This is a genomic window from Kineococcus gynurae, assembly GCF_042433995.1.
GTDB classification, from domain to species: domain Bacteria; phylum Actinomycetota; class Actinomycetes; order Actinomycetales; family Kineococcaceae; genus Kineococcus; species Kineococcus gynurae.
In genome coordinates this window covers 226,427-282,330 of record NZ_JBHLUI010000010.1, presented here as the reverse complement: position 1 = coordinate 282,330, position 55,904 = coordinate 226,427, and the positions used below count along the sequence as shown (strand labels likewise).

The 55,904-nt window shown below is 74.5% G+C and carries 57 protein-coding genes, 3 tRNA genes and 1 riboswitch (2 of these 61 running past the window's edge); of the genes, 21 read left to right on the top strand and 39 right to left on the bottom strand.

The features are described from left to right. The 5 genes from ACFFKU_RS15035 to ACFFKU_RS15015 all read left to right on the top strand — a co-directional run. Nucleotides 1-802: the 3' portion of a pyridoxal phosphate-dependent aminotransferase gene (locus tag ACFFKU_RS15035; protein ID WP_380139137.1), read on the top strand. 422 nt of this gene lie to the left of the window's left edge; 802 of the gene's 1,224 nt are visible here — the last part of the coding sequence; the start codon falls outside the window, past its left edge; the stop codon is at nt 800-802. A gap of 35 nt (nt 803-837) precedes the next feature. Next, nucleotides 838-2,394 carry an ATP-dependent DNA ligase gene (locus ACFFKU_RS15030; protein ID WP_380139373.1) on the top strand — a complete coding sequence of 519 codons (1,557 nt, stop codon included), beginning with the start codon at nt 838-840 and terminating at the stop codon, nt 2,392-2,394. A 157-nt stretch (nt 2,395-2,551) separates the two neighbouring features. Then, a complete protein-coding gene (locus ACFFKU_RS15025) occupies nt 2,552-3,604 on the top strand; it encodes an adenosine deaminase (protein WP_380139136.1) in 1,053 nt (350 codons plus the stop codon). Nucleotides 3,605-3,683: 79 nt separating this feature from the next. After that, on the top strand, nt 3,684-4,586 hold the full coding sequence (locus ACFFKU_RS15020; RefSeq protein WP_380139135.1) for a hypothetical protein: 903 nt from the start codon (nt 3,684-3,686) through the stop codon (nt 4,584-4,586). Further along, the gene (locus ACFFKU_RS15015) at nt 4,583-4,960 is read left to right on the top strand and encodes a GntR family transcriptional regulator (protein ID WP_380139134.1); all 378 of its coding nucleotides are present in this window, start codon (nt 4,583-4,585) and stop codon (nt 4,958-4,960) included. The genes ACFFKU_RS15020 and ACFFKU_RS15015 overlap by 4 nt, the downstream gene beginning before the upstream one ends. Before the next feature lie 22 nt (nt 4,961-4,982). Here ACFFKU_RS15015 and ACFFKU_RS15010 read toward each other — a convergent pair whose 3' ends face one another. The 7 genes from ACFFKU_RS15010 to ACFFKU_RS14980 form a co-directional block, all read right to left on the bottom strand. Next, a complete protein-coding gene (locus ACFFKU_RS15010) occupies nt 4,983-6,062 on the bottom strand; it encodes a UDP-N-acetylmuramate dehydrogenase (protein WP_380139133.1) in 1,080 nt (359 codons plus the stop codon). Beyond that, nucleotides 6,059-6,502, bottom strand: a complete 444-nt coding sequence (locus tag ACFFKU_RS15005) for a MaoC/PaaZ C-terminal domain-containing protein (RefSeq protein WP_380139131.1) — start codon at nt 6,500-6,502, stop codon at nt 6,059-6,061. The genes ACFFKU_RS15010 and ACFFKU_RS15005 overlap by 4 nt, the downstream gene beginning before the upstream one ends. Continuing rightward, nucleotides 6,499-6,951, bottom strand: a complete 453-nt coding sequence (locus tag ACFFKU_RS15000; protein WP_380139129.1) for an FAS1-like dehydratase domain-containing protein — start codon at nt 6,949-6,951, stop codon at nt 6,499-6,501. The genes ACFFKU_RS15005 and ACFFKU_RS15000 overlap by 4 nt, the downstream gene beginning before the upstream one ends. Nucleotides 6,952-6,964: 13 nt before the next feature. After that, nucleotides 6,965-7,132, bottom strand: coding sequence for a 50S ribosomal protein L33 (gene rpmG, locus ACFFKU_RS14995; RefSeq protein ID WP_012085006.1), 168 nt, complete (start codon nt 7,130-7,132; stop codon nt 6,965-6,967). Between the two features lie 141 nt (nt 7,133-7,273). Further along, a tRNA-Met gene (locus ACFFKU_RS14990) sits at nt 7,274-7,346 on the bottom strand. A gap of 41 nt (nt 7,347-7,387) precedes the next feature. Continuing rightward, nucleotides 7,388-7,459: transfer RNA gene (locus ACFFKU_RS14985), tRNA-Thr, on the bottom strand. Between the two features lie 111 nt (nt 7,460-7,570). Beyond that, nucleotides 7,571-7,652: transfer RNA gene (locus ACFFKU_RS14980), tRNA-Tyr, on the bottom strand. A 116-nt stretch (nt 7,653-7,768) separates the two neighbouring features. Between ACFFKU_RS14980 and ACFFKU_RS14975 the strand changes: the two genes are divergently transcribed. Together ACFFKU_RS14975 and ACFFKU_RS14970 are read left to right on the top strand one after the other, a co-directional pair. Beyond that, entirely contained in the window at nt 7,769-8,260 is a 492-nt protein-coding gene (locus tag ACFFKU_RS14975; protein ID WP_380139127.1) for a YajQ family cyclic di-GMP-binding protein, read from the top strand. Then, a complete protein-coding gene (locus ACFFKU_RS14970) occupies nt 8,260-9,216 on the top strand; it encodes an alpha/beta hydrolase family protein (protein WP_380139125.1) in 957 nt (318 codons plus the stop codon). Before ACFFKU_RS14975 ends, ACFFKU_RS14970 begins: the two co-directional genes overlap by 1 nt. Nucleotides 9,217-9,257: 41 nt before the next feature. Here ACFFKU_RS14970 and htpX read toward each other — a convergent pair whose 3' ends face one another. The 4 genes from htpX to ACFFKU_RS14950 form a co-directional block, all read right to left on the bottom strand. Then, nucleotides 9,258-10,139 carry a zinc metalloprotease HtpX gene (gene htpX, locus ACFFKU_RS14965; RefSeq protein ID WP_380139124.1) on the bottom strand — a complete coding sequence of 294 codons (882 nt, stop codon included), beginning with the start codon at nt 10,137-10,139 and terminating at the stop codon, nt 9,258-9,260. Between the two features lie 105 nt (nt 10,140-10,244). Next, complete coding sequence (locus tag ACFFKU_RS14960) at nt 10,245-11,246, bottom strand: electron transfer flavoprotein subunit alpha/FixB family protein (RefSeq protein ID WP_380139123.1); 1,002 nt, start codon at nt 11,244-11,246, stop codon at nt 10,245-10,247. Next, nucleotides 11,243-12,058 (bottom strand): electron transfer flavoprotein subunit beta/FixA family protein, encoded by an 816-nt coding sequence (locus tag ACFFKU_RS14955; protein ID WP_380139121.1) that lies wholly within the window; start codon nt 12,056-12,058, stop codon nt 11,243-11,245. The genes ACFFKU_RS14960 and ACFFKU_RS14955 overlap by 4 nt, the downstream gene beginning before the upstream one ends. Before the next feature lie 2 nt (nt 12,059-12,060). After that, nucleotides 12,061-13,461, bottom strand: a complete 1,401-nt coding sequence (locus ACFFKU_RS14950) for an FAD-dependent oxidoreductase (RefSeq protein WP_380139119.1) — start codon at nt 13,459-13,461, stop codon at nt 12,061-12,063. 261 nt (nt 13,462-13,722) lie between these two features. Between ACFFKU_RS14950 and rarD the strand changes: the two genes are divergently transcribed. From rarD to ACFFKU_RS14935, 3 genes are read left to right on the top strand one after another with little or no spacing between them, the layout of a single operon-like run. Beyond that, complete coding sequence (gene rarD / locus ACFFKU_RS14945; RefSeq protein WP_380139117.1) at nt 13,723-14,673, top strand: EamA family transporter RarD; 951 nt, start codon at nt 13,723-13,725, stop codon at nt 14,671-14,673. A 54-nt stretch (nt 14,674-14,727) separates the two neighbouring features. Next, nucleotides 14,728-16,446, top strand: a complete 1,719-nt coding sequence (locus ACFFKU_RS14940) for an MprF family protein (RefSeq protein ID WP_380139115.1) — start codon at nt 14,728-14,730, stop codon at nt 16,444-16,446. Beyond that, entirely contained in the window at nt 16,443-17,267 is an 825-nt protein-coding gene (locus ACFFKU_RS14935) for a hypothetical protein (RefSeq protein WP_380139114.1), read from the top strand. The genes ACFFKU_RS14940 and ACFFKU_RS14935 overlap by 4 nt, the downstream gene beginning before the upstream one ends. A gap of 120 nt (nt 17,268-17,387) precedes the next feature. Here ACFFKU_RS14935 and ACFFKU_RS14930 read toward each other — a convergent pair whose 3' ends face one another. Together ACFFKU_RS14930 and ACFFKU_RS14925 are read right to left on the bottom strand one after the other, a co-directional pair. Then, nucleotides 17,388-18,029, bottom strand: coding sequence for a CG0192-related protein (locus ACFFKU_RS14930; RefSeq protein WP_380139112.1), 642 nt, complete (start codon nt 18,027-18,029; stop codon nt 17,388-17,390). 109 nt (nt 18,030-18,138) lie between these two features. Then, complete coding sequence (locus ACFFKU_RS14925; RefSeq protein WP_380139111.1) at nt 18,139-18,792, bottom strand: DUF998 domain-containing protein; 654 nt, start codon at nt 18,790-18,792, stop codon at nt 18,139-18,141. 109 nt (nt 18,793-18,901) lie between these two features. On the opposite strand from ACFFKU_RS14925, the gene ACFFKU_RS14920 reads away from it, so the two are divergent. From ACFFKU_RS14920 to ACFFKU_RS14910, 3 genes are read left to right on the top strand one after another with little or no spacing between them, the layout of a single operon-like run. Beyond that, nucleotides 18,902-19,951 carry an ATP-dependent DNA ligase gene (locus ACFFKU_RS14920; RefSeq protein WP_380139109.1) on the top strand — a complete coding sequence of 350 codons (1,050 nt, stop codon included), beginning with the start codon at nt 18,902-18,904 and terminating at the stop codon, nt 19,949-19,951. Nucleotide 19,952: 1 nt separating this feature from the next. Further along, nucleotides 19,953-20,987, top strand: a complete 1,035-nt coding sequence (gene ligD / locus ACFFKU_RS14915; RefSeq protein WP_380139108.1) for a non-homologous end-joining DNA ligase — start codon at nt 19,953-19,955, stop codon at nt 20,985-20,987. Then, nucleotides 20,984-21,997, top strand: coding sequence for a polysaccharide deacetylase family protein (locus ACFFKU_RS14910; RefSeq protein ID WP_380139106.1), 1,014 nt, complete (start codon nt 20,984-20,986; stop codon nt 21,995-21,997). The genes ligD and ACFFKU_RS14910 overlap by 4 nt, the downstream gene beginning before the upstream one ends. 34 nt (nt 21,998-22,031) lie before the next feature. Here ACFFKU_RS14910 and ACFFKU_RS14905 read toward each other — a convergent pair whose 3' ends face one another. The 7 genes from ACFFKU_RS14905 to ACFFKU_RS14875 form a co-directional block, all read right to left on the bottom strand. Beyond that, a complete protein-coding gene (locus ACFFKU_RS14905; RefSeq protein ID WP_380139104.1) occupies nt 22,032-23,480 on the bottom strand; it encodes a YcaO-like family protein in 1,449 nt (482 codons plus the stop codon). After that, a complete protein-coding gene (locus tag ACFFKU_RS14900; protein ID WP_380139102.1) occupies nt 23,477-24,352 on the bottom strand; it encodes a carbohydrate ABC transporter permease in 876 nt (291 codons plus the stop codon). The genes ACFFKU_RS14905 and ACFFKU_RS14900 overlap by 4 nt, the downstream gene beginning before the upstream one ends. Next, complete coding sequence (locus ACFFKU_RS14895) at nt 24,349-25,281, bottom strand: carbohydrate ABC transporter permease (protein ID WP_380139101.1); 933 nt, start codon at nt 25,279-25,281, stop codon at nt 24,349-24,351. The genes ACFFKU_RS14900 and ACFFKU_RS14895 overlap by 4 nt, the downstream gene beginning before the upstream one ends. After that, on the bottom strand, nt 25,278-26,585 hold the full coding sequence (locus ACFFKU_RS14890) for an ABC transporter substrate-binding protein (RefSeq protein ID WP_380139099.1): 1,308 nt from the start codon (nt 26,583-26,585) through the stop codon (nt 25,278-25,280). The genes ACFFKU_RS14895 and ACFFKU_RS14890 overlap by 4 nt, the downstream gene beginning before the upstream one ends. A gap of 143 nt (nt 26,586-26,728) precedes the next feature. Next, on the bottom strand, nt 26,729-27,799 hold the full coding sequence (locus ACFFKU_RS14885) for a polyprenyl synthetase family protein (protein ID WP_380139097.1): 1,071 nt from the start codon (nt 27,797-27,799) through the stop codon (nt 26,729-26,731). Further along, on the bottom strand, nt 27,796-29,136 hold the full coding sequence (locus ACFFKU_RS14880) for a geranylgeranyl reductase family protein (RefSeq protein ID WP_380139371.1): 1,341 nt from the start codon (nt 29,134-29,136) through the stop codon (nt 27,796-27,798). The genes ACFFKU_RS14885 and ACFFKU_RS14880 overlap by 4 nt, the downstream gene beginning before the upstream one ends. A gap of 47 nt (nt 29,137-29,183) precedes the next feature. Next, on the bottom strand, nt 29,184-29,924 hold the full coding sequence (locus tag ACFFKU_RS14875; protein WP_380139369.1) for a demethylmenaquinone methyltransferase: 741 nt from the start codon (nt 29,922-29,924) through the stop codon (nt 29,184-29,186). A gap of 95 nt (nt 29,925-30,019) precedes the next feature. Here ACFFKU_RS14875 and ACFFKU_RS14870 point away from each other — a divergent pair, with 95 nt between their 5' ends. Next, nucleotides 30,020-30,346: a putative quinol monooxygenase gene (locus ACFFKU_RS14870; protein ID WP_380139095.1), complete on the top strand. Its 327-nt coding sequence runs from the start codon at nt 30,020-30,022 to the stop codon at nt 30,344-30,346. A gap of 71 nt (nt 30,347-30,417) precedes the next feature. Here the strand turns inward: ACFFKU_RS14870 and menD are convergent, their stop codons facing one another. Further along, the gene (menD, locus tag ACFFKU_RS14865) at nt 30,418-32,211 is read right to left on the bottom strand and encodes a 2-succinyl-5-enolpyruvyl-6-hydroxy-3-cyclohexene-1-carboxylic-acid synthase (protein ID WP_380139094.1); all 1,794 of its coding nucleotides are present in this window, start codon (nt 32,209-32,211) and stop codon (nt 30,418-30,420) included. Between the two features lie 189 nt (nt 32,212-32,400). Here menD and ACFFKU_RS14860 point away from each other — a divergent pair, with 189 nt between their 5' ends. Next, on the top strand, nt 32,401-32,760 hold the full coding sequence (locus ACFFKU_RS14860; RefSeq protein ID WP_380139367.1) for a PaaI family thioesterase: 360 nt from the start codon (nt 32,401-32,403) through the stop codon (nt 32,758-32,760). On the opposite strand, the gene ACFFKU_RS14855 is transcribed toward ACFFKU_RS14860, so the two are convergent. Next, on the bottom strand, nt 32,720-33,745 hold the full coding sequence (locus ACFFKU_RS14855; protein WP_380139092.1) for an o-succinylbenzoate synthase: 1,026 nt from the start codon (nt 33,743-33,745) through the stop codon (nt 32,720-32,722). The genes ACFFKU_RS14860 and ACFFKU_RS14855 overlap by 41 nt on opposite strands. Before the next feature lie 55 nt (nt 33,746-33,800). Further along, nucleotides 33,801-33,914, top strand: a riboswitch (SAM riboswitch). 15 nt (nt 33,915-33,929) lie between these two features. Between ACFFKU_RS14855 and ACFFKU_RS14850 the strand changes: the two genes are divergently transcribed. Further along, nucleotides 33,930-34,460 carry a GNAT family N-acetyltransferase gene (locus ACFFKU_RS14850; protein ID WP_380139091.1) on the top strand — a complete coding sequence of 177 codons (531 nt, stop codon included), beginning with the start codon at nt 33,930-33,932 and terminating at the stop codon, nt 34,458-34,460. Here the strand turns inward: ACFFKU_RS14850 and ACFFKU_RS14845 are convergent. Continuing rightward, nucleotides 34,444-34,833, bottom strand: coding sequence for a tautomerase family protein (locus ACFFKU_RS14845; RefSeq protein WP_380139090.1), 390 nt, complete (start codon nt 34,831-34,833; stop codon nt 34,444-34,446). The two genes, ACFFKU_RS14850 and ACFFKU_RS14845, sit on opposite strands and share 17 nt — an antisense overlap. Nucleotides 34,834-34,923: 90 nt before the next feature. Between ACFFKU_RS14845 and ACFFKU_RS14840 the strand changes: the two genes are divergently transcribed. Continuing rightward, complete coding sequence (locus ACFFKU_RS14840; protein WP_380139089.1) at nt 34,924-35,862, top strand: 1,4-dihydroxy-2-naphthoyl-CoA synthase; 939 nt, start codon at nt 34,924-34,926, stop codon at nt 35,860-35,862. A 38-nt stretch (nt 35,863-35,900) separates the two neighbouring features. Here ACFFKU_RS14840 and ACFFKU_RS14835 read toward each other — a convergent pair whose 3' ends face one another. Continuing rightward, nucleotides 35,901-38,261 (bottom strand): putative bifunctional diguanylate cyclase/phosphodiesterase, encoded by a 2,361-nt coding sequence (locus ACFFKU_RS14835; protein ID WP_380139087.1) that lies wholly within the window; start codon nt 38,259-38,261, stop codon nt 35,901-35,903. 194 nt (nt 38,262-38,455) lie between these two features. On the opposite strand from ACFFKU_RS14835, the gene ACFFKU_RS14830 reads away from it, so the two are divergent. The 4 genes from ACFFKU_RS14830 (at nt 38,456) to ACFFKU_RS14815 (ending at nt 41,510) form a co-directional block, all read left to right on the top strand. Beyond that, complete coding sequence (locus ACFFKU_RS14830; protein WP_380139085.1) at nt 38,456-39,778, top strand: AMP-binding protein; 1,323 nt, start codon at nt 38,456-38,458, stop codon at nt 39,776-39,778. A gap of 76 nt (nt 39,779-39,854) precedes the next feature. Beyond that, nucleotides 39,855-40,118: a PLDc N-terminal domain-containing protein gene (locus ACFFKU_RS14825; RefSeq protein ID WP_380139084.1), complete on the top strand. Its 264-nt coding sequence runs from the start codon at nt 39,855-39,857 to the stop codon at nt 40,116-40,118. A 152-nt stretch (nt 40,119-40,270) separates the two neighbouring features. Further along, the gene (locus ACFFKU_RS14820; RefSeq protein WP_380139082.1) at nt 40,271-41,176 is read left to right on the top strand and encodes a 1,4-dihydroxy-2-naphthoate polyprenyltransferase; all 906 of its coding nucleotides are present in this window, start codon (nt 40,271-40,273) and stop codon (nt 41,174-41,176) included. A 37-nt stretch (nt 41,177-41,213) separates the two neighbouring features. After that, the gene (locus tag ACFFKU_RS14815; RefSeq protein ID WP_380139081.1) at nt 41,214-41,510 is read left to right on the top strand and encodes a hypothetical protein; all 297 of its coding nucleotides are present in this window, start codon (nt 41,214-41,216) and stop codon (nt 41,508-41,510) included. A gap of 28 nt (nt 41,511-41,538) precedes the next feature. Here the strand turns inward: ACFFKU_RS14815 and ACFFKU_RS14810 are convergent, their stop codons facing one another. The 15 genes from ACFFKU_RS14810 to ACFFKU_RS14740 all read right to left on the bottom strand — a co-directional run. After that, nucleotides 41,539-42,186, bottom strand: coding sequence for a hypothetical protein (locus ACFFKU_RS14810; protein WP_380139080.1), 648 nt, complete (start codon nt 42,184-42,186; stop codon nt 41,539-41,541). Between the two features lie 109 nt (nt 42,187-42,295). Beyond that, nucleotides 42,296-42,844, bottom strand: coding sequence for an RNA polymerase sigma factor (locus tag ACFFKU_RS14805; RefSeq protein WP_380139079.1), 549 nt, complete (start codon nt 42,842-42,844; stop codon nt 42,296-42,298). Nucleotides 42,845-42,903: 59 nt separating this feature from the next. Next, nucleotides 42,904-43,167: a DUF4229 domain-containing protein gene (locus ACFFKU_RS14800; RefSeq protein WP_380139078.1), complete on the bottom strand. Its 264-nt coding sequence runs from the start codon at nt 43,165-43,167 to the stop codon at nt 42,904-42,906. 2 nt (nt 43,168-43,169) lie between these two features. Further along, nucleotides 43,170-44,174 (bottom strand): c-type cytochrome biogenesis protein CcsB, encoded by a 1,005-nt coding sequence (gene ccsB, locus ACFFKU_RS14795; RefSeq protein WP_380139076.1) that lies wholly within the window; start codon nt 44,172-44,174, stop codon nt 43,170-43,172. Further along, nucleotides 44,171-45,937, bottom strand: a complete 1,767-nt coding sequence (gene resB, locus ACFFKU_RS14790; protein ID WP_380139075.1) for a cytochrome c biogenesis protein ResB — start codon at nt 45,935-45,937, stop codon at nt 44,171-44,173. The genes ccsB and resB overlap by 4 nt, the downstream gene beginning before the upstream one ends. Then, nucleotides 45,937-46,677 (bottom strand): cytochrome c biogenesis CcdA family protein, encoded by a 741-nt coding sequence (locus ACFFKU_RS14785; protein ID WP_380139074.1) that lies wholly within the window; start codon nt 46,675-46,677, stop codon nt 45,937-45,939. The genes resB and ACFFKU_RS14785 overlap by 1 nt, the downstream gene beginning before the upstream one ends. Beyond that, on the bottom strand, nt 46,674-47,270 hold the full coding sequence (locus ACFFKU_RS14780) for a TlpA family protein disulfide reductase (RefSeq protein WP_380139073.1): 597 nt from the start codon (nt 47,268-47,270) through the stop codon (nt 46,674-46,676). Before ACFFKU_RS14780 ends, ACFFKU_RS14785 begins: the two co-directional genes overlap by 4 nt. A gap of 49 nt (nt 47,271-47,319) precedes the next feature. Next, complete coding sequence (locus ACFFKU_RS14775) at nt 47,320-47,967, bottom strand: histidine phosphatase family protein (protein WP_380139072.1); 648 nt, start codon at nt 47,965-47,967, stop codon at nt 47,320-47,322. Continuing rightward, nucleotides 47,964-49,313, bottom strand: a complete 1,350-nt coding sequence (gene hemL / locus ACFFKU_RS14770; protein ID WP_380139070.1) for a glutamate-1-semialdehyde 2,1-aminomutase — start codon at nt 49,311-49,313, stop codon at nt 47,964-47,966. Before hemL ends, ACFFKU_RS14775 begins: the two co-directional genes overlap by 4 nt. Nucleotides 49,314-49,473: 160 nt before the next feature. Then, nucleotides 49,474-50,451, bottom strand: coding sequence for an ABC transporter substrate-binding protein (locus ACFFKU_RS14765; protein ID WP_380139069.1), 978 nt, complete (start codon nt 50,449-50,451; stop codon nt 49,474-49,476). Between the two features lie 77 nt (nt 50,452-50,528). After that, nucleotides 50,529-51,125 (bottom strand): hypothetical protein, encoded by a 597-nt coding sequence (locus ACFFKU_RS14760; protein ID WP_380139067.1) that lies wholly within the window; start codon nt 51,123-51,125, stop codon nt 50,529-50,531. A gap of 103 nt (nt 51,126-51,228) precedes the next feature. Then, nucleotides 51,229-52,206 (bottom strand): porphobilinogen synthase, encoded by a 978-nt coding sequence (gene hemB / locus ACFFKU_RS14755; RefSeq protein ID WP_380139066.1) that lies wholly within the window; start codon nt 52,204-52,206, stop codon nt 51,229-51,231. A 2-nt stretch (nt 52,207-52,208) separates the two neighbouring features. Beyond that, nucleotides 52,209-53,834, bottom strand: coding sequence for a bifunctional uroporphyrinogen-III C-methyltransferase/uroporphyrinogen-III synthase (locus tag ACFFKU_RS14750; protein ID WP_380139365.1), 1,626 nt, complete (start codon nt 53,832-53,834; stop codon nt 52,209-52,211). 92 nt (nt 53,835-53,926) lie between these two features. Next, nucleotides 53,927-54,973, bottom strand: coding sequence for a hydroxymethylbilane synthase (gene hemC / locus ACFFKU_RS14745; protein WP_380139065.1), 1,047 nt, complete (start codon nt 54,971-54,973; stop codon nt 53,927-53,929). Continuing rightward, nucleotides 54,970-55,904, bottom strand: partial view of a glutamyl-tRNA reductase gene (locus tag ACFFKU_RS14740; protein WP_380139363.1) — the 3' portion only. 382 nt of this gene lie beyond the right edge of the window; 935 of the gene's 1,317 nt are visible here — the last part of the coding sequence; its start codon lies off the right edge, out of view; the stop codon is at nt 54,970-54,972. The genes hemC and ACFFKU_RS14740 overlap by 4 nt, the downstream gene beginning before the upstream one ends.

Here is a 55,904-nt window from a genome sequence, read left to right as displayed (position 1 = left end):
CCGGCTCGCGGGCGGTGTCCCGGTCGAGGTGTTCGCCGACGAGACCCAGGGCTACAAGGTCACGGTCGAGCAGCTGGAGGCGGCGCGCACCCCGCGCACGAAGGTGCTGCTGATGTGCAGCCCCTCCAACCCCACCGGGGCGGTCTACTCCCCCGAGCAGGTCCGCGCGATCGGCGAGTGGGCCCACGACCACGGCCTCTGGGTCGTCAGCGACGAGATCTACGAGCACCTCGTCTACGACGGCGCCCGGGCCGCCTCGATCCCCGTCGAGGTGCCCGAGATGGCCGACCGGACGATCGTCGTGAACGGGGTCGCCAAGACCTACGCCATGACGGGCTGGCGGGTGGGCTGGATGATCGGGCCCGTCGACGTCATCAAGGGCGCGGCTAACCTGCAGTCGCACCTGAGCTCCAACGTCGCCAACGTCAGCCAGCGCGCCGCGCTGGCCGCGCTGACCGGCGACCTGGACACCGTGCACGAGATGCGGACGGCCTTCGACCGGCGCCGCCGCCGGATCACCGAACTGCTCGACGCGATCGTGGGCGTCGAGTGCCCGCTGCCCGAGGGGGCGTTCTACGCCTACCCCTCGGTCCGCGGCCTGATCGGCAAGTCGTTGCGCGGCAAGGAGATCACCTCGTCCGCGGTGCTGGCCGAGATCATCCTGACCGAGGCCGAGGTCGCGGTGGTGCCCGGTGAGGCCTTCGGCCCCAGCGGGTACCTGCGCCTCTCCTACGCCCTGGCCGACGACGACCTCGTCGAGGGCGTGACGCGCATCCAGCGCCTGCTGGCCGAGGTCTCCTGAGCCAGGACCCGGCCGGGCCCGCGGGGCCCGCACCGCTGCGGCTGGCCGAGGTCGTCGCGACCTCGGCGGTCGTGGCCGCCACGCGATCCCGCCTGGCCAAGGTCGCCGCGCTGGCCGACCTGCTCGGTCGGGCCCGCGACGGCGGCGAGGACGAGCTGACCACGGTCGTCTCCTACCTCGGCGGCGCGCTGCGACAACGGCGGACCGGACTGGGCTGGCGCGGGGTGGCCGACCTGCCGGAGCCGGCCGACGAGCCCACCCTCACCATGCTGGAGGTGCACGCCGCGTTCGAGGCCCTGGCCGCCGAGCAGGGGCCGGGGTCGCAGGCCCGGCGCGCCTCGGCGGTCGCGGACCTCTTCGGCCGCGCCGATGCGGCCGAGCAGCGGTGGTTGCGCGGTCTGGTCACCGGTGAGCTGCGGCAGGGGGCGCTGGACACCCTGGTCCAGGACGCGGCCGCCAAGGTCGCCGGGCTGCCGCCCGCCGACGTCCGACGCGCCGCCATGCTGGCCGGCTCGACGGTGACCGCCGGGGTCACGGCCCTGACCGGCGGGGCCGAGGCGCTGGCCCGCTTCGTCCTCACCGTGGGCCGTCCGGTCCTGCCCATGCTCGCCTCCAGCGCGGGGGACGTGACCGAGGCGGTGACGCGGTTGGGTGGTCCCGTCGCCGTCGACACCAAGCTCGACGGCATCCGCATCCAGGTGCACCGCAACGGCTCCGAGGTCGTCGTCACCACGCGCACGCTGGACGACGTGACCGCGCGGCTGCCCGAGGTGGTCGCGGTGGTGCGCTCCCTGCCCGCCGAGACCCTGGTGCTCGACGGCGAGGCGCTGGCCCTCGACGAGCAGGGCCGTCCGCGGGCCTTCCAGGACACCGCCTCGCGGACCGCCCAGAGCCACGGGGCGACCATCACCCCGTTCTTCTTCGACTGCCTGCACGCCGACGGCACCGACCTGCTCGACGCACCGCTCCGCGAGCGGCTGGAGGTGCTCGACCGACTGGTCCCCGAGCGCCACCGGGCCCCCCGGCTGGTCACGGACGACCCGGTCGCGGCCGAGGAGTTCGCGGCCGGGGTCCTGCGCGCCGGCCACGAGGGGGTCGTGGTCAAGGATCTGGCCGCGGGGTACGCCGCCGGGCGGCGCGGGGCGGCCTGGATCAAGGTCAAACCGGTGCACACCCTGGACCTGGTGGTCCTGGCCGTGGAGTGGGGCTCGGGACGGCGCCGGGGGAAGCTCTCCAACCTGCACCTGGGGGCGCGCGACGACCGGCCCGGCGCGCCGGCCCCGTTCGTCATGCTGGGCAAGACGTTCAAGGGGCTGACCGACGAGCTGCTGGCCTGGCAGACCGAGCGGTTCCTCGCCCTGCGGACGCACCAGGAGGGGCACGTGGTGCACGTCCGTCCCGAACAGGTGGTCGAGATCGCCCTCGACGGACTCCAGCGCTCCACCCGCTACCCCGGTGGTGTCGCCCTCCGGTTCGCCCGGGTGCTGCGCTACCGCGACGACAAGACGGCGGACGAGGCCGACGCCCTCGGTGACGTCCTCCGACTCGGCGCCACCCCCGAGGGCCCCGAGGACACCCCGCCCGGCGACTGAGGCGCCATCGCCGGCCCGCGCCGACGGCGGTGCGACGGCGGTGCGACAGCACAGGGGGACCCTGGTGCCGTTCATCGAGCACAGGGTCCCCCGTGCCGTCCCCGGCGACGAGCGTCGCCACCGTGACCGCACGGAGCCCCTGGCAGACTCACGGATCGTGAGCACCTCTCGGCACTCCGTCGACGGAACGGCCCCGCGACCGCTGGCCGCCCTGCCCAAGGCCCACCTCCACCTGCACTTCACCGGGTCGATGCGGACCAGCACGCTGCTGGAGCTCGCCGAGCAGCACGGTGTCCGGCTCCCGGGGGCGCTCTCCGGGCAACAGATGCTCCACCTGTCGCCCGACGAGCGCGGGTGGTTCCGCTTCCAGCGGCTCTACGACGCCGCCCGGGCCTGCGTCCGGACCCCGGAGGACATGCGCCGCATCGTCATCGAGGCGGCCACCGACGACGCGGCCGAGGGGTCCCGGCGCCTGGAGCTGCAGGTCGACCCGACCTCCTACGCCGTCCACGTCGGCGGCATCACGCCCGCGCTGGAGATCGTCTTGCAGGCCGCGCGCGACGCGACCGCGCTGACCGGGACCGAGGTCGCGGTGATCGTGGCCGCCAGTCGGATCCGGCACCCGCTGGACGCCCGGACGCTGGCCCGCCTGGCGGTGAGCTACGCGGGGGACGGGCCCGGCGACGTCATCGGCTTCGGCCTGTCCAACGACGAGCGCCGGGGCGACACGGCGGAGTTCGCGGCCGCCTTCGCGATCGCCCGCAAGGCCGGGCTGGCCTGCGTCCCGCACTCCGGGGAGCTGCTGGGCCCGGCCCACGTCGCCGAGACCCTCGCCCTGCTGCACCCCGACCGGCTGGGGCACGGCGTCCGCAGCAGCGAGGACCCGCGCGTGCTCGCCGGGGTCGTGGAGGCCGGGGTGGCCCTGGAGGTGTGCCCGGCGAGCAACGTCTCCCTCGGCGTCTACGCCGACCTGGGTCACGTCCCGCTGCGACGGTTGATGGCCGCCGGGGCGACGATCGCCCTCGGTGCCGACGACCCGCTGCTCTTCGGCCCCCGGCTGCTGGCCCAGTACGCCAGCGCGCGCGAGGACCAGGGGCTCGGCGACGAGGAGCTCGCGGCCCTGGCCAAGTCCTCGATCAGCGCCTCCCGGGCCCGCGCCGAGGCGAAGCGCGCCTGGCACGCCGAGATCGACGACTGGTTGGCGGCCTGATCCGAGCGGGTGGAGGGGCTGGACGTGGCCCGGACGAGCTGATTGACTCAATGAGTCGAATCATTCATCTGGAGGCGTCATGGCTCTGCCCCTGGCTCTGCTGCCCTACCTTCTCCCCTTCCTCCTGGCCGCCGCCGTGGTGGGCGGGGTGCTGGTCGTCCGGCACGTCCCCGACGGCCGGCTGACCCAGCCCGTCGCCCGCGCGCGACGACGGGGGTGGCTGATCTCGCTGGGGGCGGCGTCGGCCGCCGCCCTGACCGCGACCCTGGTCGCCGTCGCCGCTGCTCGCGGGGGCGGACTCGGCGCCGGACAGCTGCTCGCCGTCACCCCGCTCGTCGCGGCCGGCGCCCACGCCGCCGTGGTCCTGACCGGGGAACTCACCTGGCCGCGCCCCCGCGACCGGGTCCGCTCGGCCCGACTGGTCGCCCGCTCGATCGCGGACAGCTCGCCGCGATGGCTCCTGCGGACCGGGGCGGTGGCGACGCTGCTCCTCGCGGGTGTCTGCGGCCTCGGGATGCTCCTGGCCGACGACGACGGCCGCACGATCTCCTACGCCTGGGGCACCCCGGAGCTCGGGGGCGGCGGTTCGCACAGTCCGTTCCCGGGCACGTTCTACGCGGGGCCGGTCGCACTCGCCCTCGTCGTGCTCGTGCTGCTGACGGGCGCCGTCCTGCACCGGGTCCCGCAGCGTCCGGCCCTGCTCGACGCCGACGCGGACGCGGTCTTGCGCCGAGCCGCCGGGGTACGGGTCCTGCGGGTGGCCACCTCGGCGGTCCTCGGCACCACGGGCGCGCTCCTGGTGGTCGGGGCGATGGCCGCGCGCGGTCTGGCCGCGGTCGGGGGGCTGAACGCGGCCGGCGGTGATCCCGGTCCGGGGCCGTTGTGGGCGCCGCTGGGCGCGGTCGGACTCGTCACCGGACTGGTCACCCTGGCCGCCGCGCTCGCCGTGCTCCTGGTTCCCACCACGCGGGTGCGGGCATGAGCCTGCAGGTCACGGTCGACGCGGACTCCGCCGTCCCGGTGTACGAACAGCTCCGCCGACAGGTCACGACCCTGGTCACCACCGGGGCGCTGCGCCCCGGGGACCGGCTGCCCGCGGCGCGCACCCTCGCGGCCGACCTGGGTCTCGCGCTCGGGACGGTGCAGCGGGCCTACCGGGAGCTGGAGGCGGCCGGCACCGTCGCCTCCCGACGCCGCACCGGGACGGTCGTCACGGCCGGGGTCGAGGTCGAGGAGGACGTCCGGTGGGCGGCCGAGGGGTTCGTCGAACGGGCCCTGTCCTCGGGTCTCACCCCGGAGCAGGCGATGGACGTGGTGCGCGGCGCTCTCGCCCGCGCCCACCCCGTCCGGCGCTGAGGCGCCGGGACCGGGGTGGGGGTCAGAGGGAGCAGCCGACGAGGACCGGCTCGTTGCTGATCCGGACGCCGAACCGACTCTCGACCCCGGCCGCGACGGTGCGGGCCAGGTCGAGGAGGTCGGCGGCGGTGGCGCCCCCGCGGTTGGTCAGGGCCAGGGTGTGCCTGGTCGAGAGGGTGGCGGCCGGGACCAGCCCGAACCCCTTGCCGAAGCCGGCGCGGTCGATGAGCCAGGCGGCGCTCGTCTTGACCCGTCCCTCGCCCGCCGGGAAGCGGGGGGCGTCGGCGGGCAGGGTCGCGGCCTGCTCGACCGTGAGGATCGGGTTGGTGAAGAACGACCCGGCGCTCCAGGTGTCGTGGTCCTCGGGGCCGGACCGGTCGAGGACCATGCCCTTGCCGGCGCGCAGGGCCAGCACCGCGGCGCGGACGTCGGCGAGCGGGGCCCGCTCACCGACCTCGATCCCCAGGGCCCGGGCCAGCTCCGGGTAGACCACCGGCTGGGACCTCCCGAGGCCGACCGTGAGCTGGAAGGAGACGTCGAGGACGACGTAGCGGCTCTCCGGGTGCGCGTCCGCGGGCCCGGCCGGCGGCGCGATGCGCGACCGCTTGAGCAGGGAGTCGCGGTAGCCGAAGGCCAGGTCCCCCGCGGCCAGCGTGCGGACGCGCCCGGTCTGCCGGTCCCAGGTGCGCACGGCCGACACGGTCTGCGACACGTCCTGACCGTAGGCGCCCACGTTCTGCACGGGGGTGGCCCCGACGCTGCCCGGGATGCCGGAGAGGGCTTCCATCCCCGAGAGCCCGAGCTCGACGGTGCGGGCGACGAAGGCGTCCCAGTCCTCCCCTGCGGCCACGGTGAGGAAGGACCCGCTGCAGAAGTCCTGGGTGCCGGAGGACACCCCGGTGGTGGCGATCTGCACGACCGTGCCGGGGAAGCCCTCGTCGGCGACGAGGAGGTTGGACCCGCCGCCGACCAGCAGCAGCGGCTCCCCCGCGGCGTCGGCCGCGGAGACCGCCTCGACCAGCTCGCGCTCGGTACGGGCGACGACGTGCGTACGGGCCGGGCCCCCGACCCGCAGCGTGGTGAGTTCGGCGAGCGAGGTCACGCGAAGCGGACCACGGCACGGGCGCGGCCCAGCACCTTGGCGCCCTCGTGGGTGACCGAGACCTCGACCGTCGCGGTCCGGGCGTCGGCGTCGAGCGCGGTGACCGAACCACCGATGCTCACGACCGCCTCGACCCCGGCCGGGACGACCACGGGGGCGGTGAACTTGGTGGTGAAGGACTGCACGGCGTCGGCACCGGCACCGGCCCATGCCTCGACGGCGGACCCGGCCAGGCCCATGGTGAGCATCCCGTGGGCGATCACGTCGGGCAGGCCCACCGACGTGGCCACGGCCTCGTCCTGGTGGATGGGGTTCTGGTCGCCGGAGGCGTCGGCGTAGGCCTTGAGGTCGGCGCGGGTCAGCCGCTGCTCGACGACGGGGAGGGCGTCCCCGACGGCCAGGCTCTCGAAGGTCCGGGCCGGGCCGGCCTCGGCGCTCATGCGGACTCCTCGGCGCGGACGACCAGCGTGGAGACGGCGGTGGTGACCGGCGTCCCGTCGGCCAGGGCGACCTCGGCGCGCGTGGTGACCATGGCGTTGCCCCGGACCAGGCGGACCCGGTCGACGTGCAGCGTGGTGCTCACGCGGTCCCCGGCCACGATGGCCCGGTGGTGGACGAAGGACTGCTCCCCGTGGACCACGCGGGAGAAGTCGATGCCCGCGGCCGGGTCCTGGACGAACTGGGCGTCGGCCTGCTGGGCGAGGGTGACCGCGTAGGTGGGCGGGGCGACCACGTCGGCGTGGCCGGCGGCCCGGGCCGCCTCGACGTCGACGTGCGCCGGGTGGGGCGCCCGGACGGCACGCGCGAACGCGCGCACCGACTCCCGGGACACCTCGACCGGGTCACCCGCGGGGTAGACCCGACCCTGGAACGACTCGTCGACGCTCACCGGAGGGCGAGGCTCAGCGGGTCTCGCGGTGCGTGGTCTTCTTGCCGCAGCGCGGGCAGAACTTGGCCAGGTCGAGCCGGTCGGGGTCGTTCCGACGGTTCTTCTTGGTGATGTAGTTCCGCTCCTTGCACTCGGTGCAAGCCATCGTGATCTTCGGGCGGACGTCGGTGGTCTTGGCCACGGCGGGTGCCTCTTCCTCAGCTGTCGAACTCCTGCGGGCGACGCGTCGCGCCGCGGTCCGCCTCAGGATACGGGACGTACCGGGGGCGGACGGACATGCGAGCAGCGGCCACCGGATGAACCAGGGGCCGCTGCACGGGAGTAGCGGAGGCCGGACTTGAACCGACGACACAGCGATTATGAGCCGCTTGCTCTACCAACTGAGCTACTCCGCCCCGTCACCACCTCACCGCCGACGGCGGAGGGGGGTACTGCGAGCCCCGATCGAGGATTGAACTCGAGACCTCTTCCTTACCAAGGAAGTGCTCTACCACTGAGCTACCGGGGCCAGGCTCGTCCGTCCCGGATGATCCGGAGCGAACGGTGTCCGAGCCTACACGCCGCGACCCGGAACCGTGGACGGCCCCGGGTCGCGTGGTGCGACGTGCTGGCACAGACGTGGCGGGTGATGGATTCGAACCAACGAAGGCAATGCCGGCGGATTTACAATCCGCTCCCTTTGGCCGCTCGGGCAACCCGCCGTGCGCCCGGCGAACCGTGCGCAGTGAGAGGATAGCAAGGTCTGGGGGGTGTCCCGCACATCGCGGCCCCGCACCCCTCGACGGCACCCCGTTCCCGGCAGGAGAGGCATCCCAGCGTGGCCAGCGAGTCCTCGTTCGACGTCGTCAGCAAGGTGGACCGGCAGGAGGTGGACAACGCCCTGAACCAGGCCGGCAAGGAGCTCTCCCAGCGTTACGACTTCAAGGGCACCGACGCCGACATCCGCTGGAGCGGCGAGTCCATCCTGATGGTCGCCAACTCCGAGGAGCGTGTCACCGCGGTCCTGGACGTGCTGCAGACCAAGCTGATCAAGCGCGGGGTCTCGCTCAAGGCGCTCGACGCGGGTGAGCCGGCCGCCTCCGGCAAGGAGTACCGGATCACCGCCACCCTCAAGGAGGGGCTGGCCCAGGACGTCGCCAAGAAGATCGGCAAGATCATCCGCGACGAGGGGCCCAAGGGCGTCAAGACCCAGGTCACCGGAGACGAGATGCGGGTCAGCTCCAAGAACCGCGACGACCTGCAGTCGGTGATCGCGCTGCTCAAGGGCTCCGACCTCGACGTCGCCCTGCAGTTCGTGAACTACCGCTGATGCGGCCGCCCCTGCCCCGGCCGCGGGTGCCGCGACGCACGCTGCTGGCCCTCGGGGCGGGGGCGCCGCTCGCCCTGGCGGCCTGCTCGTCGGGCGGCGACGCCGGCCGGGCGGGCACGCCCGCGCCCACCGCGCGCTACCGCCCCACCGAGATGGACCCGCTGACCGCGGTCCCGACGGGTCTGGACGCCGGGCAGTGCCGGACCTACCGCTACGGCGAGCACCCGCGGCAGGTCAGCGACCTCTGGTTGCCCGAGGATCCGCGCGACGGCTTGGTCGTCGCCGTCCACGGCGGCGGGTACAACGACACGACCACCCGCAACGACGTCGTCTCCTGGGTCGCCGACCTGGTGTCGAACCGCTGGCCGGTCCTCAACGTCGACTACCGGGGGGCCGGGGACGCCGGCTGGCCCGGCACGTTCGAGGACGTCGCGACCGCGGTGGACATCGCCGTGGACGCCGCGATCGAGCAGGGCGTGAACGCCACCAACTCGATGATCGTCGGACACTCCGCCGGGGGTCACCTGGCGATGTGGGCGGCGGCGCGGCACCGCCTCCCCGCGGGCGCCCCGGGGGCCGACCCCCGCTGGCGCCCGAGGTGCGCGGCCTCGTTCTCCGGCGTGCTGCACCCGAGCGAGCTCGGCGACCTGGACACCGGAGACTCCAACGTCATCGCGGTCTTCGGTGGGACCACCGCGCAGGTCGACGACCGCTACGCCGTCGGCGACCCGACCCGGCTGGTGCCGCTCGGGATGCCGCTGCTCGCCTGCCACGGCACGGCCGACCGGGTCGTCAGCGACCAGCAGTCGGTGCAGTTCGCCGAGGCTGCACGAGGCGCGGGTGACGACGTCGAACTCCGGTTGGTGGAGGGCGCCGACCACGGGCAGCCCCTGAACACGGGCTCGCCCATGTTCCAAATCGGGGTGCAGTTCCTCGTCGCCCAGCTGGGCGACTGACCGGGCCGACCGGCTGCGCCGCAACCGGTCCGGCGACCGCCTCAGCGGCGGTAGCCCGCCAGCGCCTCCAGCCGGGCGATGCGCTCGGCCATCGGCGGGTGGGTGGAGAAGAGCTTGGCCACGCCCTCGCCCCGGAACGGGTTGGCGATCATCATGTGGCTGGCGTTCACCAGTTCGCGTTCCGGGGGCAGGGGCAGCTGCCGGGTCCCGAGCTCCAGCTTGCGCAGCGCCGAGGCCAGGGCCAGCGGGTCGCCGGTGAGTTTCGCGCCGTCCTCGTCGGCGTCGTACTCGCGGGTGCGGGAGATGGCGAGCTGGATCACCGTGGCCGCCAGCGGCGCCATGAGCGAGAGCAGCAGCAGCGCGATCGGGTTCCCGCCGCGCTCGTCGTTGCGGCCGCCGCCGAAGGCACCGAAGAACATGCCGAACTGGGCGATCGAGGTGATCACGCCGGCCAGCGCCCCGGCCACCGAGGACGTGAGGATGTCGCGGTTGTAGACGTGCATGAGCTCGTGCCCGAGGACCCCGCGCAGCTCCCGGTCGTCGAGCAGCTGCAGGATCCCCTCGGTGCAGCAGACGGCGGCGTTCTCCGGGTTGCGGCCGGTCGCGAAGGCGTTGGGGGCCATGGTCGGCGAGACGTAGAGGCGCGGCATCGGCTGGCGGGCCGTGGTGGAGAGCTCGCGCACGATGGCGTACATGTGCGGTTGCTCGGCCTCGGACACCGGCCGGGCCCGCATGGCCCGGATCGCCAGCTTGTCCGAGTTCCAGTAGCCGTAGGCCGAGGTGGCCAGGCCGATCCCGGCGAACAGGAGCAGGAACGTCGCACTGCCGGACTGCGCGCTGAGCAGCGCCCCGACGCCCAGCAGGACCGCCCAGATGGCGCCGAAGAGCGCGGCCGTCTTCAGTCCGTTGAAATGCCGGTGCATCCGACCCTCTCGTCGCTCGTCCCCCGTCTGCGAAGGGTGAACGCCGAAGGGTCGCCCCGCGTTCCGACGGTCCGGCCGGCCGGACCGTCACCGGGCAGCAGCGGATCAGCGGCGGGCGCGGATCTCCGCCGACAGGGCCGGCAGCACCTCAGTGAGGTCGCCGACGATGCCGTAGTCGCAGAACTCGAAGATGGGCGCGTCCGGGTCCTCGTTGATCGCGACGACCGTGACCGAGGCGGCCATGCCCCCGCGGTGGTGCACGGCGCCGGAGACACCGGCGCCGATGTAGAGCCGCGGGCTGATGGTCACCCCGGTCTGCCCGACCTGGGCCTCGTGGCCGATCCAGCCCTCGTCGGTCGCGACACGGGTGGCACCCACGGCTCCGCCGAGCACGTCGGCGAGCTCCTCGACCGGGCCGAAGTCGCCGTTGGTGCCGCGACCGCCGACGACGACCACCTCGGCCTCGGCCAGTTCCGGCCGTTCGCTGGTCGGGCGGGCGTTGCGAGAGAGCACGGTGACCGCCGCCGCGGCCCTCGACGCCTCGGCGTGCAGGTCGTGCACGGCCACCTCGACCGGGGCCGGCGCCGGTTCGGGGAGGATCGAGTGCGGGCGGAGCGTGACGAGGGCCAGCGGAGCCCGGACCGCGCAGTGGGTGGACCAGGACCCGGCGAGGACGGCCTTGGACCCGACCACGACCCCCGCGTCGTCCACGGTCACGTCGTAGACGTCGGAGACGATGCCGGCCCCGGTACGGACGCCGAGGCGGGCCATCAGCTCCTTGGTCTCGAACGAGGACCGGGCCAGGACCAGGCTCGCCCCGGTCTCCTCGACCGCGGCGGCCACCGCGTCCACCTGCACGGCGGTCAGCCCGTGGTCGAGGCCGGGGACGTCGACGCGCAGCAGGGAGGCGACGCCCTGCTCGGCCAGGACCCCGGTGACCTCGTCGAGGACCCCGCCCTGGGCGTCGGAACCGATCCAGGCGGCCACGACCTCCCCGGGGAGCCGACGGGCCAGGGTCAGCAGCTCGGCGCTGGTCGAGCGCAGGCGGGGCCCGTCGCCGGCCGCCTCGGTCGGCAGGTGGTCGAGCAGGACCAGGATGGTGCTCACGCGAAACCCTTCTGGGACAGGAACTCCGCGAGCGCCGCGGCGGTCTCGGCGCCGCCGTTGACGACCGTGCTGCCGCTGCGCTCGGGGCGGGGGGCGGCGTCCACCACCCGCGTCGTGGAGCCGTCGAGCCCGACCGTGGCCGGGTCGAGCCCGAGGTCGGCGACCGAGAGGACGGTGACCGGCGCCTTGCGCGCCGCGAGGATCCCCTTGAAGGCGGGGAAGCGGGCCCGGAACGCCTGGTCGGTCACCGAGACCACCGCGGGCAGGTCGGCCTGCAGCTCCTCGACGACGGTCGAGGTCTCGCGGCGCACCCGTAGCGTCCGGGCCGCGGGGTCGACCTCGATGCGGTCGGCGAGGGTCAGCTGCACCCAGTCGAGCTCGGCGGCCAGGGCGGCCGGGACCAGCGAGGTGAGCCCGTCGAGCCCGGCCATGCCCAGCACGACGAGGTCGACGGGACGTTCCGCGTCCAGGTGGCGGACCGCAGCGGCGAGGACGCGGGCGGTGGCGAGCGCGTCGGACCCGGCGAGGGCCGGGTCGGTGACGTGGACGGCCGTGGTGGCCCCCATGGCGATCCCGCGGCGCAGGGCCTCCACGGCCGGGGCGGGCCCGACGGTGAGGACGGTGACGTCGTGGGCCGGTTCCCCCTCGCCGACCGGATGGGCCTCGACCGTGCGCAGGCCCGCCTCCAGGGCGTCCTCGTCGAGCTCGTTGAGGGTGTCGTCGTCGCCGCCCCGGACCAGCAGGCCGTCGGCGCCGAAGGCGCGGGCCGACTGGATGTCCGGGACGTGCTTGACGCAGACGACGACGCGCACGCTCACTCCCCCGAGCCGGCGGCGGCCTCGGCCAGCACCTGACGGGAGAACCGGATCATGTCCTCGCGGGAGACGACCTTGACGCGCTGGCGGCCCTGCTCCTCACCCAGCTTGCGCTCGTAGGCGTCGAGGGTCTCCCAGTCGTTCCAGGTCAGGACGTCGACGCCCTTGCCGGTGAGGAAGTCCACGATCGCGTCGGGGTCGCCGTCGGTGGCGGTGCGGCGGACGGTCCCGTCACCGGTGAGGTCGGCCACGAGGTGGCGGACGGTCTCCGACGCGTCGGACTTGGTGTGCCCGATGAGCCCGACCGGCCCGCGCTTGATCCAGCCGGTGCAGTAGACGCCGTCGAGGGGCTCGCCCTCGGGGCCGACGACCCGACCCTCCTGGTTGCTGATGACGCCCTTCAGCTCGTCGAAGGGGACCCCGGGCAGCGGCGAGCCGAAGTAGCCGACCGCGCGGTACACGGCCTGGACGTCCCAGTCGTGCGTCTCGCCCGTGCCCTCGACGGTGCCGTCGCCGACGAGCCGGGTGCGCTCGGTGCGCAGTCCGCTCACGTGACCGTCGGTGCCGAGCACCTCGACCGGGGCGTGCAGGAAGTGCAGGTGGATGCGGCGCGAGGCCGTCCCGCCCTCCTCGCGCATGGCCCAGTCGGTGAGGGTCTTGACGACCTGCTTGGTCTGGTTGGAGCCCGCGATGGCGGCCTCGGACCCCTCGTCGAAGTCGAAGTCCTCGGGGTCCACGACGATGTCGACGTCGGGCACGTGCCCCAGCTCGCGCAGCTCCAGCGGCGAGAACTTGACCTGCGCGGGGCCGCGACGGGCGAAAACGTGCACGTCGGTGACCTTCGAGGCCTTCAGCCCGGCATGGACGTTCTCGGGGATCTCGGTGGAGAGCAGGTCGTCGGCGTGCTTGGCCAGCATCCGGGCCACGTCGAGGGCCACGTTGCCGGCGCCGAGGACGGCGACGTGCTGGGCCTCCAGCGGCCACTCCCGCGGGTAGTCGGGGTGGGCGTCGTACCAGGACACGAAGTCGGCCGCGCCGTAGCACTCGGGCAGGTCGACACCGGGCAGCCGCAGCGGGGCGTCCTCGATGGACCCGGTCGAGAAGATGACGGCGTCGTAGAAGCGGCGCAGCTCCTCGAGCGTGACATCGGTGCCGAAGTCCACGTTGCTGAGCAGTCGGATGTCGCCCCGGCCGAGCACCTTCTCCAGGGCCACGATGATCTGCTTGATCCGCGGGTGGTCCGGGGCCACGCCGTAGCGCACCAGGCCGAAGGGGGCGGGCAGGCGTTCGTAGAGGTCGATGGAGACCTCGGGCCCGGCCTTGGAGAGGATGTCCGCCGCGTAGATGCCGGCCGGACCAGCTCCGACGATGGCGACGCGCAGAGGACGATCGGTGCTCACGAGCGAGGACTGCCTTCCGTCAGGGGGACTTCGGCGCGTCGGGCCGGTCGGACCGGGCGGGGACGCACATCGGGTGTGGCAAGCCTAACGCCGGACTGCCGCCGCTGATCCTTGTCGTGAAACGGGTCACGCGCGACCGCCCGATGGTCACGCCCGGGGTCACTCTGCGTCGACATCTCCCCCTCGACATCTCCCCGACGGCACCCGCCCGCACCCGGGTGGGAGTCCGCCGTGGGTGGGTGAGGATGGGGGTGTGAGTTCGTGGTGACCCCTGCTTCCACCCCCGCACCGACCCCCGCACCGACGCCCGCCCCCTCGGCCCGTTCCGGCGCCCTCCTCGGCATCGCCGCCTTCGGGGTGTGGGGGCTGTTCCCGCTCTTCTTCGACGCCCTCGCCCCGGCCGGGGCGATCGAGGTGCTCACCCACCGGATCGTCTGGGCCTTCCTCGTCTGCGTCGTCGCGGTGACGGCGCTGCGCCGCTGGGGCCGGGTGCGCCGGTTGCTCGCCGATCCCGGCAGCTGCGCCCTGCTCGTCGCCGCCGCGATCCTCATCGCGGTCAACTGGGGCGTCTACGTGCACGCCGTGGGGACCGGGCACGTCCTGGACGCCTCGCTCGGCTACTTCGTCAACCCGCTGGTCACGGTGCTCATCGCGGTCGTCGTCCTCGGGGAGCGGTTGCGGACGCTGCAGTGGGTGGCGATCGGCGTCGGCGCGGTGGCCGTGACCGTCCTGACCGTCGAGGTCGGCCGGGTGCCCTGGATCGCGCTGACGCTGGCGTTCAGCTTCGGGTTCTACGGCCTGCTCAAGAACAAGCTGGCCGGACGGGCCGGGGGCGGGGTCGACGCCCTGACCGGCCTGGCCGCCGAGACCACCGTGCTGTTCCCCGTCGCCCTGGTCGGACTGGTGGTGCTGCACGCGGGCGGTACGGCGACCTTCGCCACCGCGGGGGCCGGGCACGCGCTGCTGCTGGTCGCGGCGGGACCGTTGACGGTGCTGCCCCTCCTCCTGTTCGCGCTCGCCGCCGGCCGGGTCGCGCTGTCGACGCTGGGACTGGTGCAGTACCTCACCCCCGTGCTGCAGCTGCTCTGCGGGCTCTGGCTCGGCGAGCGGATGCTGCCCGCGCAGTGGATCGGGTTCGGGTTGATCTGGGGGGCGCTGCTCCTGCTCAGCGCGGACGCGCTGCGAGCCGGGCGGCGGCCGCTGCCCGCCTGAGACCTCGACCCGGGTGATCGGCGCGTCCCCAGACTCGGGTGGCAGAGTCTGATCGTGCTCCCACCGCTGCTCTCCGGACGGGCGCGGCGCGACCGCACGCGCCGCGCGCTGTCCGTCGCCACCGTGGCCCTGTCGGTCGTCTCGCTGCTGTCGGTGCTCTACCCCCCGCTGCGCGAGCGCTTCGAGCCGATCCTGCACGTCCTGCCGCTCGGCGTCCCCATCACGGCGCGCACGCTGCTGGTGTTCGTGTCGGTCGCCCTGCTGCTGCTGGCCCGGGGGCTGCGCACCGGACAACGACTGGCCTGGGTGACCGCCCTGGCCCTGCTGGTCGTCACCTCGGTGCTGCACCTGCTCAAGGGCATCGACGTCGAGGAGGCCGTCCTGGCCCTCGCGCTGGCGGGCTGGATGGCGACGCAGTCGGCCGCGTTCCCGGTCCGGCCCGCGCTCGCGCAGGTCCGGCGGGCGGGGATCGTGGTGGCCGTCGGGGCGGTCGTCACGACCGCGGTGAGCGTCGTGCTCGTCGTCGCGGTCGGGGCCGAACGGCACCCGGGCGAGACGGTCGTCGCCGTCGTCGAACGCCTCGTCGGTTACGACGTCCGGCCCTTCCCCAAGCTGCACGGGCACCCCGACGGCCTCGTGAACCCGCTGCTGCAACCGGCCCTGCTGGCGTTCGGCGTCTGCCTGGTCGCGCTGGGGTTCTGGGCGCTCTTCGGCCCCCGGACGTCGCGCCGGTCGAGCCCCGAGGAGCACGTGGCCGAACGCGAACGGGCCCGCGCGGTCGTGGCCGAGTTCGGCGGCGACACCCTGGACTACTTCGCGCTGCGCGACGACAAGGACTGGTTCTTCGCCCACGGTGGCGTGGTGGCCTTCAGCGTCCGCAACGGCGTGTGCCTCGTGTCCCCCGACCCGATCTGCAGCCCCGCCGCGCGGGGGGACCTGCTCACCGAGTTCTGCGACCACGTCGAACGGCACGGTTGGTCGCTCGCGGTCGTCGGGGCCCGGGCGGACTGGCTGCCGTTCTACGAGGCCGCCGGGCTGCGGCCGGTGTACCTGGGCGACGAGGCCGTCCTGGACTGCACGACCTTCTCCCTCACCGGCAAGTCGATGAAGTCGTTGCGCGGGGCGGTGAACCGGATCACCAAGGCCGGTGTCGTGGCCGAGTTCCGGGACCCGGCGACGCTGACCCCCGCCGAGCAGGCCGAGCTGCTGGCGATCTCCGGGGAGTCCCGCCACGGGGACGCCGAGCGGGGGTTCTCGATGACCCTGTCGCGCATCTTCGACCCCGCCGACACCGGACTGCTGCTGACCGTCGCCCGTTTCGCCGACGGCCGCCCGGCCGGGTTCATCCAGTGGATCCCCGCGGCCGACGTCGACGGTTTCTCCCTCGACGTGATGCGCCGCTCGACCGCCGACGACGTGCCCAACGGGCTCACCGACTTCCTCATCGTCGCCACCGCCCAGCACCTCGCCGCGCAGGGGATGCGCGGACTGGGGCTGAACTTCGCGGTCATGCGCCAGGTCGTGGCCGGGGAGCGGGAGGGGACGGTCGCCGACATCGGCCGGCGGATCCTGAAGTCGCTGTCGAACTCGGCGCAGATCGAGTCGCTGTGGAAGTTCAACGCCAAGTACGACCCGGAGTGGCGGGCGCGCTACGTCATCCTCGACACCCTGGAGTTCGCCGCCGCGCAGGGCCTCACCATCGCCGACGCCGAGGGGGTCGCCGAGCTGCCCGTCGTCGGGCGGTTCCTCGGCCGTTCGAACGCGGCGTCGTGAGCCTGGGGCTGCTGGCGGCCGTCCTGGCCGCCGTCGGGTACGCCGTCGGTTCCGTGCTGCAGTCGGAGGGCGTGCGGCGGGCGGGCTCGCCCGGGATGGGCGCGCTGGCCCGCTCCCCGCTCTACCTCGGCGGGCTGGGCGCGGACGGTCTGGCCTGGTTGCTGTCCCTCGTCGCCCTGCGCCGGCTGCCCGTGTTCGCCGTGCAGTCGCTGCTCGCCGGGTCGCTGGCGGTGACCGTGCTGCTGGCCCGGGTCCTGCTGCACCACCGGTTGCGGCGCCTCGACGCGATCGCCGTGGCCGTGATGGTGGTCGCGCTCGGGCTCGTTGCCGGGGCCGGGCACGAGCAACCGGCCGTCGCCGCCCCGACCGCGGTCTCGGTGGGACTGCTGGTGGCCGGGGTCACGGCGGCGCTCGCCGCGCTGGTGGCCGCCCGGACCCGGGCTCCGTCCTGGGTGCACGCCGTCGTCGCCGGGATCGCCTTCTCGGTCGCGGCGCTGGCCGCCCGGGCCGTCGCCGTCCCCGCCGACCTGCCGGGCGACGCCTGGCGGATCGTCCTGGAGCCCGCCGCCTGGGCCGTGGCCGTGGGGGCCGTCGCCGGGACCCTCGGGTACGCCGCGGCCCTGGAGCGCGGGTCCGTCGGACCGGCGACCGCGGTCCTGTGGGGGGTCGAGGTCGTGGTCCCCGCCGTCGTCGGGATCGCCCTGCTCGGCGACTCGGTGCGCGACGGGTGGGCCCCCGTGACGGTGCTCGCGGTGGCCGCGGTGGTGGGCGCCTCGGCCGTGCTGGCCGGGGCGCCGGGGACGGCCGAGACCACGGCCTGAGCCCGGATCAGTCCTCGACCCGGACCGGTCGGCGACGTGGACCCACCGGGTCCGCCCGTCCCCCGTCGGCTCCAGGCTCCAGTCCCCTTGGAACCCCGAGGGCGATGGACCGGACCCCGGTCACCGCTCCTCGACGCTCACCAGCAGAACCGGGTCGTCCTGGCCCGGCCAGGTCCCGGTCAACGACGGCCCGGTCGGCGACGGCCCGGGCTCCGATGCGCCGCGGTCCGGACGCCGGTGCAGGACCAGGGTCGTCGACCCCGCCCGGATGCGGGTGTCCGCACCCCGTTGCCGGACCTCGACGGGCGCGCCGAGCGCCCCGGGGCCACCACCGCTCCCCCGCACGTGGGTGGTGAGCGGGTTCGGGACCAGCCCGTCCGGGGTGGCCGTGAACAGCTCGGCCTCGCGGCCCGCGGTCCGGACCACCTCCGCCAGCACGGCCGGGTAGACGGGGTCGTGGCAGGCGTCGTAGATCCACCGGTCGCCCAGGGTGGTGTGCGTCATGGTCGTGACGAGCGTGGCGTCGGCACCCTCCCGCGGCGCCCCCCGGTAGGTCAGCGGCACCTGCAGGACCTGCCCCGAGGCGGTGCCCAGCAGGTGGGTCTCGATGCCGACCTCGCCGTCGGGGTCGTCGAACCGGTAGGCGCCGAGCTGGGTCAGCACGTCCGGGGTGACCCCGCCCGCCCAGGGTTGCCGCGGCACCCAGGCCCGGAGCAGCTCCAGCTTGGTGGGCACGATCGTCGCCGGGTGATGGACCGCCATGGCGGGATCCTGGCAGGTGCCCTCGATGCCGGGTTCGGCACAGGGGGACCTTGCGCTCGATGAACGGGAGCAGGGTCCCCCTGTGCCGTCGCGGGGAGGGGCGGGTGGGTCAGCTCCGGGGCCGACGGCGGCGACCGGTCCGCGGCAGCACGGCCGCCACCCCCTCCAGCAGCAGCCAGCCGGAGACGGCGAGCACCTGGACCTGCTGCACGATCCCTCCGCCGGAACCGCCGCTCGCGGCGTCGATGGTCTGGCCGAGACCCGGCAGGGCCGTGCCGAGGGCGACCAGCAGGGCGGTGCCGCGCAGCACGCGCGAGCGGCCCCTGAGCTCGTGGACCAGCATCGCGGCCGCGACGATCGCCCCGGCCGTCCCGACGGTGCTGACCAGGTCGTGCACGAACCCCGTGGGGTCGTCGCCGACGCATCCGCCCAGCGAGGGGGCGCAGGACAGCGGGATCAGGGCCGAGAGCAACGTCCCGACCCCGAAGACCACCGAGGCCACCCCGGTGACCCGCCGTCCGCTGCGCCAGGCCGCGAACCCCAGCAGGGCGCCGAGCACCCCGGTGGAACCGTCGCCCAGGCGGAACAGCCACCACCCCGGCAGTCCGTGGACCGAGAGCTCGCTGATGACCCCGGTGCCGAGGTCCACCGGGGAACCGACCACCCGGTCGAGCAGGAAGTTCGCGTTGACCACGGCCGCGACGGCCCCCGTCGTCAGCAGCAGCGCACCACCCCGGCGCACCGTGGGGAGGGTCAAGGTCACCTCGTCAGGATCGGTCGTCGGGCTGGGAGTCGCCTGGGCGGCGTCGGACCATGGTGGCCCGGGTCCGCTCCGGGTGCCCCCGGAGCAACGGGTGCGGCAGAGTGACGTCATGGACCTGCCGGTGATGCCGCCGCTCGACCCGATGCTGGCCAAGCCGGCCAAGAGCGTCCCCGCGCAGCCCGCGGACGGCCCGCAGACCTGGCTCTACGAGCCGAAGTGGGACGGGTTCCGCTGCGTGGTGTTCCGCGACGGCGACGAGGTGGAGCTGGGCTCGCGCAACACCAAACCGCTGACCCGGTACTTCCCCGAGGTCGTCGCCGCGGCCCTGACCGAGCTGCCGGAACGCTGCGTCCTCGACGGGGAGTTGTTCGTGCCCCGCGCCGACGGGACCCGGTTGGAGTGGGACGCGCTGTCGCAACGGATCCACCCCGCGGCCAGCCGGATCGAGAAGCTCTCCCGCGAGACCCCGGCCCGGTTCGTGGCCTTCGACCTGCTCGCCCTCGGTGACGAGAGCCTGATGACGACCCCGCTGGGGCAGCGGCGCGAGCGGTTGGTCGAGGCGCTGGCCGGGTGCGGGCCGACGTTCCACGTCACGACCGCGACCCTCGACGCCGAACGGGCGACGGAGTGGTTCACCATCTTCGAGGGGGCCGGGCTCGACGGGGTGGTGGCGAAACCCCTCGACTCGGTCTACCGGCCCAAGGAACGCCTCATGACCAAGGTCAAGCACCGGCGCACGGCCGAGTGCGTCGTCATCGGCTACCGCGAGCACAAGTCGGTCCGGGGCATCGGGTCCATGCTGCTGGGGCTCTACGTCGACGGGGAGGTCCGCAACGTCGGCGGCGCCTCGGCCTTCACCCAGGCCCGACGCGGGGAGCTGCTGGACCAGTTGTCCGAACTGCGGCTGGGGGCCGACGTCCGCTCCCCGGGCGAGCAGAACCGGTGGAACAGCAAGGACGACGTCACCTGGGTCCCGGTGCGGCAGGAACTCGTCTGCGAGGTCGAGTACGACCAGTTGGAGAGCGGGCGGTTCCGGCACTCCCCCCGTTTCCTCCGCTGGCGGCCGGACAAGATGCCCGAGGAGTGCACCTACGACCAGCTCGACGTCCCCCGCGAGTACGACCTGGCCGACGTGCTCGCCGGCGCGAAGGACGCCTGAGGTGGCGGCGAAGAAGCCTGCGGGCGAGGAGATCGACGTCGACGGCATCCCCGTGCGGATCTCCAGCCCGGACAAGCCGTACTACCCCGACCTGGGCGAGCAGGGGGTGAAACGGGCCGTCGTGGAGCACTACCGGCGCGTCGCGCCGATCCTGCTGGACACCCTCCGCGACCGCCCCACCCACCTGCAACGGTTCCCCGACGGCATCGACGGCGAGGAGGTCTACCAGAAGCGGGTCCCGCGGTTCGCCCCGGAGTTCGTCGAGACCGTGAACGTCACGTTCCCCTCCGGGCGGACCGCCGACGTGCTGCGCCCGACGACGACCGCGGCCCTGGTGTGGGCCGCGCAGCAAGCGACGATCACGTTCCATCCCTGGCACACCACCGCGCCCGACGTCGACCACCCCGACGAACTCCGGATCGACCTCGACCCGCAGCCCGGCACCGACTTCGCCGACGCCCGCCGGGTCGCGCTGGACACCCTGAAACCCCTGCTCGACGAGCTCGGACTGACCGGCTGGGTGAAGACCTCGGGCGGCCGGGGGTTGCACGTGTTCCTCACCCTTGAACCCAGCTGGGACTTCACCGCGGTCCGCCGCGCGGCGATCGCCGTGGCCCGCGAGCTGGAACGGCGTTCCCCGGACCGGGTCACCGCGAAGTGGTGGAAGGAGGAGCGCGGGGAACGGGTGTTCGTCGACTTCAACCAGAACGCCCGCGACCGGACGATCGCCAGCGCCTACTCCTTGCGCCGCACCGCGAAGGCGACCGTCTCCACCCCGTTGACCTGGGAAGAGTTGGAGTCCGGGGTGGACCCCGACGACTTCACCCTGCTGACGTTCGCCGACCGGTTGGAACGGGTGGGCGACCTCTGGGCCGGTCGCCGCGAGTCCCCGCAGTCCCTGCGGCCGCTGCTCGACCTGGCCGCGACCGACGAGGCGAACGGGTTCGGGGACATGCCCTACCCGCCCAACTACCCGAAGATGCCCGGGGAACCGAAACGGGTCCAACCCTCCCGGGCCCGGGCGGAGGAGGCGTGAGCCCCGGGCTGGACCGCGCCCGGATCCTGGCCGCGGCTGCCGCGGTGGCGGCCGAGGACGAGGACCGCGCCGGGGTCGCGATGTTCCTGGCCCTGGATCCCGGGCCCGGCGACACCCCGCCCGACGGTCGCCGCCCGGCCACCGGTCTGGCCCGCGAACTGGGCGAGATCTGGCGGGTCCTCGCAGCGCACGACGAGTCGGTCACCATCCAGGACGCACTCGCCGTCCTCGCCGACCAGCGGTTGCGCCCCACCCCGGCCGCCACCCCCATCGTCCCGCCCGACCAGCTCGCGGCCTGGCGCCCGCCAGGCACCCCGCAGCCGACCGACCGGCACGGGGAGGCCCGCGAGGTGGTCGAGGCGGTCGTCGCGAACCGGGTGCTGCGGGTCGTGAACTACCACGACACCCCGCTCGGCCGACGGCAGGAGATCGAGGCCGAACTGCGCTGGTACGCCGACCGGTTCGACCCGGTGAGCGCCGAGGAGGTCCACCGGTTCCGGCGCGAGGGAAGCTGGTCGAGCACCCGCCCCGGTATCGTCTGCGCGTTCTACGACGGGTTCGCCTCGGCCGTCTCGGTCGCCCGGCCCGTCCTGGACGACACGGGGTTGATCGGGTGGTTCTACCCCCCGACGGCCTTCCTCGACGTCCCGCCCGCCGAGCAACCGGCGTTCGCCCGGCAGCACCAGTACGGGGTGCTGGAGAACCCGGCCGGGCGGTTGGCGATGACCTGGGACGACCTGGCCGACCTGGCCGAGCGGCACGAGATCTGCGGACACACCGCGACCCACGCCGCCGCGGCGGCGGTCATCGAACCGGAACGGGTCGAGGCCGAGGTAGTGGAACCCCTGGCCCGGTTGACCGAGGCCATCGGGCGGGTCCCGGCCGCCTGGGCGTGGTTGGGCGGGTCGCCGCGGGCGGTCGGCACCCCCGGGGACGAGGCGGTGCTGGCGGCCGGGGTCCGGTTGCACGTCAGCAACGCTGCGATCGAATACGTCGACCTCCCCTCCTAGGAGGCGCCCGTCCGAGCACCCGAGGGGAGACGGGTCAGCGGTGCGGGGCGTGCCGGGTGGGTTCGCGGTACAGCGGGTACAGCTCGCCGACCTCACGTTCGGCCGCGGCCACGTCGAACCACACCGGCCCGCCGAGGCGTTCCTCGGCCTCGGGGGTGAGGCGGACGGGTTCGCGGCCGGGACGATCGGGGGCGCCACGGCCGACGAGGTCGGAGCCGCGGTCCAGCAGCCGGGCGGCGACCCGTTCGCCGATGCGCGCGTAGGAGAGGGTCTCGACCTCCAACCCCGGCACGACGACCTTGGCCACCGCGACCGGGCCGAGGGGACCCTCGACGGTCCGGGCCGCCACCAGGACGTCGAACCCCGCCAGCCGGTCCAGGGTCGCGGCCAGGCCGGTGGGGACGTCGACCGGGGCGGAGCGCGGGAGGTCGGCCAGCGCGACCGTCGCGGTCCGGCGGTGCAGCGGGGCGAGGCGGTCGGCCATCTCCGGCCCGGACAGCCGCGTCCACGCCGTCATCGCCCGCAACGCCCGCTCCTCCTGGGGCGGGAGCGGGGCGGCGAGTTCGGCGGCCAGGTACTCCGGGGCGAGGTCGCGCAACCGCTCCAGCGGCCCGAACGCGAACGCGCGCCGGGCCCGGGACGAGGCCAGTTCGAGCAGCGCCTTGCGGACCGCGCGGGCGGCGTCCGGGTCGGCGGCCTCCCCGACGGCCCCCAGCACCATCGGGTCGGCCGTGGTCGGGTCCTCCTCGGCGACGGCGTGGACGACGGTCGCGAACTCGGTGCTCGCCAACCGCACCGTGACGTCGAGCCCGGCGGCCTGCAGCCGGGCGAGGACGTCGGCGGTCACCGGGTCCTCGTCCACCCCGGTCACGACCGTGCCCTGTTCCAGGGCGCGGAACGAGACGGTGTTGCCGTCGCGCTGCAGGAGTTCCCCGAGACCGTGCAGGACGGCCCGTTCGAGGGTGTCTCCGGCCCCCATCCCGTTGGTGATCGGGGTGACCAGCCAGCCGCCGGCGGGCGGACCCCCGCGGATCCCCGCGGCGTGCGGGGCGACGCACTCGGCGGGGACGAGGACCTCCTCGCCGCTCTCCCAGCGCCGCATCGGCAGCCAGCGCAACGGTCGGTCCGGGTCGACCGGCGCTCCGGCCGGCAGGACGAGGCGACGCGGATCCACCACGCCGGCCTCCCCCCGGGCGAGCACCAGCTCGGCCCGGCTGCCCTCGACCGGGACCTGCCTGGCCAGGGCGGCGTCGAGCAGCACCTGCTCGGCCAGTTCGCCGTAGGCCCCGATCCGGGCCTCGACCTCGCGGGCGCCGTAACCGACGCCGTGCCCCGACGTCGCCGAACCGGGCTCCGGGCGCCAGACCGTCGCCACCACGGGGACCCCGGTCCGGTCGAACCCCGTGAGGTCCACCTCGTGGACGTCGCCCGGCGGGAGAGCGGCCCGGTAGCGCTCGGCGATCCCCGGCTCCGACCCGCTCACTTCAACCCGCTGCGGGCGATGCCGGACACGAACTGCCGTTGGGCGATCGCGAAGAGGACCAGGACGGGCAGCACCGAGATGAGGGCGCCGGCCATGAGGGAGGGGTAGTCGGTCGTGTACTGACCCTGCAGGAACGACAACCCGACCGGGAGCGTGTACAGGGCCGGGTCGCGCAGGGCCACCAAGGGCCAGGCGAACTCGTTCCAGCGGTACATGAACGTCATGACGACCAGGACCGCGACCAGCGGGCGGGCCAGCGGCAGGACGATCGACCACAGGGTGCGCAGCGCCCCCGCCCCGTCGAGCTGGGCCGCCTCGAGCAGTTCGTCGGGCAGCGACAGGAAGTACTGCCGGGCCAGGAAGACCCCGAACGCCTCGGCCGAGCGCGGGATGATCACCGCCCAGTACGAGTTGATCCAGCCCAGGTCGTTGACCAGGTCGAACTGCGGGACCAGCAGCGTCTGGATGGGGATCATCAGGGTGGCGATGATGAGGAAGAACACCACCGACCGTCCCGGGAAGCGGTGCTTGGCCAGGACGAAACCGGCGGTGACGTCGACCACCACGGTGATCACGACGGCGACCACGGCGATCGCGAACGAGTTCGACAGCCACTGCAGGACGGGGAACTCGGTCAGGGCCCGGACGAACCCGCCGGGGTCGATCCCGGTCGGCACGATGCTGATCCGTCCCGCGACGAGGTCGGAGCGCGAGGAGATCGCGGTGACCAGCATCCAGTAGAGCGGGAAGACCCAGATCAGGGCGAGGACCACGACGACCAGGAGGCGCGGCCCGCCGAGCCGACGACGAGGGCGGGGACCGGTCGCCGCGGTGGTGGCCCGGCCGGTCGCGGACCGGGTGGCGGTGCTCACGACTCGTCCTCCGCGCTGCGCTGGATGCGCCACCAGAACACCGTGGCCAGCAGGACCACGACGAACACCACGACCCCGATCGCGGAGCCGTACCCCTCGCGGCGGGCCTGGAAACCCTGCCCGTAGGCGTAGGTGACCAGGATCTCGGTGGCCCCGGCCGGGCCACCGCCGGTCATCACGCGGATGACGTCGAACGTCTGGAACACCTCGATGACCATGAGGACGGTCACGAAGAACGTCGTCGGGCGGAGCAGGGGCCAGACGATGAGGCGGATCCGTTGTCCCCGACTGGCCCCGTCGAGCTCGGCGGCCTCCAGGAGGTCCTCGTCGATCCCCTGCAGCGCACTGAGGTAGAGCACGACCACGAGACCGACCCGGGCCCAGAAGAGCATGACGAAGATGGAGATCGCCGCCGCTTTCGGGTTGGACTGCCACTGCGGCCCGGCGACACCGAGACCGGCCAGCGTCCGGTCGACGATGCCCACGTTCTCGTCGAAGATCCACCGTCCGGCCATGGCGACCACGACCCCGGAGATCACGTAGGGGGCGAGGAAGATGGCGCGGAACAACCCGCGGGCGGGCAGGCGGTCGCGCAGCAGCAGCGCGATGGAGAACCCGGCGGCCAGGCTGGTCGGGACCGAGACCACCGCGAGCAGCACGGTGTTGCGCGCGGCCTGCCAGAACGCCGGGTCGGAGGCCATGCGGCGGTAGTTGTCGAGGCCGACGAAGTCAGGGATGCCGATGCCGGTCGAGTTGGTCAGCGAGATGCGGACCGCCTGGAACAACGGGTAGAGGACGAACACCCCGAACAGCACCAGGGCCGGGGCCAGCAGGGCGTAGGAACCGAGCCAGCGCCGCCAGTGGTGCCGACCGGTCCGTCGCCGCGGGGCGGCGGCCCCCGTGGGGGCCACCGCCGTCGACGTGCTCACTGCCCGAGGACCGAGGCGACCCCGTCGGTCAGTCGTTTGAGGGCCGTCGCGTCGTCGTCCGAGCCCAGGAAGATCTCGTCCAGACGGTCGCGCAGCTGCCCGTTGATGGCGCTGAAGCTGGGCACGACGACCTGTTCGACGAGCTGCTCGCGGATCGTCGTGGCCTGCTGCACGTAGAGCGGCATGAGGTCGGGCCGGACGGTGTAGTCGAGGTCGGCCGGGTCCACGTCGGTGCGCGTCGGCAGGACCGTCGCGGCCGCGCAGAACTCGCCCATCTGCTGCGCCTGGGCGCAGTAGGTGAGGAAGTCCAGGGCGGCGTCCTTCTTCGCGCTGGCCTCCACGGCGACCAGGGCGTTGCCGCCGAGGTCGGCCGAGGCGTTGGTCGAGCGCGGCAGGAACGTGGCCGAGTACTCGAAACCGGCGCCGTCGATCTCCTCCAGCAGGAAGTCCCCGGCGAAGACCATGGCCACGGTCTGGTTGGTGAAGAGGTCGCTGGCCGGCTGTCCGCGGCTGGAGGAGGACTGCGGGACGAGCCCCTGCCGGAAGAAGTCGCGGGTGAAGGTGAGGGCCTGCAGCATCCCCGCGTCGTCGGCGGCGACAGCGGTCAGGTCCTCGGTGAGCAACCGTCCCCCGGCCTGGTCGACGAAGTTCAACCAGCGGTACGCACCGGCGTTCTGCCAGTTCACCGCGAACGGGAACGTGTCGGCCCGCGTGGGGGTGATCCGGCGGGCGGCCTCGACGAACTGCTCCCAGGTCCAGGCCTGGTCGAGGCTCGTCGGCAGCGTCAGCCCGGCCGAGGCCACCGCCGCGTTGTTCACCAGGACCATCGACGTGTCGGTGTGGTGCGGGATCCCGAACGTCCCCTGGTCGTCGCTGACCGCGCTCCAGAACGCGGGCAGGAACGAGGACTCCAGGGTGCTCGCGTCGGGCAGTTCGGCCAGGACGTTCTGCGCCCGGTAGGCCGCGACGTCGGTGTAGCTGACGCGGAACAGGTCCGGCGGGCTGTCGGTGCGCAGCGCGGTGTCGACGGCGGTGAGCACCTCGGAGTAGGGGACCACCTGCAGTTTCACGGTCGGGCCACCCTGGGCCTTGAACCCGTCGGCGAGGGCCTGGAACGCCTTCGCCTCGGCGTCGCCCGCCCAGGTGATCATCGTCAGCTCGTCGGTGCCGGCGGAACTGTCCCCTCCTCCGGAACCTCCGGTGGAGAAGCCGCTGCAGGCGCTCAGGGTTCCGGCGGCGGTGAGCCCGAGGCCGGCCTGCAGCATCGAGCGACGGCCGGGACGGGGCGGGGGCGAGATGGGCATGCTGGCGCTCCAGGGTCGGGGGCACCGGTGATGGGAGCACCGGTGCGGAATGGCGCAGCGGGAAGCTGGGAAGGCGTCGTCACGCTAACGCCGACCCCGGGTGCGCGCCCCCGGAGATCCGACGCTCCGTCGGAGGAGGAAGATCAACCGACCCGGTCGGCGACGGTCTCGGCGTAGACCCGCAGCGCGGTACGCGCGGGCACGTCGGGGAGGTCGGCCAGGTGCCCGATCGCGCGCTCGGCCCACTCCCGGGCCGCCCCCCGGGCCTCGTCGGTGACGGGGTGGGCCCGCAGCAGCCGGACGGCCTCGGCCAGGACCTCGTCGTCGTCGAGCTTCCCGGAGTCGAGGACGGCGACGATCTCGGCCGCCGCCGCGTCCCCGGCCGCCGCGGCGCGGCGGGCGTAGAGGACGGGCAGGGTCGGAACGCCCTCGCGCAGGTCGGTGCCCGGGCGCTTGCCGGACTCCTCGGTGTCGCTGGTCAGGTCGAGGACGTCGTCGGCCAGCTGGAACGCGACCCCGACGTCCTCGCCGTAGCGGACGAGGGCCTGCTCGACCGACGTCCCCGCACCGGAGAACATCGCCCCGAACCGACCCGCGGTGGCGATCAACGAGGCGGTCTTGTCGGAGAGCACGCCGAGGTAGTGCTCGACCGGGTCCTCCCCGTCGGCCGGACCCACCGTCTCGCGCAGCTGCCCCAGGCAGAGCCGCTCGAAGGTGGAGGCCTGGATGCGCACGGCGGTCGGGCCGAGCCCCGCGACCACGTTGGAGGCGCGGGCGAAGAGCAGGTCGCCGGTGAGGATCGCGACGTTGTTGCCCCAGATCTCGTGGGCCGACTTGGCACCCCGTCGCGTGGGCGCGGAGTCCATGACGTCGTCGTGGTAGAGGGAGGCCAGATGGGTCAGCTCGACCACCACGGCGGCCTCGAGCACCTCGACCCGGACCGGACCCGTCGAGCCCGCCTCGCCGAAGAAGGACCCGAGGAGGGTCAGCATGGGCCGCACGCGCTTCCCGCCGGCCACGACGAGGTGCTTGCTGGCGGAGTCGGCGAGCGGGTCGGTGCTGCCGACCGCGACGCGCAGCCGCGCCTCGACCTCGTCGAGACCGGCGCGCAGGGCGGTTTCGAGCTCGGCGTCGGGGGTGGGCAGGCCCGAGGCGCCCGGCGGGTTCGTGGGCTCGGTCCGGGTCGCGGCGGGCGGGGGCGGGGTGGCGTTCATGCGGCGGGGGCCAGTCGTTGCAGGGCGGTGATGACGCGGTCGGAGGCGTCGCGCGAGGTGGGGTCGGCCAGGTTGGCCAGGAGTTTCACGACCAGGCGCATCAGGCCGGCGCGCGGCAGGCCGTAGCGGGTGGCGATCCTCATGACCTCAGGATGGGCGATCAGGGCCACGAACACCCGTCCCAGCGTGTAGTAGCCGCCGAGGTCGGCCCGGACGGCGTCCGGGTAGGTGAGCAGGGCCCGCTCCCGGGCCACCGGGTCCGGCGCGGCCAGGGCCTCGTCGATCGATCGGGCCGCGAGGCGGGCCGACTGCATCGCGTAGGCGATGCCCTCGCCGTTGAACGGGTTGACCATCCCCCCCGCGTCCCCGACCAGGACCACCCCCCGGGTGTAGTGCGGCGTGCGGTTGAAAGCCATGGGCAGCGCGGCGCCGCGGACCGGACCGTCCTGCTGCTCGGGCGTGAACGACCACTCCGCGGGCATCGAGGAGATCCACCGGCGCAGCAGGTCGCGGTAGTCGAGGTCGGCCGCCCCGGCGGTGTTGTCGAGGACCCCGAGGCCCACGTTGCTGCGGCCGTCCCCGACGCCGAAGACCCAGCCGTACCCGGGCAGCTGGGCGCCGGGACGCGAGCCGGTGGGCTTGTCCCGCAGCTCCAGCCAGCTCTCCATCCAGTCGTCGTCGTGACGGGGGGAACGGAAGTAGGTGCGCACGGCGACGCCGAGCGGTCGGTCGGGACGCTGGTGCAGGCCGAGGGCCAGCGCGAGGCGGCCCCCGACCCCGTCGGCCGCGACGACGACCGGGGCGCGCAGGACCTGCTCGTCCCCGACCCGCCGGCCCTTCTCGTCCACCCGCCGGACCCGGACCCCGACGACCTGCCCGGTGCGCTCGTCCAGGACGGGACCGGTCACCGAGGTGCGCTCGCGCAGCTCGGCCCCGGCGGCCACGGCGTGGCGGGCGAGGGCCTCGTCGAAACGGGCCCGGGTGTGCACGAGGCCGTGGGCGGGCCCGTCGGAGACCTCCGACCAGGCGACCTCCATCCGCACCCGACGACCGCCGTCGAGGCCGCCCATGAGGCGCAGCCCGCGGTTGGGCAGCCAGCCGTCGGCGGCAGGGGTCTTCAGACCGAGGTGCTCGAGCTCGACGACCGCCCGCGGGGTCAGCCCGTCGCCGCAGACCTTCTCCCGGGGGAACGCGGTCTTCTCCAGCAGGAGCACCGAGCGACCGGCCGCGGCCAGGTGGTGGGCCGCCGTGGACCCGGCCGGGCCCGCGCCGACGACGATCACGTCGGCGTCGTGACCCTGGGGGGCCGCGACGCTGGGAACCGGGCTCACCGCCACCTCCTCGGTCGGGTCGGGCACCGACCGCGGACCCGGGACGGTCCCGGTCACGGACGGCCTTCCAGTCTAGGGACGTCGCCCGCGACGGCTCCCGCGGCGGGCTTGAGGCCCCGGTGCAGCGCGACGATGCCCGCGGACAGGTTGCGCCAGGCCACGTCCGTCCAGCCCGCGGCCTGCAGCCTGGCCGCGAGCGCCGGCTGGTCCGGCCAGGCCGCGATGGACTCCGAGAGGTAGCCGTAGGCGTCGTCGTGGGAGCTGACCACCCCGGCCAGCCGCGGCAGGCCGTGCCGGAGGTAGGCGTCGTAGACCTTGCGCAGCATCGGGTTCGGCGGCGTGGAGAACTCGGCCACGACGATCCGGCCGCCGGGTCGGACGACGCGGGCCATCTCGCGCAGGGCCGCGTCGACGTCGACGACGTTGCGCAGGCCGAAGGAGATGGTGACGGCGTCGAAGGCGGCGTCGGCGAAGGGCAGCCGGGTCGCGTCGCCCGCGACGAAGGGCAGGTCGGGGCGGCGACGCTTCCCGGTCGCGACCATGCCGCGGGAGAAGTCGCAGGGCACGGTCCGCACGCCGCGGTCGGCGAAGGGCTCGCTGGAGGTCCCGGTCCCGGCGGCGAGGTCGAGGACGGTCTCGCCGGGCCGGGCGTCGACGGCGCGGACGACGGCCCGGCGCCACCAGCGCGCCTGCCCGGCGGAGAGCACGTCGTTGGTCACGTCGTAGCGCTCGGCGACGCCGTCGAACATGGCCGAGACGTCGTCGGGGCGCTTGCCGAGGTCGGCCAGGCGCAGGTCCTCACGGCTCGGGCGGGGGTTCACGGGCCCATCCTCTCAAGGAGTGGGAGGCCCGGTGGCCCGCAGGGCGGGCTGGACCTAGCGTTCCGGACGTGATCCTCATCAATGTGAAGTGGCACGTGAAGCCCGAGCACGCCGACAACTGGCCGCAGATCGTCAAGGAGTTCACCGACGGCTGCCGCGCCGAGGAGGGCAACCTGTTCTTCGAGTGGTCGCGCGGCGCCGACGACCCCAACACCTGGTACCTGGTCGAGGGGTTCCGCGACGCCGAGGCCGGCGCGGCCCACGTGCAGACCCAGCACTTCAAGGACGCCATCGCGTCCTTCCCGCCCTACGTCTCGCGCACCCCGGAGATCATCTACATCGACGCCGAGGAGGCGACCGGCTGGGGCCCGATGGCCGAGGTCCAGCCCGCCTGACCCGTCCGGCACCGGACCACCGATCCGCGAGAGCCGCGGGACGCCTCGCGCGTCCCGCGGCTCTCGTCGTCTCAGGACCGGGACGCCCCGGTGTCCCCGGCCGCCGCGTCCTCGGCGGCGACCGCGGCGCGGACCTCCCGGGCCAGCGCCTCGACGTGCCCGGCCACGGCCCGCCGGTCCAGCGGGACCTCGAGGACGCGGATGCCCCGGGGGCGGGCCGCGAGCCGTTCGCGTAGCTCCTCGCGGGACGTGACGCAGGAGTGCGGAACCCCGAAGGCGGCGCACAACGCCCCGACGTCGGCCCCGTGCGGGGTGGCCACGACCCGCTCGAACACCTCGCGGGGGACGGCGGTGGCGTGCTCCAGCGTCTCGAAGATGCCGCCGCCGTCGTCGTTGACCAGCACGATGGTCACGTCGGGGCGTTCCTCGACCGGACCGATCAGCAGGGCGTTGGCGTCGTGCAGGAAGGCGAGGTCGCCGACCAGGATCCGGACGGGGCCGCGGCGGGCCAGGGCCACGCCGAACCCGCTGGCCAGGGTCCCGTCGATGCCGGCCAGGCCGCGGTTGGCGACGACGGCGACGTCGGCCGACGGGGAGCCGGCGAGGTCGACGTCGCGGACCGCGTTGCTGGCGGCGACCATCAGCGCGGCCCCGTCGGCCGCGCAGGCCTGGACCACGGCGCGGGCCACGGCCGCCCCGGACAGTGCGCCGGGGCCGTCGAGCAGCCCCGCGAGCGCCGCCTCGGTGCGCTCGGCCGCCTGCTTCCAGCGGCGGGCCCAGCGGCGCTCGGCGGGCAGGGCGGGCGCGTCGACCGTGGCGGCGGGCAGGACGGCGGAGGCCCGGAACCCGGCGTCGGACCAGGCTCCCCCGCCGCTGACGACGACGACCTCGACGTCGTCGCGGGCCAGCAGCCGTGACACCGGCCGCGACAGGGTCGGGTGTCCGAAGAGGACCACCCGGTCGACGGCCTTGCCGAGCGGGCCCTCGCTGTCGTCGGACTCCAGCAGCACGCGGTAGGCGCCGACGGTGTTCTCCCCGCCGCGGGCCCCCGAGGAGGGTTCGGCCAGCAGCGGCCACCCGGCCTGCTCGGCCAGCGCCCGCGCCGCGGCCCCCACGGCCGGGTCGGGGCAGTCGCCGGCCAGCACGAGGGTCCGCGGACCCCGGGGCAGGACGACGGGGGTCGCCGGGGCCGCGGGGGCGACCCGGGTGAGCCCGGCCGGGTCGCGCCCGGCCAGGCGCGGGTGCGCCGAGAGCTCCTCGATCTCCGGGTCCGGCTCCAGCGAGCGCAGGGTCGAGCCCGGCGTCAGCGGGTCGGCGAAGGCGACGTCGAGGTGGACCGGGCCGGGGGCCCGACCCGTCCGACCGCGGGCCGCCGCCACGGCCCGGGAGACGCTGGAGCGCCAGCTCGGGGCCTGCCGGTCGGGGTCCACGGGGGCGGGCACGTCGGCCGAGAACCGCACCGAGGGCAGGAACAGACGGGCCTGGGCGTCGGCCGTCTGGCTGGCCCCGGACCCGCGCAGCTCGTGCGGACGGTCGGCGGTCAGGACGATGAGCGGCACCCCGGCGTGGTGGGCCTCCAGCACCGCGGGGTGCAGGTTGGCGGCGGCGGTCCCGCTGGTGGTGACGACGGCGGCGAGCTCGGCGCGGGCGGGCGAGCCGGCCCCGCGGGCCAGGCCCAGGGCGAGGAACCCGGCGCTGCGCTCGTCGACCCGCACGTGCAGCTGCAGCCGTCCGGCCTCGGCGGCGGCCGCCGCGGCGTAGGCGAGCGGGGCGCTGCGCGAGCCGGGGGCGAGGACGAGGTGGCGCAGACCCAGTCGGACGAGGGCGTCGACGAGGACCGCCGCCAGCGCGGTCGAGGGATTCACCCTCCGATGGTCTCTCGCTTCCGAAGATCCGCGCGCCACGGGGCACCCACCCGGACCCGTCCCGCGGGGGCCGTGTGCCAGGCTCCCGCCATGACCGACACCGTCGAGCCCGGGGCGGACCTGGGGCACCTGAACGAGGTCTTCGCCGCGGCCGCCCCCGCCGGGCTGGGCCCGACCCTGCTGCAGCGCATGGGGATCGAGATCCTGGAGGCCACGCCCGAGCGGCTGGTCGCGACCATGCCGGTCGAGGGCAACCAGCAGATCGCCGGCCTGCTGCACGGGGGCGCGAGCTGCGTGCTGGCCGAGACCCTGGGCTCGATCGGGGCGACCCTGCACGGGTGGCCGCACTCCCTGGCCGTGGGCCTGGACATCAACGCGACCCACCACCGCTCGGCGACGTCGGGCGTCGTGACCGGCACGGCCACGGCCATCACCCTGGGCCGCACGATCGCCAGCCACGAGGTCGTCGTCACCGACGAGGACGGTCGACGGCTCTGCACGGCCCGGATCACGAACCTGCTGCGACCCCGTCCGGGTCGTCCGGGCTGAGCACGGCGTGGGCGGCCCGCAGCCGCTCGCGCCACCACCCCTGCCGCTCCTGCGGGGCGCGGTGGCGTTCGACGAGGTCGGCGTCGGCCACGGCCGGACCCACCGGGAGGCGACCGTCGACCGGGACGAGCGGGTCGTGGCGGACGTCGCCGGCCAGCAGCGCGACGGTTCCGAGGCCGCAGGCGTGGGGCAGCTCGGGCAGGGCCGCGGCCAGGGCCAGGCCGGCGGCGATGCCGACCGAGGTGTCCAGGGCCGAGGAGACGACCACCGGCAGCCCGCAGGCCGCGGCGACGGCGAGCGCCGGCCGGACCCCGGCCAACGGGGCTACCTTGAGGACGACGAGGTCGGCGGCCTCCAGCCCGACGACCCGCAGCGGGTCCTCGGCCTTGCGGATGCTCTCGTCGGCGGCCAGCGGGACGACCGCGCCGCTGCGGTGCATCCGGCGGCGCAGCTCGGCCAGCTCCTCCAGGCTCGCGCAGGGTTGCTCGGCGTACTCCAACCCGCTCTCGCCCAACGCGTCGAGGGCGCGTTCGGCCTCGTCGACGGTCCAGCCGCCGTTGGCGTCGACCCGGATCCGCGCGTCGGCCCAGGCGCAGCGACGCACGGCCCGGACCCGGTCGACGTCGTCGGCGAGGGTCTGACCCCGTTCGGCGACCTTGACCTTGACCGTCCGGCAGTCGCCGAACCCGGCGAGGACGGCGGGGACGTCGGCGCCGGGCACGGCGGGCACGGTCGCGTTGACCTCGACGGACGCGCGCCGGGGGGCGGGGAACCCCGTCCAGGCGGCCTCGATCGCCGCGGCGAGCCAGCGGGAGCTCTCCTGCGCGTCGTACTCGAGGAAGGGGGCGAACTCGCCCCAGCCGGCCGGGCCCCGCAGCAGCAGCGCCTCCCGGGTGGTGATGCCCCGGAATCGGCGGTGCAGGGGAAGGGTCACGACGACCGCGGCGTCGAGGAGCTCGGCGAGGTCGGGGGTGGTGGGGCTCACCCGGGCATCCTGACGCCGGTTCGGCCCATCGTGCGCGTCCGTTAGGCTGCCGACAGGTCAAGAGGTCCGCTGCGGTGTCCCAGCCGGCGGCCGGCAACCCCTCACGCGACGGGGTGCTCCTGGGACAAGACCTGGCCGGTGCGGAGGGCGTACCCGGCAAGCGCGGTACCGACGGGAGCACGTGGTGAGCCTCCTCAGCGACGTCCGGACCCTCGTGCGTCCGGCCCGACCCGACGAGTTCGACGCGGTCGGGCACCTGGCGCTGCGCGCCTACGCCCACGACTACGCCCTCGCCGGGCCGTACGCGGCCTCGGTGGCCGACGCCGCCGGCCGCGCCGCCGAGCACGAGCTGGTGGTGGCGGTGGACGCCCTCGAGGGGACCCTGCTCGGGACGGTCACCCTGCCGCGCCCGGGCCGCAACTGCTCGGCCGTGTCCCGGCCCGGCGAGATGGACCTGCGGCTGCTGGCCACCGACCCCGCCGCCCGCGGGCGCGGGGTGGCGACGTCGCTGGTCGAGCACGCCCTCGCCGTCGGGCGGCAGCGCGGCCTGGACCGGCTGGTGCTGGCCTCCCAGGCGCGGATGGTCGCCGCGCACCGGCTCTACGAGCGGCTGGGGTTCGCCCGGCTGGCCGAGCGCGAGGTGCACGTGCTGGCCGACGGCCGGGTCCACGTCTACGGGCGGGACCTGGGCGCGGGGGTCAGAGTTCCCCGGTGAGGAACTGCGCCCGGCCGTGCCCGAAGGACCAGTCGTCGTCACCGCTCTCGACGACCGAGACCACGACGTCGGAGGTCTTGATGCCGCAGTCGCGGGCGAGGTTCTCGACGAGCAGGGCGTAGAAGCGCTCCTTGGCCGCCCGACCGCGGGGGCGGCTGGTGACCTGCAGCAGCACGACGTCGTCGGTGCGCTCGATCCCGAGGCCGGTGTCGTGCAGGACGAGCTCGCCCGGGGCGTGCTGGTGGACGACCTGGTAGCGGTCGGAGTCCGGGACGGCGAAGGCCTCGACCATCGCGGTGTGGGCGGCGTCGAGCAGGGTGCGGAGCTGGTCGGGCGTACGGCCGACGACGAGGTCGAAACGGAGCAGCGGCATGGATGAACCTCCTTGTTTGTCCTTACATACTGACATGGCCGGGGTCGTGGGCGCCAGCCCTCCGGAGGATGCGGCGGATACCGTGCCCGGGTGAGCGAGCGTGCCGTCAGCGACCTGTTCGACCCCGAGGCCTGGGAGGAGGTCGCCGGTTTCGGCGACCTGGAGGACATCACCTACCACCGCTGCCGGCGGCCGGGCCCGGAACGAGGGACGGTGCGGATCGCCTTCGACCGCCCGGAGGTGCGCAACGCGTTCCGCCCTCGCACGGTCGACGAACTGGCCCGGACCCTGGACCACGCCCGCCGCACCCCGGACGTCGGCTGTGTCCTGCTGACCGGGAACGGCCCCAGCCCGCGCGACGGGGGGTGGGCGTTCTGCTCCGGCGGGGACCAGCGCATCCGCGGCCGCTCGGGCTACCAGTACGCCGAGGGCGAGACCGCCGACACGGTCGACGCCGCCCGGGTCAAGGCCGAGGGCGGACGGCTGCACATCCTCGAGGTGCAGCGCCTGATCCGGTTCATGCCCAAGGTCGTGGTCGCCGTCGTGCCCGGGTGGGCCGCCGGCGGGGGGCACAGCCTGCACGTCGTCGCCGACCTCACCCTGGCCAGCGCCGAGCACGCCCGGTTCAAGCAGACCGACGCCGACGTGGGGAGTTTCGACGCCGGGTACGGCTCGGCCTACCTGGCCCGGCAGGTCGGGCAGAAGTTCGCCCGCGAGATCTTCTTCCTCGGCCGCCCCTACAGCGCCGAGGAGGCGCACCGCATGGGCATGGTGAACGCGGTCGTCCCCCACGCCGATCTGGAGTCGGTCGCGCTGGCGTGGGCCGCGGAGATCAACCGCAAGTCGCCCACCGCGCAACGGATGCTGAAGTTCGCGTTCAACGCGGTGGACGACGGGATGGTCGGGCAGCAGGTGTTCGCCGGGGAGGCGACCCGGCTGGCCTACATGACCGACGAGGCCGTGGAGGGCCGGGACTCGTTCCTGCAGAAGCGGGAACCGGACTGGTCGCCGTTCCCCTGGTACTTCTGAGCCCCGGCCCGTTCAGGCAGACCGTTCGGGCCGACCGTTCAGGCGGACAGCGACCGGATGCGCCGGGAGGCGAGGAACTCCTGCACCTCGGCCAGCGGCAACGGCCGGCAGTACAGGTGGCCCTGGACCAGCGGGCACCCCATGTCGCGCAGGATGTCGGCCTGGTCGGCGGCCTCGACGCCCTCGGCCACGACGGACAGGTCGAGGGCCTGCCCCATCTTGACCATGCCCTCGACCAGGGCGCGGGAGGTCGACTCGGTGGCGATGTCCTGCACGAAACTCCGGTCGATCTTGAAACTGGAGAACGGGCGGTGGCGCAGGTAGCCGAGGGAGGAGAACCCCGTCCCGAAGTCGTCGATGGTCAGCGAGGCACCCGTGTCGGCGAGGTCGTGCAGGGCACCGTTGGAGTCCTCGTCGATCATCACCGACTCGGTCATCTCCAGGTGCAGCCGGCACCCGGCCGCGGTGATCCGCCGGACGGCCGCGGCGACCCGTTCGGTGAACTCCGCTCGGCGCAGCTGCACCGGGGACACGTTGACCATCAGTTCCAGCGAGCGACCCGCCTGGACCTGCAGGGAGGCCGCGTCGGCGGCGACCTGGCGCAGGACCGAGTCGCCGATGGCGACGACCGTGCCGGAACGCTCGGCCAGGCTGATGAACTCGTCGGGGCCGACCAGCGGGGACAGACCGTCGCGGTCGCGGCGCCAGCGGACCAGCGCCTCCAGCCCGACGACCTCGCCCGTGGCCAGGGCCACGATCGGCTGGTAGTGGACGACGAACGCCTCGGCGGGGGCCTGCTGCAGGTCCTCGATCACCTGCAGGCGGGCGATCTCCTCCTCCAGCAGCTCCGGGCGGAACTCGACCCAGCAGTTCTTCCCCGTCGCCTTGGCGCGGTACATCGCGGTGTCGGCGTTGCGCAGCAGGGTCCCCACGTCGTCGCCGGAGCGGGCCCGGGCCAGACCGATGCTGCCGTGCACCCGCACGACGTGACCACGGATCCGGGTCTCCTGGCGCAGGGCGTGCAGGACGCGGCGGGCCAGGCTCTCGACGTCGGCGCAGTCGGGCAGCAGCACGGCGAACTCGTCGCCGCCGAGGCGGGCGATGGTGGACCCGCCGCGCAGGGTGTCGCGCAGCCGGTTGCCCACGTCGCGCAGCAGCTCGTCACCGGCCTCGTGGCCGAAGCGGTCGTTGACCGCCTTGAACCCGTCGAGGTCCAGGTAGAGGACGGTGAGCCGGTCGAGGCGCTCGGCGGTGCGGGCGCGGTCCAGCTCCTGGGCGAGCTTCTCGGAGAACTGCAGCCGGTTCGGCAGCCCGGTCACGACGTCCCGACGGGCGAGCCCGTGCATCTCCTCGCTCGCCCCGACCCGGAAGAACGCGGCCTCCCCCACCGAGGCGAGCGCCTCCAGGGCCCGTTCGTCGGCGCTGCGGGCCTGCGGGTCGCTGCGCCGGGGAGCGGTCACGTAGAGGACGACCCCGTCGCCGGCGACCACGGGGACACCGATCTCGTCCGGGCCGGGCCGCACCGAGCGGACCATCGCCGCGGGCGTGCCCGCCACCATCCGGGCGTGCTTCTGCAGCGCGCGGGCCAGGTCGGCCCGCCGGCCCTGGGTGTGCAGCGCGGTGGCGGCCTCGAACAGGGCCTCCGTGCGGCGGGCCACGTCGCGGGTCTTGCGCATGGTCCGGGTCGCGAGCATGGCGACGAGCAGGGGGACGACCAGCAGCACGGCGGCCCACGGCGCGGTCTTCTGCTCGACCAGGCCGCCGAGGTAGCCGAGACCCCCCACGGCCAGCGTCGCCCCGGCGCCCAGCAGGGCCCCCGGGTGCGCCAGCTCACCGCGCAGCGAGGTGCGCTCCTGGACCGCGACCGAGATGGCCGACACGACGAAGTCGACCGCGAAGGCGGCCAGCACCGCGCAGGCCACGGCCAGCGGCTGCACCGGGTCGACGTCCACCGTCACCGCGCGCTGCGCGTCGCCCACGCCGAACAGCACGAGGACGCCCCAGGCGACCGGGGCCCAGAGGATGCTGATGGCCGCGTTGAAGATGCGACTCACCCAGCTGCGGTGCTGCAGCAGGTTGGTGAACAGGCAGCAGACCGTCCACGCCACGAGCGCGACCGAGGTCGGCAGCAGGCAGAGCAGCAGGACCAGGACGCCGACGTCGAAGGTGAGCTCGACCCCGGCGTGCCGGGTGCTCAGCGGGAACGGGAACCGGGTCAGCAGCTGCATCAGCGGCAACCCGATCAGCAGCGCCATGACCAGGGAGCCCAGGGTGCTGGAGCTCCAGTCGTGGACGAGGTCGACGACGAAGACGACGGCGACGACGAACGCGCACACTGCGACGAAACCGTCGAACAGCACACTGGCAAATGGACGCTCAGTGCGGACTCCTGCGCTCACCGTGACCTCTCTCCCTGTTCTCGCGGCTCCATCCTGACACTGTGCCGCCACCCGGTCACGCTCGATCATCGAGTTCGCCGGGATGGCCCAACCACATCGCCTGAACGGACACGGAGAGTCCCCCTCTGCTGGAGGACGTCGTGGCGCAGTCCCTCAGTGTCGGGCACGGGGCACCCTTCACGTAGCGTTCCGACGTGATTGCTCCGAGCGTGATCGCAGACCCGGGCGGGGAACCGCGGGAGCGGCCCGTCCGGGCCCTGCCCGTGCCGTCCGGACCGGCCGTGCTGGGGGTGCTGCCCGCCCTCGCCGAGGCGCTGGCCGGACGCGGTCCGGTCCTGCGCCCGTGCGCCGCCGGGGCCGAGGGGCTCGTCACCGACGTCACCGGCCTCCCCGACGACCCCGCCGACCCGCTCGCCCTCGTGGTGGGCACGTCGGGGTCCACGGGTCGCAGCAAGGCCGCGATGCTGCCGGCGGCCGCGCTGCGCGCGTCGGCCGCGGCCACCGCCGCCGTCCTCGACGCCCGGTCCCCCGCGGGCGACGGCGTCGCCGAGGAGCGGTGGGTCCTGGCCCTGCCGGGGCAGCACGTCGCCGGGCTGCAGGTCCTGCTCCGCTCGCTGCGGGCCGGGACGGAGCCCGCGGTGGTCGACCTGACCCACGGGTTCGACGTGGCCTCGTTCGTCACGGCCGTCGAGTCGTGCGGGCCGGGACGGCTGCGGACCTCCCTGGTGCCGACCCAGCTCGTGCGGCTGCTGGCCGCGATGGGGGCGGACCCCGGCCCGGGGGTCGAGCCCGCCCGCGTCCTGGCGGCGCTGCGCCGTCTCGACGCGGTCCTCGTGGGGGCCGCGGCCACCCCGCCCGACCTGCTCGAGCGCGCCCTCGCCGCGGGCGTCGCGGTCGTCACCACCTACGGCTCCTCGGAGACCTGCGGGGGTTGCGTCTACGACGGTCTCCCGCTGCCCGGGGTGGGCGTCGACGTGGAACGCGACGGGGGGGACGGCGGTGACGGTGAGGGACCGGGACGCCTGCGGATCACCGGCCCGGTGCTGGCCCGGGGGTACCTCGCCGACCCGACGGCGAGCGCCGCCGCGTTCGACCACGCTCCGGACGGCCGCCGGCGGTTCCGCACCGACGACCTCGCGGACCTCGGGCCGGACGGGCGGGTGCGCGTCGTCGGCCGGGTCGACGACCTCGTTGTCACCGGCGGTGTGAAGGTGGCGCCGGGGGTGGTCGAGGCGGTCCTCGCCCGGGACCCGGAGGTGGCCGAGGTGGTGGTGGTCGGGGTCCCCGACGCCGAGTGGGGGCAGGTCGTCGCGGCCTGCGTCGTGCCCGCCCCCGGGGCCCGTCCCGACCTCGCGGGACTGCGGGCCCGGGCCGCGGCCGGCCTGCCGGGCCACGCCCTCCCCCGTCGCCTGCTGCTCCTCGACGACCTGCCCCTGCGCGGGCCCGGCAAACCCGACCGGACCCGGTTGGTCGACCTGGTGATCGGGAACACCGCGGGCCGTCCGGACGTCATGTGAGCAGGACCGGTGTCAGCCGGACCGCCGGTCCTGGAGACCGCGACCGACGATGGTCGCGGCGGAAGGGGGCGACGTCGTGCTGAGGACTCTGCCGGTCCTGATCGCCGTGGCGCTGACGGTCTACAGCCTCGTGAGCGCGGTGCAGGCCGAGGACGGTCAGGTGCGGACGCTGCCGCGCCCGTTGTGGATCCTGCTCATCCTGCTGCTGCCGGTGATCGGGCCCATCGCGTACCTGATGAAGGGGCGGCCGTTGCCGCCCGGGCCGCGGGCCGCCGGGTTCGGCGGGCGTCCCGCGCCGCGCGGCCCGGACGACGACGAGGACTTCCTGCGCAAGCTCTGACCCCTCCCCCCTCACCCTCCCCCTGTCGTGATCAAGGAATGGGTGCTCAGCCGCCTCGTGCGTCACAGGACTGGCTGTGACGGGAGAATCCTCATTCCTTGATCACGGGGGGATGGGGGGTGGCGGCCCGGGGTGGGGGAGGATGGTCGGTCGTGACCGCCCGCTCCGCCCACCCGGCCCGACCCGCCCGTCCGACACCCGCGCAGTGGTGGGCCGGGGCCCGTCCCCGCACCCTGCCCGCCGCGCTCGCCCCCGTCCTCGTCGGGACCGGGGCGGCGGTGGCGCTCGACGGGTTCGACCCGGCGACCGCGCTGCTGGCGCTCGTGGTGTCGCTGGCGCTGCAGGTCGGGGTCAACTACGCCAACGACTACTCCGACGGCATCCGGGGGACCGACAGTGACCGGGTGGGGCCGTTCCGCCTGGTCGGGTCGGGGGCCGCGGAGCCGCGGTCGGTCAAGCTGGCCGCGTTCGGCTGCTTCGGACTGGCGGGGGTGGCCGGGCTGCTGGTCGTGCTGCTCACCGGTCACTGGTGGCTGCTGCTCGTCGGGGTGGCGGCGATCGCGGCGGCCTGGTTCTACACCGGTGGTCGGCGGCCCTACGGCTACGCCGGGCTCGGCGAGGTCTTCGTCTTCGTCTTCTTCGGCCTGGTCGCGGTGCTCGGGACGACGTACGTGCAGGCAGGAACGGTGAGCCTGGTGGCGCTCGCCGGGGCCGTCGCGATCGGGCTGCTGGCCTGCGCGATCCTCGTCGCCAACAACCTGCGCGACGTGCCCACCGACACCGTCGCGGGCAAGCGCACGCTCGCCGTCCGTCTGGGCGAGACCCGCACGCGCACCCTCTACGCGGGGATGGTCGTGGCCGCCCTGGTGGCGGCCCTGCTGCCGGCCCTCGCGCACCCCTGGGCCCTGCTCGTGCTGCTCGCGCTGCCGCCGGCCGCGGGCCCCGTCCGGACGGTGACCGGCGGGGCCCGGGGGCGCGACCTCATCCCCGTGCTGCAGCGCACGGGGCAGCTGGAACTCGTCGTCGGGGTGCTGCTGACCGTCGGGTTGTGCCTGTAGGACGCGCCCGCGGGCGCCGACCCCTACTGTTCGCCCCATGAGCGAGCAGACCGGCCCCGACGTCGACGTTCGCGCCGACGGGGAGCACCGCTACGTGGCGGCCCTGATCCGCAGCACCGGTGACGAGAGCCGGCACGAGGTCCGCAGCGACGCCGACCTGCTCGCGGAGCTCGGACTGACCGCAGCCGAGGAGCCGTTCCTGGTCCGGCGCGTGCTGGAACTGCTGGCCGAGGCCAACGAGGACCCGGGCGCCCAGGTGCCCGAGGTCATCGACCTGCGGGTCCTCGACGCCGAACGCCCGGACCTGCTGCGGAGCCTGCCGCTGCGGGACTGAGCCGGGCCGGACGCCTCGACCGTGGCGCTCAGCCGGGGAACGCCTGGCGGTAGAGCGCCCGCAGCTCCGGGCTGTCGGCGCCGCTCTGCCCGCACGCGGCGACGACCCCACCGTCGCTGCTGATCAGGTACGTCCGTCCCGTCTCGAAGGTGCCGGGAGAGACCTCGGCCGGGAGGTCGGCGGCCGGCTGCGGCACGGTCACCTCGTCCCCGACCTCGCCCTTGAACCGCTCGGTCACCGCGAGGGTGACCCGCCCGTCCGCGACGGCCTCCACCCGCCCGGCGAAGGCCGTCTCGTGCTGGGCCAGCCCCTCGGGAGAGATGACCGCGCACATGGCGCTCAGCGCGTCCCCGGCGGGCGGGAGGCTCAGCGCGGTCACCGTGGTCCGCGGCGAGCCGAGCGTCACCGCGGTGACGGCGACCGCGGCCACCGCGAGCGCCCCCGCCCCCACGAGCACGGGGACCGGGACGCGACGTCGGGGCCGGGGGGCTCGTGCAGGGTCGGTCGCGGAGCTCGTCGTGGGAGTGGTCGACTCGGTGGTGTCCATCGTCTGCCGCACCTTCCAGGTGGTCCAGGCCGGGTCGAGGGCGGGCAGGTCCCGGGCGGGGTCGGTCGCGCGCAGCCGCGCCCGCAGCTGCGGGTCGGCCCCGTCGGTCCCGTCGTCGTGACGCGTCACGGGTGCTGCCCTCCTCTCGGACAGGCGGTGCCTGTCACCCCTCCCCTGTCCGGCGCGGCCCCCGCTCTTACCGGTGGGCCTGCGGGTGGACCTGTCATCGGACCGGGCCTCACGGGCGTCCGTCCTCGCTGAGCCGGGCCCGCAACCGCTTCTTGGCGCGGTGCAACCGCACGCCGGCCGCGGAGATGCTGATGCCGAGGACGGCCGCGATCCCGGACTGGGTGAGCTCGTCCCAGGCCCACAGGCGCAGCACCTCGGCGTCCTTCTCCCCCAACCCGGCGAGGGCCGCGACGACGCGCTCGGCGTCCCGCGCCGCGTCCTCGGCACCGTCGTCGGACTCTCCCGGCCCGGGCACGCGCTGGGTCGGGGGGTCGACGAGGCCGACCCGCCGGGTCAGCCGGTCCCGGCGCCGCTCGGCCCGGTGGGCGTTGGCCAGGCACAGCCGGGCCACGCCGATCGCCCAGGCCACCGGAGCCTCGGCCGGCACCTCCTCGACCCGTCGCCAGCAGACCAGCAGGGTCTCCGACAGGACGTCCTCGGCGGTGGTGGGGTCGGTCCGACGGGCCAGGTAGCGCCGGACCGGCTCGACCGCCGCGTCGGCGAGGGTGGCGAAGCGTTCCCGGCGGTCGTTCTCGACCGCGGGGTCCGGTGGTCGCACGGAGGGCACACCCCACCCTGTCCGGCGAGCCGGCCGTTCTTACCGGACCACCCGGGGACTCAGCGCGTCGCGTCGTCCTCGGCGTCGGCGTCGGGGTCGCGCCGGCCCCCCCGACGCTCGATCCGCTGGTCGATGCGCTGCTGCAGGTTGGAGGCCATCTGCTCGCGCAGCCCGCGCAGGGCGACCAGCGAGATGAGGATCGAGATGATCGCGGTCAGGGCCACCAGGAGCACGTCGCGCGCTCCCAGGAAGTACAGGACGATCCCGGTGAGGGCGAAGATACCCAGCCGCAGGACGGTGAACCGGAGGGTGGGACTGACCACGGTCACACCCCCGCGTAGGAGTGCAGACCCGGGAACACCAGGTTGACCACCAGGAAGTTGAACAGCACGCAGGCGAAGGCCCCGCAGGCCAGGTAGGCGGCCCGGCGGCCGTCCCACCCACGGGTCGAGCGGGCGTGCAGGTAGGCGGCGTAGACGACCCAGATGATGAACGTCCACACCTCCTTGGAGTCCCAGTTCCAGTACCGGTTCCAGGCCACCTGGGCCCAGACGGCCCCGGCGATGAGGGTGAACGTCCACATGACGAACCCGACGGCGTAGAGCCGGAACGCGGTCCGCTCCAGCTCCACCGACCCCGGCAGGGCGTCCATGAACGCCCCGCCCGGCGTCCGACCGGCCGCGCGGGCCCGTTCGCGCTTCTCCTGCACGAGCTGCAGGACCGTCGCGGAGAACCCGATGGTCGACAGCGCGCTGGCCAGGATGGCCACGAAGACGTGGATGATCAACCAGTAGGAGTCCAGCGCGGGCACGAGCTGCGCGGCCTCGACGTAGAAGCTGCGCAGGGCGATCCCGAGGGTCGCGAGGATCGGCCCGGCCACGAAGACACCCAGGTAGCGGGCGTCCCGGCCACCGCCCACCCCGCGCCGGTGGGCGCGCAGCACCACGACCAGGTAGGCGAGGCCGACCAGCAGGGACCCGGTCAGCGCGAACTCGAACATGTTGCCCCACGGCACGCGGTGCACCGAGAGACCACGGGTCACCACGGACCCGAGCAGCAGCAGGGTCGCGGCGGCGAACAGGGTCGTGCCGACGGCGGCGGCCCGACGGCGCCGGGGCCCGGCCGTCCCGGGGTCGACGGGGGCCAGCGTCTGCGTCGTCGACCCGCCCGCGGCACCGGTCGTGGTCGCGGTGGCGCCGCGGCGGTCCTTGACCTGCTTGCCGCCCTCGGCGAGGTCCATCGCGTAGCTGATCATCGACCCGAGGTAGGCGGTCATCGCGGAGTAGAGCAGCAGGTTGCTCAGCCCGGCGATGTTCTCGTCCACGGTCACCGTGTCGTCCTCCCAGTTCCGGCCGTCGAGCCGTCGGTGCCGCCGGACGCGCCGGCGGCCTCACCACCATGGTCGCCCATCCGCGGGGCTCCCGGGGACGCCGGGGTCAGGGCCTCGCGCAGCCCGGCCAGCACCCGGTCGACCTCCTCGCCCAGCCCCGCGTCGTTGCCGCGGGCCAGGCCCGCGACCTCGACCACGGAGCCGCCGACCCCGTCCTCGCGCACCCGCACCCACACCCGGCGACGGGGCAGGAACAGGGAGAGGATCAGACCGAGCGCGGCCAGCAGCGAACTGACCAGCGCCACGGTCTGGCCCGGGGTGTAGCGGACGTCGAAGGAGGCGAAACGCTCCACGCCCTCGAAGGTGATGGAGCCGAGGCCGTCGGGCAGCTGCACGCTCTGCCCCGGTTCCAGCTGCACCGCGAAGGGTCGGCCCTGCTCGTCGAGGACCTGCTGCAGACCGGCGGTGTCGAGCTCGTAGACGTTCTGCGCGACCCCGTCGTCGAGCCCCAGGTCGCCGGTGAAGACGTTCATCGCCAGCAGCGGGTTGCCCAGGTCGGGGAAGGCGGAGACGGGCAGGCCCTCCGCGTTCAGCGTGACCGTGGGCAGGAACACCCCGCGCAGCCCGATCTGCACCGGGTCCCCGGCCGCGTCGACGGCGTCGGGCACCTTGACCACGCCGGTCGAGTCGTAGTTCCCCGACTGCGGCAGGAACGGGACCGGGGAGTCCGCGACCACGGTCCCCTGCCCGTCGCGGACGACGATGACGGGGGCGTAGCCGTTGCCGGACAACGAGATCTGCGTCGAGCCGACCATCGCCGGATGGTTCACCGCGATCCGCTCGGCCCGCGGGGCGTCCCCGGGGGCGTCGGTGAGCTGGACGTTGGCGGCGAACTGCCGGGGCTGGCCGAACTGCGACGTCTGCTGCGCCTCGAAGGCGACGTCCATGCCCTGCAGTGCCAGGCGGAACGGGGGGACCTGGGTCTGCGAGGCGAACGCCCCGCCGCTGAACGTGTCCAGGGTCGTCCCGACCATGGTCGAGCCCACCGTCACCAGCCGCTGACCCGAGTAGGAGAACACCGACCCGACGGCGACCGCGGCCAGGATTCCGATGAGGGACAGGTGGAAGAGCAGGTTGCCCGTCTCGCGGTGATGGCCCTTCTCGGCGGAGACCGACCCGACGTCGCCCGCGGCCGCGGCCTGGGGCTCGACCCGGAACCGGCGGCGGCGCAGGACGGTCCGGGCCGCGGCGAGCGCGTCGGCGGCGGGGACGGCGAGCTCGGCGCGGCGGTGCTCGGGCAGGCGTTCCAGCCGGGCCGGGGTCCGCGGCGGCCGGGCCCGCATCCCGGCCAGGTGCACCTTGGCCCGCGGCAGCACGCACCCGACCAGGGAGATGAACAGCAGCAGGTAGATCGCGGAGAACCAGACCGAGGAGTAGACGTGGAACACCTGCAGGCGCTCCAACCACGGCCCGAGGTCGGGGTGCTCGCTCAGGTAGGTCGCGACGCCGGCCGGGTCGTTGTTCTCCTGGGGGAAGGTCGAGCCCGGCACGGCGGCGACCGCGAGGAGCAGCAGCAGGAACAGTGCCGTCCGCATGCTGGTCAGCTGCCGCCAGCAGTAGCGCAGGAACTCCGCGGGGGCCAGCGGCGCGGCCTGCCCCGGCCTGGGCGTCCGGGCCGGGCTCCCGGTGGGGGCGGGCCCGGCGTCGGCGTACTCGTCGCGCCGGTCCTCCAGGTGCGTGGGGTCGATCCGGTCGCGGGCCATCAGATCACCGTTTCGAAGGAGGAGATCGGCCCCCGCAGCAGCGAGGTGAGCTCGGCGAAGGCGTCCGTGACCAGCAGCACGCCGATCACGACCAGCAGCACGCCACCGAAGCGGTTGATCGCGACGCGGTGCCGGCGCAGCGCACCGAGCACCCGCATGCCCCGACCGAACCCGAGGGCCACGAGGACGAAGGGCAGACCGAGCCCGACGCAGTAGGCGACGGCCAGTCCGGTGGAGCGCCCAGCGCTGCCGCTCTGCCAGCCCAGCGCCACGATGGCCGCGAAGATCGGACCGATGCAGGGCCCCCAGCCGAGGCCGAAGACCACCCCGAGCAGAGGGGCGCCCAGCAGGCCGGGGGCCGGGCGCCAGCGGATCTTGTACTCCCGCTGCGCCCACAGCGGGGCGGCCAGGACGAGGATCCCCAGGGCGATCACCCCGACCCCGAGGATGCGCTGCAGCGGACGGGAGTAGGCCTGCAGCGCGTAGCCGAGCGACCCGACCGTGAAGTTGACCAGGATGAAGACCGCCGAGAAGCCGAGGACGAAGAGCACGGCCCCGGCCAGCAACCGGCCGCGGCGCTGCTCGGCGAGGTCCCCGCCGAGCCCGGTCACGTACCCGAGGAAGCCCGGCACCAGCGGCAGCACGCAGGGCGAGAGGAACGACACCAGCCCGGCCAGCATCGCCAGCGGGACGGCCAGCAGCAGCGGCCCCCCCGCGACGGTCGCCCCGAGGTCGTTCACGCCCCCGTCCCGGCCGCGGGGGTGGCACCCGCGTCGTCGAGCAGGTCGCTGAGCGTGATGGGGGTGACGATCCCGGACACCCGGGCCGCGACGCGACCCTCGGTGTCGAGGACGATCGTGGTCGGGGTCGCGTTCGGCGCGACCCCGCGCAGCGCGAGCATGGCCGCACCGGAGTCGGCGTCGAGGATGCTCGGGTAGGTGGTTCCGAAACGACGCTGGAAGGCCTTGGCCCGGTCGGCGCTGTCGTAGGTGTTGATCCCGACGAACTGCACCCCGCGCTCGCGGTACTCCTGCCAGACCTGCTCGAGGTCCTCGGCCTCGGCCCGGCAGGGTCCGCAGTCGGCGAACCAGGTGTTCAGCACGACGACCTTGCCGCGCAGGTCGGCGGTGTCGATGGTCTCGCCGTCGACGCCCGTGCCCGACACCTCGACGGGCTCGGTGCGCTTCCCCGCCGGGGTCGTCACGATCGACCCGTCACCGTCGATGTAGTTCTGCCCCGAGGTGGCCTCGGGCAGGCCGGTGCCACCGGTGGCCGCGGTGCAGCCGCTCAGCAGCAGCACCGCACCCGCGGCCAGCGCCGCGCGGCGTCTCATCGGCTGGGGTTCCTCTCGTCGTTCACGTGCGGGGGACGGTCGGGGCCGGTCAGGCTCCGGCGATCGGGTCGGCCCCGACCAGCAGGTCGGCGCAGGGCTCGGAGTAGGAGACCGCGACGAGCGCGCGCCCGACGAACTCCAGGGACGTGATCGAGGCCAGCGCGCACTCGCGCCGACGCGGGTCGTGCACGAGGGGACGGCCCTCGGCCCGCAGCCGGGTCACCCACACGGGGAGCTGGTGGGAGACCAGGACGTGCTCGCGGCCGGGGCCGGCGTCGCGCACGTCGCGCACGGTCGCCGTCATCCGGGCGACCTGCTCCTCGTAGGGCTCGCCCCAGCTCGGCCGGAACGGGTTGTAGAGCCGCGGCCACACCCGGGGGTCCCGGATCGAGCCCCGACCCGACGTGACCCGCAGGCCCTCGAAGGAGTTGCCCGCCTCGATGATGCGCGGTTCGGTGCCGAGCTCCAGGCCGAGACCCCGGGCGATCGGGGTGGCGGTCTCCTGCGCGCGCTGCAGCGGCGAGGCGGTGACCGTGGCGACGTCGCGCTCGGAGAAGTGCAGGCCGAGCCGCGCGGCCATCGCCTGGCCGCGCTCGGAGAGCCGGTAGCCGGGCAGGCGTCCGTAGAGGACCCGCTCGGGGTTGTGGACCTCGCCGTGCCGGACGAGGTGGACGACGGTCCGGACGCTGGCGCTCATGCCTGCCCCGCCCCCTCGGCCGCGGCCCGGGCCGCCTCGGGCAGCGCGTCGAGGATGCGCCCGAGGGCGTCCTCGTCGTGGCTGGCCGAGAGGAACCACGCCTCGAAGGCGCTCGGCGGCAGGTGGACCCCGCGGTCGAGCATGGCGTGGAAGAAGGCCCGGAAGGCACCGAGGTCCTGACGGCGGGCCTCGTCGTAGTTGGTGACCCGCGGCACGTCCCCGGCGGTGAAGAAGATGCTGAACATCGAGGAGGCCGTGTTCACCAGGTGCGGGACGGAGGCCGCGGTCAGGGCGGCGCTCGCCGCCTCCCGCACGACGCGGGCCGCCTCCTCCACCCGCGCGTACACCTCGGGGGTGCAGCCGCGCAGCGTGGCCAGCCCGGCCGCCGTGGCCACCGGGTTCCCCGACAGCGTGCCCGCCTGGTAGACCGGCCCGGCCGGGGCCAGGTGGGCCATGACCTCGGCGCGCCCACCGAACGCGGCGGCCGGGAACCCGCCGCCCATGACCTTGCCGAACGTCATGAGGTCGGGCGCGTCCTCGAGGCCGAGACCCTCGTGGCCCCACCAACCGCTCGCGCTGCACCGGAAACCGGTCATCACCTCGTCGGTGATCAGCAGCGCCCCGTGCTCGCGGGTGATCCGGCGCATCGCCTGGGTGAACCCGGGCACGGGCGGGACCACGCCCATGTTCCCGGCGGCGGCCTCGGTGATCAGGCAGGCGATCCGGTCGCCGTGGACGGCGAAGATCTCGGCGAGCGCCTCGGGGTCGTTGTAGGGGGCGACGATGGTGTCGGCCGCGGCGGTCCCGGTCACCCCGGGGGTGTCGGGTAGCGCGAAGGTCGCGAGACCGGAACCGGCCGAGGCGAGCAGGGCGTCGACGTGACCGTGGTAGTGCCCCGCGAACTTCACGACGATCGGGCGGCGGGTGAACCCGCGGGCCAGCCGGATCGCGCTCATGGTCGCCTCGGTGCCCGAGCTGACCAGGCGGACCTGCTCCAGCGGGGCGACCCGGGCCACCAGCTCCTCGGCGAGGACGACCTCGCGCTCGGTCGGCGTCCCGTAGGAGAAGCCGTCGGCCGCGGCGGCCTGCACCGCGGCCTGCACGTCGGGGTGGGCGTGACCGAGGATCATCGGCCCCCAGGAGCAGAGCAGGTCCACGTAGCGGTGACCGTCGACGTCGGTGAGCCAGGGCCCGCGGGCCGAGGCGACGAACCGCGGCGTCCCGCCCACCGCCCGGAAGGCCCGGACCGGGGAGTTCACCCCGCCCGGGATGACCTGGCCAGCCCGCTCGAAGAGGGCCTGCGACCGGTCCGTCGTCGCGACAGGGGCGGTGGGGTGGACGCTCACGGGGCCCAGTGTCGCAAGTCCCGGGCCCCGTCCGCGCCCCCGGGGCGCCACGGGCACGGTGTCGTGAGAGAACTCACGACACCGTGTCGTAGACGACCGTCGGCGAACTCCCAGGAGCCGCCCAGCCGGTCCGGGGTGGGTGGGTCCGGGCGCGGTGGGCTCAGGCCCGGGTGACCGCGGCGAGCTGCGGCACGACCGCGTCGAGGGCGAAGGGCAGGCTGAGCGGGCTGCTGTACCCGATGGCGGCGGGGACGTCGCCCTCGAAGGCCCCGAGGTAGACCGTGCGGTTCTCGGCGACGACGGGCAGGGCGGCGGCCACGGGGACGGCTGCGATCTCCGCCTGCGTGCCCCCCAGCACGACGAGGACGTCGCTGGTCAGCCGGTCGACCTGCTCGGCGGAGAGCTGGCCGCCGGGCAGCGGCAGCTCGAAGCCCAGCCCCGAGAACATCTGGGTGCGCAGGTCCTCCGACCCGAGCACGTAGAACCCACCCTCGTAGGGCATGACCAGGTTGAGCGTCCGGCCCGCGAAGGAGGGGTTCTCGGCCTTGTGGTCGGCGAAGACCTGCTCGACCTTCTCGCGCAGCGCGGTGGCCTCGGCCGAGAGCCCGAGGGCCTTGCCGGTGGCGGTGAGCTGGTCCTGCCAGCTGGCCGACTGCAGACCGCCTTCGGAGGCCAGATCGGCCACGGTCGGGGCGATCTTGTCCAGCGCCTCGTAGGTGGTCCGGTCCAGGAAGGAGTAGCAGCCGAGGACCAGGTCGGGGGTCTGTGCGGCGATGGCCTCCAGGTTGAGGGTGTCGGTGCCCGCCTCGGGGATCGGGTCGGCGGGCAGCAGGTCCCGGGCCCAGGGGCGCTGGTTCGCGTCGTAGGACAGGTTGCCGCGGGTGACCACGGGCGTGACGCCGAGGGCGAGGGCGAAGTCCTGGTCGTTGAACCCGACCGTGGCCACCCGGGTCGGCTGCGCGGGGATGACGGCCGCCCCGAGGGCGTGCTCCACCGTCACCGGGAAGGCGTCGGCGCCGGCCGCGCCGCCGGTGGCGCTCGGGGTGACGGCCGGGGTCGAGTCCTCCCCGCAGGCGGCCAGGGCCGTGAGGGCACCGAATCCGGCGAGGGCGGTCAGGACGGAACGGCGGGGCAGCATGGGGCTCCTCGGTCGACGGGTAAGGCCGCTGAGGTTAGCCTTCCCTCTCCTGTGATCACCAGCCACCCCCGAACCTGTCAGGACCACCAGAGGTAGACGTCGCCCTCGGCGTTGATCCGGTGGACGTCGTCCGGGGCCCCCAGTTCGGGCGGGTCCTCGTCGAAGCCGTAGTGCCCGCGCAGCGCCCGCCAGAACGCGCGGCACCCGCAGCCCGGCCCGCAGTCGGGTTGCAGGTCGTGGTCGAGGAGCTCGGGGTGCCCGCGCACCTCGGCCGCCGTCACCGACATCCGTTCGTCCGGGCGTTCCGGCCCGACGAGGTAGCCGTGCAGGCTGAGCTCGCCGGGGTGGGCCACCGCGGCCCGCAGCCACGCCCCCAGCGAGGGAGCCCGGTTCTGCTTGTCGCGCAGCGCCTCGACGGGCAGCACGTGGAGGAGACGGGCGGCCTCCGGAGCGCCGAGCCCCGCGAAGCGGACCACGTCGCCGGCGTGGGTCGGCAGGGAGAAGACGCTGGGCGCGAGCACGTCCAGCGCCCCGCACCGCTGCACCCACCCCCGACGCGCGGCGTCGCGCGCCCGGTGCGGGGCGGTCAGCGGCACGGTCGTCCGCTCGCGCCAGAGCCGGTGCACGTCGACCGGTCGGGTGAGCAGGCGGCGGGGGTCCTCGATGATCGTCATGCGGAGCAGCCTGCGCCGCGGGGCCCGGCTCCGGGGGTCCCGGAACCGCACCTGGGGACGACCGTGAAACGGCGGTCGACCTGTGGACGACTCGGGCCCGGACTCACAGCCAGTGCTGCGCGGCCTCCAGGGCCCAGTAGGTCAGCAGCACCTGCGCACCGGCCCGCCGCAGCGCGACCAACGACTCCATCGCGACCCGCTCGCGGTCGATCGCCCCGGCCGCGGCCGCGAACTCGACCATCGCGTACTCCCCCGACACCTGGTAGGCGGCGACGGGGACGTCGGCGACCTCGGCCACCGCGCGCAGCACGTCCAGGTAGGGCAGGCCGGGCTTGACCATGACCAGGTCCGCACCCTCGTCGAGGTCCAGGCGGACCTCGCGCAGGGCCTCGGTCACGGAGGCGGCCGGGTCCTGCTGGTAGGTCCGCCGGTCCCCGGTGAGCTGGGAGTCGACGGCTTCGCGGAAGGGGCCGTAGAACGCCGAGGCGTACTTCACCGCGTAGGCGAGCAGGCCGACGTCGTCGCGCCCGGCGCGGTCCAGCACGGCCCGCAGGTGCCCGACCTGGCCGTCCATCATGCCGCTGGGACCGAGCAGGTGGGCCCCGGCGCGGGCCTGGGCCAGCGCCATCGACGCGTAGCGCTCCAAGGTGGCGTCGTTGTCGACCCGCCCGTGGTCGTTGAGGACCCCGCAGTGGCCGTGGTCGGTGAACTCGTCGAGGCAGAGGTCGGCCATCACCACCAGGTCGTCGCCGACCGCGTCCCGGACGTCGCGCAGCGCCACGTTGAGGATGCCGTCCGGGTCGTCGGCCCCGGACCCGACGGCGTCCCGCGCGACCGGGACCCCGAACAGCATGATCCCGCCCAGCCCGGCCGCGACCGCCTCACGGGCGGTCGCGACGAGCGTCTCCCGGGTGTGCTGCACGACCCCGGGCAGGGTGCGCACCGGCACCGGCTCGGTCAGGCCCTCCCGGACGAACACCGGCAGCACCAGGTCGCCCGGGTGGACCCGCACGTCGGTCACCAACCGCCGCATGGCGGGGCTGGAGCGGAGCCGACGCGGACGGACGGGGAGCTCCCCCACGGTCAGCGGGCCCGCCGCCGCGAGGAGTGGCGCCGCTGCGAGGGACGCAGGACCTCCTCGCCGTTCTCCTCGGCCAGCTCGCGCTGCTCGACGCCGTAGGCGGCCAGCGCGTCGACCAGCAGCTCGGCCTTGGGCTCGGCGGCCAGGACGTCCACCCGCAGGCCGTGCTCCTCGGCCGTCTTGGCCGTGGCCGGCCCGATGCAGGCGACCACCGTGGAGGGGTGGGGCTTGCCGGCGATGCCGACCAGGTTGCGCACGGTCGAGGACGACGTGAAGACGACCGCGTCGAACGCCCCGGTCTTGATGGCGTCGCGGATCGGTGCGGCCGGCGGCGCGGCGCGGACCGTCCGGTAGGCGGTGACGTCGTCGACCTCCCAGCCGTCCTCCTGCAGACCGGCCACCAGGGTGTCGGTCGCGATGTCGGCGCGGGGCAGGAAGACCCGGTTGATGGGGTCCAGCACCTCGTCGTAGGGCGGCCAGGAGGCCAGCAGCCCGGTCGCCGACTGCTCGCCCTCGGGGACCAGGTCGGGCTCGATCCCCCACTCGCGCAACGCGTCCGCGGTGACCCCGCCGACGGCGGCGACCTTCAGGCCGGAGAACGCGCGGGCGTCCAGGCCGTACTCGGTGAACTTCTCCCGGACGGCCCGGACGGCGTTCACGCTGGTGAACCCGATCCACTCGTAGCGACCGGTGACCAGACCCTTGACGGCCTTGTCCATCTGCTGCGGGGTGCGCGGCGGCTCGACCGAGATCGTCGGGACGACCTCGGCGGTGGCCCCGTGCTCGGCGAGGCGGGTGGTGACCGACCCGGCCTGCTGCTTGGTGCGCGGCACCAGCACGCGCCAGCCGAACAGGGCCTTGGTCTCGTACCAGGAGGCCTGCTCGCGCAGGCTCACGACGTCGCCGACGACGGCCATGGTCGGCTCGGAGTCGTCGGCCGAGGCGGCCACCTCGGCCAGGGCCGAGAGGATCGTCGTGGTGGTCCGCTGGGTCGTCCGGGTGCCGTGCGCGGTCACCGCGACCGGCGTCCCCGCGGCCCGACCGGCGGCCAGCAGCCCCTCGGCGGCGGCGACCAGGTCGGCGCAGGTGCCGATGAGGGTCACGGTCGTGTCGGCCCCGCAGTGCCGGCTCCAGTCGACCGTCCGGCCGCCCGGGTGCACGACGTGCACGCTGGTGGTGCCGGTCGTGGTCATCGGGACGCCCGCGTAGGCCGGCACGGCGGTCACCGCGGAGACGCCGGGGACGACGTCGAAGCCGATGCCCGCCTTGCGGCAGGCGGCGATCTCCTCGACCAGGGGGGTGAAGACCCCGGGGTCGCCGTCGAGCAGGCGCACCACGCGCCCGCCGCTCTTGGCCGCCCGGGTCAGCAGGCGGGCGCGGGCGGCACGCGCCAGCGGCTGCCCGTCCTCGCCCGGACCGGCGTCGAGGACCTCGACGTCGTCGCGGCAGAACCGGGCCACCAGGTCGCGCGAACCCGCGTCGAGCACGACCACGTCGGCGGCCGCGAGCAGCTGCACGGCCCGCACGGTGAGCAGGCCCGGGTCGCCCGGGCCGGCGCCGACGAAGGACACGTGCCCGGTGACGGCGTCGCGCCGGGTGGTCGCGGCCCCGCCGCGCGCGGTCTTCACGCCGGTGGGTTTCTCCGCCACCACGGTCAGGTCGGAGGTCGTCTTGAGGTCGGCGTCGAGGACGTCGATGACCGTGCTGTTGGTCGTGGTGCTCACAAGCCACTCTCCGGGTCGGGACGAGGACGTCGGTGGTCCTGGGAGTTCCCGCCACCGGGTGCGGCGGGAGGGGTCTGGGGGTCCGCGCGGGGGGTCTCGACCCCGCCCGGTCGTCGGGGCGGGGCCAACGGGACGGGGCCGTCGAGGAGGTCGTCCGCGACGCGGTGCCCGAGCTCGGTGGCGGCGGGCACGGAGTCGGCGGGGGCCTCGGCGACCCGGCGCAGCAGGGCCCCCTCCGGGGTGCCTACCGCGACGTTCAGCCGCAGGACGCCCGCCGCGGTCTCGACCGCGTGCGCCCCCACCGGGGCCGAGCACCCGACCTCGAGCCGGGCCAGCACCGCACGCTCGGCGGCGACCGCCCGACGCGCGGCCGGCACGTCGAGGGCCTGCAGGGCCGCGACCAGCGCCGTGTCGTCGGCGCGGCACTCGACCGCGAGGGCCCCCTGGCCGGGGGCGGGGACGACCGCGGCCGCGTCGAGCAGCTCGGAGGCCTCGCCGGAGCGGCCCAGCCGGGCCAGCCCGGCCGCGGCCAGGACGACCGCGTCGAGGTCGCCCTCGCTCACCATCCGCAGGCGGGTGTCGACGTTGCCGCGGACCGCGACGACGTCCAGGTCGGGGCGCAGGTCGAGCAGCAGGGCGCGGCGGCGCGGTGAGCCGGTCCCCACGCGGGCGCCGGACGGCAGGCCGGCCAGGGCGAGACCACCGCGGGCGACGAGCACGTCGCGAGGGTCCTCCCGACCGGGCACGGCGGCCAGGGTCAGGCCCTCGGCCGGCGCGGTCGGCAGGTCCTTGAGGGAGTGCACGGCGAGGTCGACCTCGCCGGCCAGCAGCGCGTCGCGCAGGGCGGACACGAAGACGCCGGTCCCCCCGATCTGGGCCAGGGGTTCCCGCGAGACATCGCCGTGCGTGGTGATCTCGACGAGTTCGACCATCCACCCGTTGCCGCGCAACAGCTCCGCGGTCCAGTCGCTCTGGGTGCGGGCCAACGCGCTGCGCCGGGTCCCGAGCCGCAGGACGGCACGGTCGGTCGCGGTCGGGCTCACGAGACCCGCCCCACCGCGTCACCCACCGTGCCGGACAACGGCGCGTCCCCGGCCCGCGAGCCTCCTGCGATCTCGAGGTCGAAGAGGGCGCGCAGCGCGGCCGCGTACCCCGCCCCGCCCGGCCCCTCGGCCAGCTCCTTCACCCGAACGGTCGGGGTGTGCAGCAGCTTCTCGACGATGCGGTGCACCGCGCGGTCCACCTCGGCCCGGTCGGCCTCGGACAGCGCCGTGCGCTGCTCGAGCCGGCGCATCTCGGTGTCGACGACGTGGCGGGCCTGGGTCCGCAGCGCCACGACCGTCGGCGCGACGTCCTCGGCCCGGCGGGCAGCCGCGAAGGCGGCGACCTCCTCGGCCACGATGGCGCGCACGGCCCGGAGGTCGTCGGCGACACCGGTCGCGGCGAGGTCGTGACCGAGGCCCTCGAGGTCGACGAGGTGGGCCCCCGGCAGGGTCGCGATGTCGGGGTCGACGTCGCGGGGCAGGGCCAGGTCGGCGAGGACCAACGGTCGCTGCGGGCGGTCCAGCAGGGCGCTGGCCACCAGGGCCACGTCGAGCACGTGCCCGACGGCCCCGGTGCAGGAGAGGACGACGTCGGCCGCGGCGAGCTCGGCCCGCAGGGTGTCCAGGCCGACCGCGCGGCCCCCGACGGCGGCGGCCAGCCGCTGGGCCCGCTCGGCCCCGCGGTTGGCGACGACGATCTCGGCCACGCCGAGGCGGGCGACCGTGGTGGCGACCAGCGCGCTCATCGCCCCGGCGCCCACGACGAGGACGCGGGCCTGGCGGAGGTCCGGCACGACCGCCCGCGCGCGGGCCAGGGCGGCGTCGACCAGCGAGGCCCCCGCCGCGTCCAGCGTCGTCTCCGAGTGCGCCCGCTTGCCCACGCGCAGCGCGACCTGCAGCGCGCGGTCGAGGGCACCACCGGCCCCGCCAC

Excerpts from the sequence above, each read along its gene's own strand:
- ACFFKU_RS15020 (WP_380139135.1), top strand. The coding sequence starts at position 3,684 with ATGGCTCTGCCCCTGGCTCTGCTGCCCTACCTTCTCCCCTTCCTCCTG.
- ACFFKU_RS15015 (WP_380139134.1), top strand. The coding sequence starts at position 4,583 with ATGAGCCTGCAGGTCACGGTCGACGCGGACTCCGCCGTCCCGGTGTAC.
- ACFFKU_RS15005 (WP_380139131.1), bottom strand. The coding sequence starts at position 6,502 with ATGAGCGCCGAGGCCGGCCCGGCCCGGACCTTCGAGAGCCTGGCCGTC.
- ACFFKU_RS14970 (WP_380139125.1), top strand. The coding sequence starts at position 8,260 with ATGCGGCCGCCCCTGCCCCGGCCGCGGGTGCCGCGACGCACGCTGCTG.
- htpX (WP_380139124.1), bottom strand. The coding sequence starts at position 10,139 with ATGCACCGGCATTTCAACGGACTGAAGACGGCCGCGCTCTTCGGCGCC.
- ACFFKU_RS14930 (WP_380139112.1), bottom strand. The coding sequence starts at position 18,029 with ATGGCGGTCCATCACCCGGCGACGATCGTGCCCACCAAGCTGGAGCTG.
- ACFFKU_RS14920 (WP_380139109.1), top strand. The coding sequence starts at position 18,902 with ATGGACCTGCCGGTGATGCCGCCGCTCGACCCGATGCTGGCCAAGCCG.
- ACFFKU_RS14890 (WP_380139099.1), bottom strand. The coding sequence starts at position 26,585 with ATGCCCATCTCGCCCCCGCCCCGTCCCGGCCGTCGCTCGATGCTGCAG.
- ACFFKU_RS14885 (WP_380139097.1), bottom strand. The coding sequence starts at position 27,799 with ATGAACGCCACCCCGCCCCCGCCCGCCGCGACCCGGACCGAGCCCACG.
- ACFFKU_RS14860 (WP_380139367.1), top strand. The coding sequence starts at position 32,401 with ATGGGGATCGAGATCCTGGAGGCCACGCCCGAGCGGCTGGTCGCGACC.
- ACFFKU_RS14845 (WP_380139090.1), bottom strand. The coding sequence starts at position 34,833 with ATGCCGCTGCTCCGTTTCGACCTCGTCGTCGGCCGTACGCCCGACCAG.
- ACFFKU_RS14815 (WP_380139081.1), top strand. The coding sequence starts at position 41,214 with ATGAGCGAGCAGACCGGCCCCGACGTCGACGTTCGCGCCGACGGGGAG.
- resB (WP_380139075.1), bottom strand. The coding sequence starts at position 45,937 with ATGGCCCGCGACCGGATCGACCCCACGCACCTGGAGGACCGGCGCGAC.
- ACFFKU_RS14780 (WP_380139073.1), bottom strand. The coding sequence starts at position 47,270 with ATGAGACGCCGCGCGGCGCTGGCCGCGGGTGCGGTGCTGCTGCTGAGC.
- ACFFKU_RS14775 (WP_380139072.1), bottom strand. The coding sequence starts at position 47,967 with ATGAGCGCCAGCGTCCGGACCGTCGTCCACCTCGTCCGGCACGGCGAG.
- ACFFKU_RS14765 (WP_380139069.1), bottom strand. The coding sequence starts at position 50,451 with ATGCTGCCCCGCCGTTCCGTCCTGACCGCCCTCGCCGGATTCGGTGCC.
- ACFFKU_RS14760 (WP_380139067.1), bottom strand. The coding sequence starts at position 51,125 with ATGACGATCATCGAGGACCCCCGCCGCCTGCTCACCCGACCGGTCGAC.